Source organism: Pseudomonas sp. Irchel s3b6 (assembly GCF_900187415.1).
Taxonomy (GTDB): Bacteria; Pseudomonadota; Gammaproteobacteria; order Pseudomonadales; family Pseudomonadaceae; genus Aquipseudomonas.
The window spans coordinates 115,344-157,337 of record NZ_FYDM01000011.1 but is presented as its reverse complement, the minus strand read 5'-3'; the positions used below and the strand labels follow the sequence as shown (position 1 = coordinate 157,337).

41 protein-coding genes and 1 pseudogene (1 of these 42 cut by a window edge) are annotated in these 41,994 nt (G+C 62.7%); 29 read left to right on the top strand and 13 right to left on the bottom strand.

Annotation, left to right across the window (positions count from 1 at the left end; all coding sequences use genetic code 11):
* Nucleotides 1-389 precede the first annotated feature (389 nt).
* The 4 genes from CKW07_RS18570 to CKW07_RS18555 all read right to left on the bottom strand — a co-directional run bounded on the left by CKW07_RS18570 (nucleotide 390) and on the right by CKW07_RS18555 (nucleotide 4,685).
* A complete protein-coding gene (locus CKW07_RS18570) occupies nucleotides 390-1,514 on the bottom strand; it encodes an agmatine/peptidylarginine deiminase (RefSeq protein ID WP_095146443.1) in 1,125 nt (374 codons plus the stop codon).
* A 100-nt stretch (nucleotides 1,515-1,614) separates the two neighbouring features.
* The gene (locus CKW07_RS18565) at nucleotides 1,615-2,718 is read right to left on the bottom strand and encodes an extracellular solute-binding protein (protein ID WP_095146442.1); all 1,104 of its coding nucleotides are present in this window, start codon (nucleotides 2,716-2,718) and stop codon (nucleotides 1,615-1,617) included.
* Between the two features lies 1 nt (nucleotide 2,719).
* On the bottom strand, nucleotides 2,720-3,628 hold the full coding sequence (gene aguB / locus CKW07_RS18560; protein WP_095146441.1) for an N-carbamoylputrescine amidase: 909 nt from the start codon (nucleotides 3,626-3,628) through the stop codon (nucleotides 2,720-2,722).
* A gap of 4 nt (nucleotides 3,629-3,632) precedes the next feature.
* Entirely contained in the window at nucleotides 3,633-4,685 is a 1,053-nt protein-coding gene (locus tag CKW07_RS18555) for an agmatine/peptidylarginine deiminase (RefSeq protein ID WP_095146449.1), read from the bottom strand.
* Nucleotides 4,686-4,832: 147 nt separating this feature from the next.
* Here CKW07_RS18555 and CKW07_RS18550 point away from each other — a divergent pair, with 147 nt between their 5' ends.
* Complete coding sequence (locus CKW07_RS18550; protein ID WP_095146440.1) at nucleotides 4,833-5,705, top strand: LysR substrate-binding domain-containing protein; 873 nt, start codon at nucleotides 4,833-4,835, stop codon at nucleotides 5,703-5,705.
* 232 nt (nucleotides 5,706-5,937) lie between these two features.
* Nucleotides 5,938-7,662 carry a phospholipase D-like domain-containing protein gene (locus tag CKW07_RS18545; RefSeq protein WP_095146439.1) on the top strand — a complete coding sequence of 575 codons (1,725 nt, stop codon included), beginning with the start codon at nucleotides 5,938-5,940 and terminating at the stop codon, nucleotides 7,660-7,662.
* A 166-nt stretch (nucleotides 7,663-7,828) separates the two neighbouring features.
* Here CKW07_RS18545 and CKW07_RS18540 read toward each other — a convergent pair.
* Together CKW07_RS18540 and CKW07_RS18535 are read right to left on the bottom strand one after the other, a co-directional pair.
* Nucleotides 7,829-8,292: pseudogene (locus tag CKW07_RS18540) on the bottom strand (GNAT family N-acetyltransferase).
* A gap of 127 nt (nucleotides 8,293-8,419) precedes the next feature.
* Nucleotides 8,420-9,274, bottom strand: a complete 855-nt coding sequence (locus tag CKW07_RS18535; RefSeq protein ID WP_095146438.1) for a LysR substrate-binding domain-containing protein — start codon at nucleotides 9,272-9,274, stop codon at nucleotides 8,420-8,422.
* Between the two features lie 106 nt (nucleotides 9,275-9,380).
* Here CKW07_RS18535 and CKW07_RS18530 point away from each other — a divergent pair, with 106 nt between their 5' ends.
* The 5 genes from CKW07_RS18530 (at nucleotide 9,381) to CKW07_RS18510 (ending at nucleotide 15,070) form a co-directional block, all read left to right on the top strand.
* A complete protein-coding gene (locus CKW07_RS18530; RefSeq protein ID WP_095146437.1) occupies nucleotides 9,381-10,022 on the top strand; it encodes an FMN-dependent NADH-azoreductase in 642 nt (213 codons plus the stop codon).
* A 246-nt stretch (nucleotides 10,023-10,268) separates the two neighbouring features.
* Nucleotides 10,269-10,667: a hypothetical protein gene (locus tag CKW07_RS25765; RefSeq protein WP_095146448.1), complete on the top strand. Its 399-nt coding sequence runs from the start codon at nucleotides 10,269-10,271 to the stop codon at nucleotides 10,665-10,667.
* Nucleotides 10,668-10,986: 319 nt separating this feature from the next.
* Entirely contained in the window at nucleotides 10,987-11,730 is a 744-nt protein-coding gene (locus CKW07_RS18520) for a protein-L-isoaspartate(D-aspartate) O-methyltransferase (protein WP_256577066.1), read from the top strand.
* Nucleotides 11,731-11,732: 2 nt separating this feature from the next.
* Complete coding sequence (locus CKW07_RS18515) at nucleotides 11,733-14,165, top strand: SAM-dependent methyltransferase (RefSeq protein ID WP_095146436.1); 2,433 nt, start codon at nucleotides 11,733-11,735, stop codon at nucleotides 14,163-14,165.
* A gap of 164 nt (nucleotides 14,166-14,329) precedes the next feature.
* Nucleotides 14,330-15,070 carry a Mut7-C RNAse domain-containing protein gene (locus CKW07_RS18510; RefSeq protein WP_095146435.1) on the top strand — a complete coding sequence of 247 codons (741 nt, stop codon included), beginning with the start codon at nucleotides 14,330-14,332 and terminating at the stop codon, nucleotides 15,068-15,070.
* 144 nt (nucleotides 15,071-15,214) lie between these two features.
* On the opposite strand, the gene CKW07_RS18500 is transcribed toward CKW07_RS18510, so the two are convergent.
* From CKW07_RS18500 to CKW07_RS18490, 3 genes are all read right to left on the bottom strand, one after another.
* A complete protein-coding gene (locus CKW07_RS18500) occupies nucleotides 15,215-15,607 on the bottom strand; it encodes a GFA family protein (RefSeq protein ID WP_095146434.1) in 393 nt (130 codons plus the stop codon).
* A 54-nt stretch (nucleotides 15,608-15,661) separates the two neighbouring features.
* A complete protein-coding gene (locus tag CKW07_RS18495) occupies nucleotides 15,662-15,925 on the bottom strand; it encodes a hypothetical protein (protein ID WP_095077374.1) in 264 nt (87 codons plus the stop codon).
* 274 nt (nucleotides 15,926-16,199) lie between these two features.
* Nucleotides 16,200-17,009: an alpha/beta fold hydrolase gene (locus tag CKW07_RS18490; RefSeq protein ID WP_095146433.1), complete on the bottom strand. Its 810-nt coding sequence runs from the start codon at nucleotides 17,007-17,009 to the stop codon at nucleotides 16,200-16,202.
* Nucleotides 17,010-17,257: 248 nt separating this feature from the next.
* Between CKW07_RS18490 and CKW07_RS18485 the strand changes: the two genes are divergently transcribed.
* Nucleotides 17,258-17,920 (top strand): glutathione S-transferase family protein, encoded by a 663-nt coding sequence (locus tag CKW07_RS18485; RefSeq protein ID WP_095146432.1) that lies wholly within the window; start codon nucleotides 17,258-17,260, stop codon nucleotides 17,918-17,920.
* Nucleotides 17,921-17,932: 12 nt separating this feature from the next.
* Here the strand turns inward: CKW07_RS18485 and CKW07_RS18480 are convergent, their stop codons facing one another.
* Complete coding sequence (locus tag CKW07_RS18480) at nucleotides 17,933-18,472, bottom strand: hypothetical protein (RefSeq protein WP_095146431.1); 540 nt, start codon at nucleotides 18,470-18,472, stop codon at nucleotides 17,933-17,935.
* A gap of 291 nt (nucleotides 18,473-18,763) precedes the next feature.
* Between CKW07_RS18480 and CKW07_RS18475 the strand changes: the two genes are divergently transcribed.
* The 5 genes from CKW07_RS18475 (at nucleotide 18,764) to CKW07_RS18455 (ending at nucleotide 25,049) form a co-directional block, all read left to right on the top strand.
* Entirely contained in the window at nucleotides 18,764-19,249 is a 486-nt protein-coding gene (locus CKW07_RS18475) for an adenosine-specific kinase (protein WP_095146430.1), read from the top strand.
* Between the two features lie 147 nt (nucleotides 19,250-19,396).
* Entirely contained in the window at nucleotides 19,397-20,770 is a 1,374-nt protein-coding gene (locus tag CKW07_RS18470) for a glutamine synthetase family protein (protein WP_095146429.1), read from the top strand.
* A 7-nt stretch (nucleotides 20,771-20,777) separates the two neighbouring features.
* Nucleotides 20,778-22,169: an aldehyde dehydrogenase family protein gene (locus CKW07_RS18465; RefSeq protein ID WP_095146428.1), complete on the top strand. Its 1,392-nt coding sequence runs from the start codon at nucleotides 20,778-20,780 to the stop codon at nucleotides 22,167-22,169.
* Nucleotides 22,170-22,172: 3 nt separating this feature from the next.
* Entirely contained in the window at nucleotides 22,173-23,333 is a 1,161-nt protein-coding gene (locus CKW07_RS18460) for an iron-containing alcohol dehydrogenase (RefSeq protein WP_095146427.1), read from the top strand.
* A 153-nt stretch (nucleotides 23,334-23,486) separates the two neighbouring features.
* The gene (locus tag CKW07_RS18455) at nucleotides 23,487-25,049 is read left to right on the top strand and encodes an amino acid permease (RefSeq protein ID WP_095146426.1); all 1,563 of its coding nucleotides are present in this window, start codon (nucleotides 23,487-23,489) and stop codon (nucleotides 25,047-25,049) included.
* Between the two features lie 66 nt (nucleotides 25,050-25,115).
* Here CKW07_RS18455 and CKW07_RS18450 read toward each other — a convergent pair whose 3' ends face one another.
* Entirely contained in the window at nucleotides 25,116-26,216 is a 1,101-nt protein-coding gene (locus CKW07_RS18450; protein WP_095146425.1) for a polyamine ABC transporter substrate-binding protein, read from the bottom strand.
* A 356-nt stretch (nucleotides 26,217-26,572) separates the two neighbouring features.
* On the opposite strand from CKW07_RS18450, the gene CKW07_RS18440 reads away from it, so the two are divergent.
* Nucleotides 26,573-27,292, top strand: coding sequence for an SDR family oxidoreductase (locus CKW07_RS18440; RefSeq protein WP_095146423.1), 720 nt, complete (start codon nucleotides 26,573-26,575; stop codon nucleotides 27,290-27,292).
* 37 nt (nucleotides 27,293-27,329) lie between these two features.
* Here CKW07_RS18440 and CKW07_RS18435 read toward each other — a convergent pair whose 3' ends face one another.
* A complete protein-coding gene (locus CKW07_RS18435) occupies nucleotides 27,330-28,001 on the bottom strand; it encodes a DUF2268 domain-containing putative Zn-dependent protease (protein ID WP_095146422.1) in 672 nt (223 codons plus the stop codon).
* 312 nt (nucleotides 28,002-28,313) lie between these two features.
* On the opposite strand from CKW07_RS18435, the gene CKW07_RS18430 reads away from it, so the two are divergent.
* The 3 genes from CKW07_RS18430 to CKW07_RS18420 all read left to right on the top strand — a co-directional run bounded on the left by CKW07_RS18430 (nucleotide 28,314) and on the right by CKW07_RS18420 (nucleotide 30,199).
* A complete protein-coding gene (locus CKW07_RS18430; RefSeq protein WP_095146421.1) occupies nucleotides 28,314-29,198 on the top strand; it encodes a ChaN family lipoprotein in 885 nt (294 codons plus the stop codon).
* 90 nt (nucleotides 29,199-29,288) lie between these two features.
* Nucleotides 29,289-29,663 (top strand): GFA family protein, encoded by a 375-nt coding sequence (locus tag CKW07_RS18425; protein ID WP_095146420.1) that lies wholly within the window; start codon nucleotides 29,289-29,291, stop codon nucleotides 29,661-29,663.
* 104 nt (nucleotides 29,664-29,767) lie between these two features.
* Complete coding sequence (locus tag CKW07_RS18420) at nucleotides 29,768-30,199, top strand: hypothetical protein (protein ID WP_095146419.1); 432 nt, start codon at nucleotides 29,768-29,770, stop codon at nucleotides 30,197-30,199.
* A gap of 15 nt (nucleotides 30,200-30,214) precedes the next feature.
* Here CKW07_RS18420 and CKW07_RS18415 read toward each other — a convergent pair whose 3' ends face one another.
* The gene (locus CKW07_RS18415; protein ID WP_095146418.1) at nucleotides 30,215-30,604 is read right to left on the bottom strand and encodes a cytochrome c family protein; all 390 of its coding nucleotides are present in this window, start codon (nucleotides 30,602-30,604) and stop codon (nucleotides 30,215-30,217) included.
* Between the two features lie 186 nt (nucleotides 30,605-30,790).
* Between CKW07_RS18415 and CKW07_RS18410 the strand changes: the two genes are divergently transcribed.
* From CKW07_RS18410 to CKW07_RS18350, 12 genes are all read left to right on the top strand, one after another.
* Nucleotides 30,791-31,462 carry a GntR family transcriptional regulator gene (locus CKW07_RS18410; protein ID WP_095146417.1) on the top strand — a complete coding sequence of 224 codons (672 nt, stop codon included), beginning with the start codon at nucleotides 30,791-30,793 and terminating at the stop codon, nucleotides 31,460-31,462.
* 113 nt (nucleotides 31,463-31,575) lie between these two features.
* Nucleotides 31,576-32,508 (top strand): 4-hydroxyproline epimerase, encoded by a 933-nt coding sequence (locus tag CKW07_RS18405; RefSeq protein ID WP_095146416.1) that lies wholly within the window; start codon nucleotides 31,576-31,578, stop codon nucleotides 32,506-32,508.
* The gene (locus CKW07_RS18400) at nucleotides 32,505-33,620 is read left to right on the top strand and encodes an FAD-binding oxidoreductase (RefSeq protein ID WP_095146415.1); all 1,116 of its coding nucleotides are present in this window, start codon (nucleotides 32,505-32,507) and stop codon (nucleotides 33,618-33,620) included. The genes CKW07_RS18405 and CKW07_RS18400 overlap by 4 nt, the downstream gene beginning before the upstream one ends.
* Nucleotides 33,613-33,849 carry a (2Fe-2S)-binding protein gene (locus tag CKW07_RS18395; protein ID WP_095077294.1) on the top strand — a complete coding sequence of 79 codons (237 nt, stop codon included), beginning with the start codon at nucleotides 33,613-33,615 and terminating at the stop codon, nucleotides 33,847-33,849. Before CKW07_RS18400 ends, CKW07_RS18395 begins: the two co-directional genes overlap by 8 nt.
* Nucleotides 33,846-35,102 (top strand): FAD/NAD(P)-binding oxidoreductase, encoded by a 1,257-nt coding sequence (locus CKW07_RS18390; RefSeq protein ID WP_095146414.1) that lies wholly within the window; start codon nucleotides 33,846-33,848, stop codon nucleotides 35,100-35,102. The genes CKW07_RS18395 and CKW07_RS18390 overlap by 4 nt, the downstream gene beginning before the upstream one ends.
* A 72-nt stretch (nucleotides 35,103-35,174) precedes the next feature.
* The gene (locus CKW07_RS18385; protein ID WP_095146413.1) at nucleotides 35,175-35,924 is read left to right on the top strand and encodes an AraC family transcriptional regulator; all 750 of its coding nucleotides are present in this window, start codon (nucleotides 35,175-35,177) and stop codon (nucleotides 35,922-35,924) included.
* A 255-nt stretch (nucleotides 35,925-36,179) separates the two neighbouring features.
* On the top strand, nucleotides 36,180-36,998 hold the full coding sequence (locus tag CKW07_RS18380) for a transporter substrate-binding domain-containing protein (protein WP_095077297.1): 819 nt from the start codon (nucleotides 36,180-36,182) through the stop codon (nucleotides 36,996-36,998).
* A gap of 10 nt (nucleotides 36,999-37,008) precedes the next feature.
* Nucleotides 37,009-38,787: an aconitase X gene (locus CKW07_RS18375; RefSeq protein ID WP_095146412.1), complete on the top strand. Its 1,779-nt coding sequence runs from the start codon at nucleotides 37,009-37,011 to the stop codon at nucleotides 38,785-38,787.
* A complete protein-coding gene (locus CKW07_RS18370) occupies nucleotides 38,780-39,445 on the top strand; it encodes an amino acid ABC transporter permease (RefSeq protein ID WP_095146411.1) in 666 nt (221 codons plus the stop codon). The genes CKW07_RS18375 and CKW07_RS18370 overlap by 8 nt, the downstream gene beginning before the upstream one ends.
* Nucleotides 39,446-39,455: 10 nt before the next feature.
* A complete protein-coding gene (locus CKW07_RS18365; RefSeq protein WP_095077300.1) occupies nucleotides 39,456-40,106 on the top strand; it encodes an amino acid ABC transporter permease in 651 nt (216 codons plus the stop codon).
* Nucleotides 40,099-40,821: an amino acid ABC transporter ATP-binding protein gene (locus CKW07_RS18360; RefSeq protein WP_095077301.1), complete on the top strand. Its 723-nt coding sequence runs from the start codon at nucleotides 40,099-40,101 to the stop codon at nucleotides 40,819-40,821. The genes CKW07_RS18365 and CKW07_RS18360 overlap by 8 nt, the downstream gene beginning before the upstream one ends.
* 220 nt (nucleotides 40,822-41,041) lie before the next feature.
* A protein-coding gene (locus CKW07_RS18350; protein ID WP_095077303.1) for a proline racemase family protein crosses the window boundary here: on the top strand, nucleotides 41,042-41,994 show its 5' portion. 76 nt of this gene lie beyond the right edge of the window; 953 of the gene's 1,029 nt are visible here — the first part of the coding sequence; the start codon lies at nucleotides 41,042-41,044; its stop codon lies beyond the right edge, outside the window.

Below are 41,994 nucleotides of genomic sequence, written 5' to 3'. Positions count from 1 at the left end.
GTGATATCAGCCAATTCTTGATGCATCGGTACAACTGGATTCGACCCCATCAATTCAACGGTGGGCTGGCGCCAGCTCGGGCCGAAGAAAAACTTAACGTCGTGTCCGGGATTAGTTGACCACTACAGACCGCGTTGCTCTGGAGTCCATCGCGAGCGCGCTCGCTCCTACAACGGCGGTTTCATCCCCTTAACTGAACAGCATTGCCCTTCATCGACGGGCTTATGGGGGATGGCCTGGACCGCCGATGATTGCTGCGGGGGCCACCCGTCACGACCGACTGTGACCGGCCAATCGCAAACGGTAGTGACCGTCGCGCCGAAGCTCAGCCGACTTGGCCATACGGCACAGAACACGGTCTTGCTGATCGGGCAACCCGTTGACCCCGGCTAAACCCACGGTTGATGACTGGTCACGCAGTGAATACCGCCACCACCGGCCGCGATTGCGTCGATGTTGAGCTGCACCACCTCACGGTCAGGGTAGAGTTCAGACAACAGGTCAAAGGCCCTGGCATCTGCCCTCTTGTCGCCGAATTCGGGCGCGATGACCGCGCCATTGATCACGAAGTAGTTGATGTAGCCAGCAGCGAAGTCCGGGTTGTTGTTGCTGAAGGTGCTCTTTCGTGGGTTGAGCGGTGGCGACACGGTATGCACTTGCAGCGTGCGGCCATCGGCATCGGTGGCATTTTTGAGAATGTCCAGGTGAGCCAGTGTCACCTTGTGGTCGTACGACTCGGGATCGTTGTCGAGGTTGGCGATCACCACGCCGGGCTGGACGAAACGGGCGTAAAAATCCACATGGGCATCCGTGATGTCCTTGCCTTTGATGCCCGGCAGCCAGATGATTTTGCGCAGGCCCAGACGGGCTTTCAGCTCTTGCTCGACGTCGGCCTTGCTCCAGCCGGGGTTGCGGTTGGCATTGATCCAGCTGCTTTGGGTCATGATCCCCGTTCCGTGACCGTCTACCTCGATACCACCGCCCTCGCCCACCAACTCGCTGCGGATATGACGGGCGTCCACGGTGCTGGCAACCCAAGCTGCCAACCGCGCATCCTTGGCATGCCGCTGTTTGTTGCCCCAGCCATTGAAATTGAAATCCACGGCGCCAAGCCCGCCGTCCCCATCGATGACAAAATTGGCTCCGGTATCGCGCATCCAGATATCGTCGAGTTCGGTGACGACGTAGCTGATGTTCGCCGTACCGCAGTGCTCCTCGGCCAGATCCCGCTCGTGCTCGCGACAGAACACGGTCACCGGCTCATGGTGGGCGATGGTGCGCGCGATCAGGCCAATCGCCGCTTGCACGTCAGAGGTGAATTCCTCCCAGATGGCCTCCTGGGCACCAAAGGCGATGAACGCCCGCCGGTGCCGGTCGCCCTCATCCGGCATGTGCCAACTGCCTGCGGCGGCCGCTTGTGTGCGCAACGGTGTAAGCCCAAGCCCGATGGACACGGCAGCGCCCATACCGGCAACTACCGAGGCCTGTTTGATGAACTTACGACGCGTTGACATGTGTTGATCCTTGAATATTTTCTTCATGACGGCGAGGAGCCTATCTGCGTCCCTCGCGTCTGCCACCCGGATGACCAACTGCCTGGGCACCGATCTGTCGTTATTGAGTAGCGGCTGTCTTGAACCTGGTCCAAGCCCGCATGCGCGCTCGCATATCGGCCTGGGAGATGTCCTTGCCAGGAATCAGCCGTGCATAAGTGGCATCGTCGAGGTAAATATCCGGGTTGTTGCGCATGCTCGCATCGACGCTCGGACGGGCCTTGGCATTGGAAGTGGGATAGCCGGTGAAGTTGCTGATTGCAGCCATGTTCTCCGGACGCATGACGAAGTTGATGAACGCATAGGCGTACTCCGGGTGTTTGGCGTCGACAGGAATCGCCATGGCGTCCATCCACACCGTGGTGCCTTCACGGGGAACGCGGTACTGGAACGTGGTGCTCTTGCCGGCGCTGTCCGACGTCCGTTGTGCCTGAGTCATGTCCCCGCTGTAGCCTAGCGACAGGCACAGGTTGCCGTTTACCAGGTCGGTCACCGGTTGCGACTGGAACTTGCGAATGTACGGCCGTAACTTGAGCAGCAAGTCACTCGCCGCCGCCAGGTCCTCGGGCTTGGCGCTGCGTGGTTCACGACCCAGGTAATTGAGCACGACCGCCAGCACTTCGTCCGGCGAGTCGATCATCGAAATACCACAATCGCCAAACCGGGCAGCCAGTTCCGGCTTGAACAGCAGGTCCAGGCTGTTGACCGGGGCATCCGGCATGCGCTGGTGAATCTGCTCGGCATTGTACGTCAGGCCGATGGTGCCCCAGGTGTAGGGAACGGTGGCCTGGTTTGAATGCACGTAATGGGTACGCAGTTTCTGCAAACCTGGCTCGATATCATTTAGCGCCGTGAGCTTTGACGGGGCCAGCGGCAGCAGGCTGCCGGCACGCATCAAGCGCTCGGCCACCGTATCGCCCGGGAAGATCAGGTCATAACCACTGCCGCCCGCCAGCAGCTTGGCTTCCAGCGTCTCACTGCCATCCATGACGTCGTAGATCACCTTGATCCCGGTTTCAGCGGTGAACCGGGCCAGGGTGTCCTCGGCAAAATAATCCGCCCAGTTGTACAGCCTGAGGGTTTTCTCCTGCGCGTGGAGCGATGGCAAGGCACAGCCAAACGCCAATCCCAGGGCGCCGATCAACAGTTTGTTGGAAATACCCATGTCAAACCCCTTCTGTGTTCCAGCGTGCATGGCGGTGACGACCGTCCTGGCTCAGCAGCGCCCCGTACATCTCCGGACGGCGATCGCGGTAGATCCCCCAGCTCAGGCGTTCTTCACGCATGGCGGCCAGGTCCAGGCTGTGGACCAGCACCCCCGTGCTGTCGCGGTCGGCCTCGGCGAGCAACTTGCCCTTGTGGTTGCAGATAAAGGACGAGCCATAGAAGCTCATCTGCAGGGCCGGATCGGTGGTCGCCACTTCCCGGCCGACGCGATTGGCCGCCACGACCGGCAGGATGTTGGCGGCCGCATGGCCGCGCATGGTCATCTGCCAGTGGTCACGTGAGTCCAGGGCGGCGCAACCAGGCTCAGAGCCAATGGCGGTGGGAAACAACAGGACTTCGGCGCCCATCAACGCCAGGCAACGCGCAGTCTCGGGGAACCACTGGTCCCAGCAGATCCCCACGCCGATGCGCCCAAACGCCGTATCCCAGACCCGGAAGCCGGTATCGCCGGGGCTGAAATACTCCTTCTCTTGATAACCAATGGCGTTGGGAATGTGGGTCTTGCGGTACACGCCCAGCAGGCGTCCATCGGCATCGGCCACGCTCAAGGAGTTGAAGTAGGCATTGCCCGCCTTCTCGAACCAGCTCAGCGGCAGTACCACGCCCAACTCCCTGGCCAGCGCCGCGAAGCGCTTGAGGACACGGCTGTCTCGATATTCTTCGGCCAGCGCCAAGTGTTGATGGCTTTGTTCGATGCAGAAATACGGCGTGGCAAACAGCTCCTGCAACAGGATGACCTGGGCGCCCTTGGCCGCCGCCTCACGCACCAGTTGCTCAGCTTGATCAAGGTTGTGTGGCAAGTCCCAGGTGCAGGGCATCTGGGTGGTCGCAATCGTCAATAACGTCATGGCCTCAACCCTCCACCGGCCAGGCCGGCTGTTGCTGGGTGATGCAATGCACGCCGCCACCGCCATGGGCCAGGTGATTGATCCGCACCGGTACCACTTCGTGGTCGGGGAAGGCTTGAGCCAAAACTTTCGCAGCCACATGGTCAGCGTCAATGCCATAGGCCGGCATGATGATGGCGTTGTTGGCGATGTAGAAGTTGGTGTAGGAGGCACAGAACACGTCAGCGTCGGTGTCCACGGCTTCGGTGGCTTCATACAACTCGATCAGCTCGAACTGGCGGCCCTGGGCATCGGTGGCCAGTTCCAGGGCGCGACGGTTTTCTCGCACCACTTCGGCATACACCGAACCCCTGTCGTGGGTGGCATCGACCAGCAGCACGCCTGGGCGCGCGAACGCGCACACGCCATCGACATGACCATCCGTCATGTCGCCGGTCACGTAGTCCGGATCGCCCGGTAGCCAGACGGTCTTCTTCACGCCCAGCAAGCGCGTGAAGACTTCCTCCATCTCGGCCTTGTTCATGCCCGGGTTGCGATTGGGGTTGAGCAAGACGGACTCGGTGGTGATCAGCGTGCCCTCGCCGTCGACATGAATGGCACCGCCTTCGTTACTCAATGGCGTGCCGAAGCACGGCAAACCCAGGTGGTTGAGTGCGCGCCGCGCCAGGCTTTCGTCCAGGTCGTGCACCGACTTTCCGCCCCACGCGTTGAAGCGCCAGCTCACACCCGCCACCCCCTGTTGCGGGTGGCAGACGAAGCTCGGGCCGGAGTCCCGACACCAGCTGTCGTTCACCGCCAACTCGATCAGTTCGATGTTGGGTCCGCACAAGGCCTTGGCGCTGGTGACCGCAGCCGGGTCGACGACCATCTTCACCGGTTCGAAACGGGCAATAGCGTTGGCCACGCCGGCGAAGTCCTCTTGCACCTGCGCCAGGGTGACGCCCCAACCCGACTCCCAGAGTGCCTGGTTATGGGGCCAGACCATCCATGTCGCGGCGTGCCTGACCCACTCGGCCGGCATCCACCAGCCCCTGTTGCGAATTTCTTCGTGTTGCATGACATGCTGCATGATAAAAAGCCCTGTTAGTTAAGCCATTGTGTTCAACAAAACTGCCTTGGCGGTCTTGTCATGCATGCTACGACTGTAAAACAGGGCCAACAAACGATGGATTTTGCAGAAAAGTGATTAGAGGAACTTATCAATATGCTCAAGCACTGGCCACCGCTCAGCTCCCTTCGCGGCTTTGAAGCTGCTGCCCGGCTGGGCAGTTTTCACAAGGCTGCCGCCGAGTTGCACCTCACCCAGTCGGCAATCAGTCAGCAAATCCGCAGCCTTGAGGCATACCTTGAGCAACCCTTGTTCTTTCGCAGTGGACGCAGCGTCAGCCTGACCGATGCGGGGCACGACCTGCTCAGCACCACCCAGGTGCTGCTGCAACAACTGGCCGTCGGCATCCGCCGTCTTGGGCAGTACCAGAAGCCCAACCAACTGGTCCTCAACACCACCCCGGCGTTCGCCCGCCACTGGCTGCTGCCACGCCTGGGGGATTTTCGCCGCCAGCATCCAGAAGTGGATCTGTGGGTATTCACCACCGATGAAGCCCCGGACATGACCACCCAGACCATCGACCTCGCGGTCCGGGACGACATCAGCTCCCAGGCCGAGTGCAGCTTCAAGGTGCTGCATGCAGATCGGCTCTACCCGGCGTGTCACCCCAGTCAGTTGGCGATGCCTGGCGAACAGCGCACAACCCTTCACGGCGAGCGGGAAATGGACTGGAGTCACTGGGCCGTGGAAGCCGGTATAGATGTGGGTCAGAAAGACCAGGGGCTGAACTTTTCCGACCCCGGCCTGCTGCTGGACGCCGCGTGTGCGGGGCTCGGCATCGCTCTGGTCAGCCAGCTACTGAGTCGGCAGGCGCGCGCCGACGGACTGTTGCAACCCTTGGTGGACCACACCATTCGCGGCCCGAACTGGGCCTTGTTGACCCATCGTGACAGCGAGACCAATGCGCTGGCGCGCAGTTTCAGCGATTGGCTGGTGAGCCGCCTGGAAGCCGAAAACCCGGTGACGTGATTGTTACTGTCTGGAGAAAGGAATCTGCTCCATGGCACGCCGTTTCGGTTTCTTGCTAATCGCCACCCTGGGACTGGCGTTCATACTAATCTGGTGCGCCTATTGGGTCGGTCTGCACAGACTTTCACAGCACCCTGTGCCTCCAACAGCTACGCTTTTGATCGCCTTCAGCTAAATCGTCAGGCAGGGCAAGACCGGGAAACCACCGTCATCGTTTCAAAAGGAATGAAACATGTCCGAAGAATTCCAGATTGTCGCAGGGAACGCCAACGCGCCCTTCACCTTGAAGCTTCACCGCGGCGATGGCATGACGCTCCTTGCCATGAACTGGAGGGCAGCAAAACCACCCCGTGATTTCGTTGGTTTCGCCCTTGAGTACAAAGAGCCCGATGGCGACCGTTACTGGGTGATCAAGAACCGCATCAGCTTCCCGAACCCCGACGGCAGCGTGAGCAAGGCGCGAACCTCCAGCCGTCTCGCTCCCATTCAGAAGTTCCGCTGGGTTCACTTTCCCCTGAACGCTGAAAAGAAAGGCACGTTCACCTACCGGGTTACACCTGTGTTCATGAGCCTTTCCGGTGAGCTCAGTTACGGAGAGGCGCAGGAGGCAGGCATTGCCTTGGCACGTGAAACCTATCCCGGAAAACTGAACGTCACCTTCACTCGAGGCTTCGTCTCCTCGCAGGCTTTCGTTGACCGCTACGTCACCGACACAGATGGCATGCAAACCCTTATCCCCGCCACCGCCAGCGAAGGCCTGACGTTCGTGCCCACTCACCCTGAGGCCAAAGAAGCGCTTCAATGGATGGGCTTCGAGACGCGCAGCGCAATTGTCGAAGTACTCGACGCCGCTATCGCCGACAAGACAGCGCTCGTGCGTGTGGTTTGCTTTGATCTCAACGACCCCGCCATCGTCTCTCGCCTCAAGAAGCTCAAAAAGCGGTTGCGCGTCATCATCGACAACAGCAAGGCCCACAAGCCAGAAACTTGTGCCGAGTCACAAGCTGCCAATCTCCTCGCCACGACCGCTGGAGCTGACCAGGTCAAACGCCAACACATGAGTGACCTCCAGCATAACAAGACCATCGTGGTCGATGGCGAACACGTCAAGGCAGCTGTCTGCGGCTCCACGAACTTCACTTGGCGTGGCCAATTCATACAGTCCAACAACGCCATCGTCGTGTACGGAGAACGTGCCATCCGGCCGTTCATCAATGCGTTTGAGCACTACTGGAAGCATGACTCCGTCAGAGGTTTCGGGCCGACGGATTCGACCGGCTGGCAAAGCCTTCAGCTCGACGACATAGACGCCCACGTCACCTTTTCGCCGCATTCCAGTAATGAAGGCGTACTGCAAGCTGTCGCGGACGACATACGGGACGCGCAATCCTCGGTCTTCTATTCATTGGCGTTCCTGAACCAGACAGACGGGGCCGTGACCGAAGCCATCAAGGCAGTGACCATGAAAAAGGGCATCTTTGTTTATGGCATTTCCGACAAGAGAACGGCTGGCCTGGACGTGCAACTCCCTGACGGCAAGATCGCGCCCGTGTATGTGGCCAACCTCAGCGCCAACCTCCCCGAGCCCTTCAAAAGCGAACCCACGGGTCAAGGGGTCAACGGCCTGGGCTCGCGCATGCACCACAAGTTTGTCGTTATCGATTTCGACAAGCCCACGGCCCGCGTTTACACGGGGTCCTACAACTTTTCGAAGCCTGCTGACAACGAGAATGGCGAGAACCTTCTCCTTATCAAAGACCGTCGCATCGCGGTGTCCTACATGATCCAGGCCCTGACCCTCTTTGACCACTATCACTTCCGCGTACGCCAGGCCCAAGCCGACGCATCCAACACGCCCATTCAGTTGAAGAAAGCCCCAACGACCGGGCAGAAACCGTGGTGGTATGACAACTACAACGACCGCCGAAAGATACTTGACCGCGAATTGTTCGCATGACGGACCGCAAACCAACAGCTGGTTACTTGCCCCGCCTCAATCCTGATGACACCGGTCGCAACTGTACCGGTAACGACGATCGTTTCATTGCACGCCTGCGCTTGACTGCCGACACTTCAAATCCAGGTGATCGCATTGGGTCGAAAACGACCCTGGCAGACTCCGATCAGGATCCGCAACTACGCAACACCTTCTGCATGATGATAGTGCGCTCGGCACCGTGGAATTCATCACGGACTTTTCGAAAGCCCAGCGTGGCGTAAAGCCTTCTGCGGTGATTGAGGACGGCACGCGCAAAACTTCAAGGCCTACGCTGAGGGCAGTTGCATGAATGACCGCCATGAGCTGCCTGCCGATCCCGCTCCCTTGATGCTGTGGTTCGACAAATACGCTTCTTACCGTCTCCCCCTCCAGACTGGCGGTGGCGACGACACGTTGATCGACAGATGCCACATACACCCGGCGCTGCGTCATCAATCGATGAATCGCCTGTGGTGAAAAGCCCTGCTCCACTTGAACGATCACATCGGCGGGGTAGTCCCGCGCATTGGACTCACGCAGGGCACTCATCACAACATGGCTGATCGCTTCAGCATCCTCACCGGTTGCAAGGCGAACCTGACAATCCATCTTGAGTACCTCGCTGCGAGTGGTTGTCCAATCGTAAACGCGCGCGACCTCACAGGCTACGCTGATGGCAAAGCGGCTGTCGGCGACAGGCAGCCATCGGCCACAAGCGACCTGTCGACCCGTTCTCTCAAGCCCTGCGCGTGGAGCAGTACTCCACAATGAGCTGAGTGAGCGCTGCCACAATCGCCTGATCCGCTTCAGGGGAGGTAAACAACCGAAATTGCGCATCAGGCAAATCCGGCAGCCCTTGTTCAGCCCCAAGAACCGCCAGTCCTTGCCTCAACTGACTGAGTGTCATGGGGGCTACCGCGAAGCCCGCAAGCGCCGCCGCCCGCAACCCGGCAGTGCTGCTGCATAACATCGCCGTGCGTTGGGCGATCCCCGCCTGAGCCAGCCTCGTCAACGCTACCTCGCGATAAGGGCACGGCTCTGGGAACAGGGCCAGTGGCAACGGCGTCGGTAACTGGGTGACGGATTGCGCCGACCAGGCCCATACCAGTGGTTCTTGCCACAGCAGCAACCCCGCTTCGCTGGTCTCGCACAGAGAACCGATGACCAATTCCAGATGGCCTTGCCTCATCAGGTTCAGCAACGTGCCAGGAATACCCACCTGCACGTCGATCTCCATGCCCGGGTACTGCGCCGCGAAATCCTGAAAAGACCGCAGTAACCGCGATTCGACAAAGTCCTCGGACACCCCGATCCGCAGCCGTCCGTGAAACGGCGTGCGCGTCAGTTCTGCCCAGGCATCACGATTGAGCACAAGGATCGTGCGCGCATAAGAGACCAGGCGCTCTCCATCGGGAGTCAGTTGCTGGGAGCGAGTGGTGCGCGTCAACAGGGGTTTACCAATCTGTTCTTCCAATCGCCGCACGTGGCCACTGACCGCAGACTGAGTGAGGTGCAGCTTCTGAGCTGCACGACTGAAGCCTTCTTCATCGACGACAGTGACAAAAGTCTTGAGCAGCAGCGTATCGAACATAGTTATTTACGTGATCAATTCAGCATTAATTTACGATTTATATTTCAAATTCAAATATGTTGCAATGTTCCCACCTGTCCTATCTCCCTACCACTCGAGGCGCGTCATGACGACTCTTCTCCATATTCAATGTTCTCCACGCAAGCAACGTTCGGCCTCCCTTGAAGTCGCCCGCAGCTTCATTGCGCGCTATCAAGAAAACACACCGGACACCGAAATCATCACGCTCGACCTTTGGAACATGGCTTTGCCGGAATTCGATGACCTGGCAATGGAGGCCAAATACGCCGGACTCAATGGCACGCCCTTGACCCCCGCACAACAAGACGCCTGGAACACGTTGAAAGATTTGGCAGCTCACCTGCACCGCTCGGATGTGCTTGTGATGTCCGTACCGCTATGGAATTTCAGTATCCCGTACAAACTCAAGCACTTCATCGACCTGGTGTCGCAGAAAGACATCCTGTTCAGCTTTGACCCGGAGCGTGGCCTGGAAGGCATGCTGCTCAACAAAACCGCGGTGGTGATGTACGCCCGTGGATTGGATTTTTCGGCGCAGTCGATCACGCCGGCAGCGCGCTTCGACTTTCAGAAGCCTTATGTTGAAGCCTGGCTAAGATTTGTCGGCGTGACGGATGTGCATTCGGTGATTGTGGAGAAAACCATCCTGGGGGAAGACGTTGATATCAGCGCGCGTGAGGCTGCGACTCAGCAAGCCAGGAGATTGGCAGATCGTATTTGTCGCTGACTCTTCAGGGGCTCTGGTGGGTGTATGGCATTAAGAAAGAGGAGCCCATATACGGACATCGAGATAGCAAACCTCAAAGGGGCCGAACACTGAGGCCGTTGGCTATTTAAGCAGCGGCTCCCTAGAACTTTTCCCTATTTATCGGTCTATTTGGATAAGCACATCCGCTCGGCAAGCACGAACCCGCAGGTTTCCCGCAGCCAGATGGCCACACGTCCAATTGTCAATCAGAGGTTGTCTTCGCTCATGAAATTCCATGATCCACGGATGGTGCTCTTCGGCCTGTTCGCGTTCGCGGCAGTGGGCTCGGCATCAGCAACACAGATGAAGACCTCAACCCCTGTTTTCGCAACTGAAGTCGCAGCCGTTCAGGCTCCGGTCCAGGCTGCCGGCAATCCTTGGCCAACCTTGGCCAGTATGGCCGGCAAGCAGCCAGGGCCATTGCTTGCCCATGACGACCGATACTGGCATGACGGCCGTTGGCACGATCGTAGAGACGATTGGCGCCGAGACAACTGGCGTAGAGATAATTGGCGTAGAGAGCAAGCCCGCCGAGAAGCCGAACGCCATCGTGATTGGGAGCGCCACCATGATCGGGCCATGCGGCACCGCTACGAGGACGATCGCCGCTACTATCGTCGCTAGTGCGACGCCCCGGGATCAATCCGCCTGCAACACGGGCACTGCTCCGCCAACCTGCGAAACCGGGACTCAAACCGGCCCGACATAGCAGTGCTCGCCCACTAGGTGTTCGGTCCCGGATGCGTTTCTGAGTAATAACGTGCATTGTGAGCCTGTTGTCGCAGCTTGCTATGAAGCTAAGGTATCGCGATGCCGGTAGTATTACAGGTTGCGATATTTTCTCAGGCAGTCGCCGCAGCCTGGTTTGATCGCCAGCACCCCGGCTTGCCGAGCCAGCCCGCCGGCCATACGATTCGACTATTCCTCAGACGGAGGAGTCATTGTGAAGCCGGTGATGCTCCTGACGCGCATCCTGGCGCCTGCCATCGCTCTGGCGCTGGCATCCGCCGGCCTGCATGCCGACGACCCGTTCGCGCCGTTGCGTGACGCCATGGTGCGGGAGATCGCCAACCTGTCGTCCGTCACCCGCGACGAAACCGGCAGGGTCGAGTTTGCCGCGCCGGTGATGGCCGCGATGGCCAAGGTGCCGCGCCATAAGTTCGTCCCGCCCGACGAAGTGCCCTACGCCTACGAGAACCGCCCGCTGCCGATCGGCTACGGCCAGACCATCTCCCAGCCCTACATCGTCGCCCTGATGACCGACCTGACGCAGGTCGGGCCCGGCGACGTGGTACTCGAGATCGGCACTGGCTCGGGTTACCAGGCGGCGATCCTCGCCGAGCTGGCGCAGGCGGTCTACACGATGGAGATCATCGAGCCGCTGGCAGTGCAGGCCGGGAAGCGCCTGGGCCGGCTGGGATATGCGAAGGTGCAGGCCCGGCTGGGCGATGGCTACCACGGCTGGCCCGAGCACGGGCCTTACGACGCCATCCTCGTCACCGCCGCCGCCAGCCATGTGCCGCCGCCACTGATCGCCCAGCTCAAGGCCGGCGGACGGATGGTAATCCCGGTCGGCGCGCCGTTCATGATCCAGTACCTGCTGCTGATCGAGAAGGCCGGCGATGGCAGTGTGTCCACCCGGCAGGTGCTGCCTGTGCGCTTCGTGCCGCTGGTCGGAGGCGGTTGAGCATGCATTCGCCGCCATTGCTCGCCCTGGCGCTGCTGTCTGCCTCCGCGCTCGGCTATGAGGTGCTGCTGCTGCGACTGCTTTCGATCATCCAGTGGCACCATTTCGCCTACATGATGATCAGCGTCGCGCTGCTCGGCTACGGCGCTGCCGGCACCGCCGTGGCGCTGGCGCGGCCGGTGCTGGCGCCACGCTTCCACGGCGTGTTCATCGGCGGCGCGGTGCTGTTCGGGCTGAGCGCCATCGCCTGCTTCAGCCTGGCCCAGCAGGTTCCGTTCAATCCCCTCGAGATCCTCTGGGACGCGCGGCAGTCGGCGCGCCTGCTGATGATCTACCTGCTGCTGTTCGTGCCGTTCTTCTGCGCGGCGGTGTGCATCTGCCTGACCTTCACCTGCTTTCAGGAACAGATTCACCGGATCTACGCCTTCGACATTCTCGGCGCCGGCGTGGGCAGCCTGGTGATCGTCGCCGCGCTGTTCGCCCTGACGCCCGTCGATGCGCTGCGGCTGCTGGCCGGCACCGGTATCGCCGCCGGGGCGCTGGCCGGCATGGCTTGCACGGGGCATAGGCACTGGCTCGCGCCGTTGCTGCTGGCGGCGGCAGTCGCGGTGCCGGCCGGCGTGCCCGGGCGCTGGATCGCCCTGTCGCCCTCCGAGTACAAGGAACTGAGCCAGACGCTGCGTATTAAGGATGCGCGCGCAATCGCCCAGACCTGGAGTCCTCTGGGCCTGCTCACGATCGTCGACAGCCCGACCATTCCCCTGCGCCACGCGCCGGGCCTAAGCCTCAACGCGACGCAGGAACCGCCCGCACAACTGGCCATCTTCACCGACGGCGACGGCCTTTCCGTGCTGAACCGCTATGACGGGCGCCGCGAGCCGCTCGCCTACCTGGACTACCTGACCTCGGCTCTGCCCTATCACCTGCTGCACCAACCCCGCGTGCTGGTGCTGGGCAGCGGCGCTGGCGCCGATGTGCTGCAGGCGATCTACCACGGCGCCAGCGCGGTGGATGCCATCGAACTGAACCCGCAGGTGATCGATCTTGTCCAGCGCCGCTTCGCCGACTTCTCCGGCAAGCCGTACAGCGCACCCAACGTTCGTGTGCTGATCGGCGAGGCGCGCGGCCTGGTGGCTTCGCGCGAAGAGCCTTACGACCTGATCCAGATAGCCCTACTGGACTCCTTCGGCACCGCCTCGGGCGGCCTGCATGCGCTGTCCGAGAACTACCTGTACACGGTGGATGCCTTCGCCGAGTACCTGCGCCATCTCGCGCCCGGCGGCCTGTTGGCCATCACCCGCTGGGTCACCCTGCCGCCCCGCGATGTTCCCAGGCTGCTGGCCACCGCGGCCGCGGCCATCGAGCGCGACGGGCAGGCCAGCGCGGCGCGGCGCATCGTCATGATCCGCGGCTGGAAGACCGCGACGCTGCTGGTCAGCAACAGGGATTTCGACGACGCCGGCATCGCCGTGCTGCGGGAGTTCTGCCGGGCGCGCTCCTTCGACCTGGCCTACTACCCCGGGATGACCGTGGCCGAGGCGAACCGCTACAACCTGCTCGACCGGCCCTGGTTCTTCGAAGCGGCGCAGGCCCTGCTGTCCGGCGAGCGCGCGCAGTTCCTGGCACGCTACAAGTTCGACGTGCGTCCGACCATGGATGACCGGCCGTATTTCTTCCACTTCTTCAAGTGGCGCTCGCTGCCGGAACTGCTGGCGCTGAAGGAGCAGGGCGGCCTGTCAATGCTGGAGTGGGGCTATCCGGTGCTGATCGCCACGCTGCTGCAGTCCAGCGTGGCCGCCGTGCTGCTGATCCTGGCGCCGCTATGGGTGGCGCGGCGGCGCCAGCGGCGCTCTCGGAATGCGGCTTTGGCCAGGTTCGAACGTCGGGTCGTGTCCTACTTCGCCGCCATCGGCTTCGCCTTCATGTTCGTGGAAATCGCCTTCATCCAGAAGTTCACCCTTTTCCTCAGCCACCCGTTGTATTCGGTGGCGGTAACGCTCAGCGCATTCCTGATCTTCGCTGGCCTCGGCAGCCGTTACTCCGGCCGGCGGCGGGGGGACATTGGAACGGGTGTGGGGACCCATCATCCATTGGCGCGGCCAGTCCTGGCGATCTGCGCGATCGCCCTGCTCTACCTGATCGCCCTGCCCCCGTTGTTCCAGCTGCTGGCGCCGGTGCGGACCCTCGCCAGGTTCGGCATCTGCGCCGCGCTGGTAGCGCCGCTGGCGTTCGCCATGGGCATGCCGTTTCCGCTCGGACTCGGGCGCGTCTCCGCGCGCGCCGAAGCACTGGTGCCGATCGCCTGGGGCGTCAATGCCAGCGTATCGGTGGTGGCGGCCGTGCTGGCGACCCTGCTGGCGATCCACCTGGGCTTCACCGTGGTGTTGCTGCTGGCGTTGCTGCTGTATCTCGCGGCGGCGGTCGTGTTTCCCTGATCGCGGCGGTTCGCAGCGACGTCAACAGACCCTGGTGGGTTGTGGATTCAACCGGTCGATGCAACAGATTGGCTCAATCTTTCAGCGGGTGTTTCGTAGCGGCCTGCCGGAGAAGATGTCCGGACTAGACTCGCTCATCCTGCAGCCCTGCCATACTGTTCAGCATGACCAGTGCAACCTTCCGCTTCTACGAGGAGCTCAACGATTTCCTGCCGGCCGAACGGCGGCGGCAATCCTTCACCTGCGAGTGCGCGCGAGGGGCGACGGTCAAGCACATGATCGAGGCGCTCGGGGTACCGCACACCGAGGTCGAGCTGGTGCTGCTCAACGGCGAGTCGGTGGGCTTCGAGCGGGTGATCTTCGACAGTGACCGGCTGGCGGTGTATCCCAAGTTCGAAGCGCTGGACATCAGCCCGCTGCTAAAGGTTCGTGCGCAACCTTTACGGGTGCTGCGCTTCGTCGCTGATGCGCACCTTGGCGGGCTGGCCAGCCTGCTGCGCATGAGCGGCTTCGACACCCTCTACGACAATGGCTTCGAGGATGGCGAGATCGCCGAGATCGCTGCGCAGCAAGGGCGCATCGTGCTAACCCGCGACCGCGAACTGCTCAAGCGGCGGATCATCAGCCACGGCTGTTATGTGCATGCCCTGAAACCGTCGCTGCAGCTGCGCGAATTGTACGAGCGCCTCGACCTGGCGCGTAGCGCGCGACCATTCAGCCTGTGCCTTCATTGCAACCTGCCGCTGCACGAGATCAGCCCAGAACTGGCTCGGCCGCAGGTGCCGCCACGCATTGGCGCCCTCTATTCGCACTTCCTGCGCTGCGACGCCTGCCAACGGGTTTACTGGGAGGGTTCGCACTGGCGCGGCATGTGTGCACTGCTGGCACCTCTGCTGGACCGATAGCCGCCAGGCCATGGGCCAGGCGCACAGTGATCCGCAGGTGTTGGCTGTTCTCGCGCACGGTGCGTTCGGCCGAGCGAAACGGCGCGCCGGTCACCGCCGCGATGGCGCCACGGCGCATCAACGCCGTCGCACCGCTCGTGCCACCTACTCCTCGAAGCGACCCGTAGCGTCACGATCGCGCTCGTATCGCCTCGTGAGCGCAAACGGCGGCAACCAGGACTCGCGACGGACGATCCAGCTTTCGTAGGTTGGCACCAGTTGATCAGGGGCATCCAGGGATCCCAGGTTCACTTCGACTTCGTCGGCAGTGCGCGCGAAAACGGACGAGCCGCAACGGGGACAGAAAAACCGCCCGGCGTAGTCGCCTGTTTCACCTTCGATCGTCACCGCATCCTGAGGGAATATTGCGGAGGCGTGAAAAAGCGCCCCATGGTGCTTGCGGCAGTCGAGACAGTGACAAAGGCCGACCCGGTATGGGCGTCCAGACGCCACAATCCGGACGTTGCCGCACAGGCAGCCACCCGTGAATCGGTCCATGCTGCGCCTCCTCTTAGAACAACCACTGGGGGTCGAGAGGGATGGATCTAACGATCAGTATTTGATGTCACGAGCCGTGCGGCGCGTATCCTGCTTGGTTCTGCGCTTGTCCTGACGACATTGTGCATTGCTCTTTTCATTGTCCGCTCTGCAGTCATATTTTGTCTGCCTTGCCGTGGAGCGCCCTTCCTGCCTCGTATCCCGCGCTTCGCGCCGTTGCTCACCCTGCTCGGTCGCGTACGCCGGTACCGACACCCACTGCATGCCAGCGGCGATGGCCAGGGTCGCCAGGGCCATCAAGTAGTGCTTGCGAATCATCGTCTTCCTCCCATTCAAGAACACTCGATCACTTCGGTGCCCAATCATCAGCCGCACCCGGCTCCAGACCGTTCACTCACCGAGTGATGTGCTGGGGAAATATGCCTCACATCGTTCGCTCACAACCCACAAAACCTCCGCGCGATACATGAAATCTGACGATACGACTACCTGGGTGGACCCGCAAGGGCTGTGAACTTCTCCGGTGCATCGACCGATTGAGTCCACAGTCGAAAGCCGCCCTTCATGACTGGCAGCTTGCTCTCAAGCGTCGTCATTCATCCGCAATGGACTCAAGGAGTCGACCGACGGCATCCAGCACCACCTCGGGGGCTTCTCGATGGGGGACATGCTGGCAATTGTCCAGAATCAGGTAATCCCCGGGCGTCGTCGCGAGCCTGGCGATGCGCACGGGATGCAAAGCGGAGCCGTATTCGTCGTGCTCGCCATGCAGCGCAAGCAGTGGGCAATCAATGGCGTCGATTGTGCTTTCAAGCGTCCAGTCGCTGAAGGCTTCCGACAACCAGGTGTCGGTCCAGGCCGACAGCACCCAGTGCGCTTTGTCGCCATGGTACTTCTCAAGACGCGCCATCTGCCCTGGCGCTTCGAATTGCGCCTTGGCAACCCGAATGCCGTGCAGCGTCCGCTCTTCGACAAACGCCTGTGCCGCGATGGTGATCAACGCGACGCAGCTTTGTGGGTACAGGGCGGCGCAATGCGCTGCCATCGCGCCGCCAACGCTATGGCCCAGGGCAATGAACCGGTCCAGTTGCAACTCGGTCCTGAGAATCGCGAAGAAGCGCTCGGCTTCGTCGCGAATGAAATGCAGGGGCAAATCTCCCGGGTAAGCATCGGACTCCCCGAAGCCGAGCCGGTCGTAGGCAATCACCTCATGCCCCGTGACCTGACAGAGCCGCTCTGGAAAGTCTCGCCACAGCTGGACGCATCCAAGGGAGTCATGAAAGAGCACGATCGGTGGCTTTACCCGGCTGCACGCCACGCCCAGCGGCAACCAGCGTCGCGCAAACAAGCGCCCGTAAGGTGTATCGATCCAGACTGTTTCGGCATTGATGAACGATGGCATTAAAGTCCTCGGCTGACCGCTCAGGGGCATTGGCTAGCGAAGCGTACCCGTGGCGAGTATACCGATCAGAACGGTAGGGAAATTCGGCAACCGGGTAGAGACAACGCCTGTCGAGACGCAACATTGCCACACGCCCCGTCAACTCGTCCCGCTGGATGACCTCGCGCATTGGCGCACGCCGGCTGATAATGCAGTGGTTTCCCTGATTGCCAGCAGTGCTCCCAGCTCGTTCGCCGAGGATCCGAAAAATGCCGCTGACCCTTTACTTCCATCCGCTGGCGTCGTTCTGCCACAAAGTGCTGATTGCGCTCTACGAACACGGCATCGAATTCGAAAGGAGGATCATCGATCTCGCCAACGATGCCGACAGAGCCGAGCTTCAGGCGCTATGGCCAATCGGCAAATTCCCGGTCATCCGCGATCACGCCCGGCAGCGCGATGTGCCGGAGTCGAGCGTCATCATCGAGTATCTGGACCGATATCATACAGGCCCACACCACCTGCTTCCCGGCGATTGGGATACCGCGCTAGAGGTCCGTCTGTGGGACCGTTTTTTTGACCACTACATCCAGGAGCCGATGCAACAGATCGTCGCCGATCGCCTGCGTGGCACTGCCGGCGACATGACGGGCGCGCGGACCACACTGATGACCGCGTACGGCATGCTCGAGCGCCAGATGGCATCCAGAACCTGGGTGGCCAGCCCGGACTTCAGCATGGCCGATTGCGCCGCGGCCCCGGCACTGTTCTATGCCAGCACGCTCCTGCCATTTCCCGATGGCTATCGGCACTTGAGCGCCTATTTCGACAGGCTGACGCACCGACCGTCATTCCAGCGGGTCATCGACGAAGCCAGGCCCTACTTTTTCCTCTATCCGTTTGCCGACGCCATCCCTGAGCGGTTTCGCTAGCAACCGGGCAATTCAGCCGGAGAACACATAGCGTCCCTTGACCTTTTTGGGTGCAAGAAACGCCAGGTCCGGAAACAGCTTCTGGCGAACGTAGCAGACGAAAACCAACAGACCAATACTGATAGCCAGGCCGACAAAGGTTGCGACAGAGCCTGAGGCCAGCCCTTCCAACTGCCTCGGCGCAGAGACCAGCGACAGCATAATGTAGGCGTTGTAAGCACCCGCCAGGTGGTTGTAGAACCCCCAGGCAAACAACAGCGGGATCAGCGCGCTCAGGCCGCCAATGATCCACCCGGCGTTAGGCCCGATGCTTGAGCCCACGGCAAAACCGATCAGCAGTGCCAAGGTGGCCTGGATAAACATGAGTGTAATCACGGTATTAACCTTGCGGTCATGCATATCGCAGAGATAGGGGTCCGGATTTGAAGCGATCAAATAAGCAAGCAGCCTGTCCTTGACCCCTTGGCCTGAAAGCTGAGCGAATACTTCCGACTTGGGGACTCCGGACGAAAGCAGTTCCTTTACTTTGGCTTTAGCTTCTTTTTTGTTCATATCAAGTGACGACTCCATGGCACACACTCACATTGCGATGAGGTCTGAAGCGAGGTGATCACGCGGCCACACGCCTGGTGGACGGTGTTCCCTTCAGCCCGTTCAGGTCACTGAGCAAGCATAGCTATTAATTTGCCAGTGTTGTTCACACGCCAGCCATGGCCGCTTTTCCGCAGGCGCCCCCCGTATCGGGTCCAAAGCACTTGATGGACAGAGCCAGGCCCCATGAGTGGCTATGCTTGAACTTGTTGCCAACCCCTGGCAGCCACATCGTGGAAGGAGGCGTTCGAGATGCAGCTCATCACGTTGAAAATCGACAAGCCGGAGGCGACAAACTTCATCTTTGGCCAGACGCACTTCATCAAGTCCGTCGAGGACATCCACGAAGCCCTGGTCAATACCGTCCCGGGCATCCTGTTCGGCGTGGCCTTTTGTGAAGCCTCCGGCAAATGCCTGGTGCGCTGGTCCGGCACCGATACCGCGATGATCGAACTGGCCCGCCAGAATGCGCAAACCATCGGCGCCGGTCATAGCTTCATGATCTTCCTGGGCGACGGCTTTTATCCGTTGAATGTATTGAACGCCGTGAAGATGGTGCCGGAGGTCTGCCGGATCTTTTGTGCAACGGCCAATCCCACTGAAGTGATTGTCGCCGAGACGGCACAAGGACGTGCGGTCCTGGGTGTGGTGGATGGCTTCTGTGCCCGGGACATCGAAGGCGACGACGATATCCTGTGGCGCAAGGACCTTTTGCGCCAGATCGGCTACAAACTGTGATCGGCGAGACGCACGCGCGGCAACAGTAGGCTAGGCTCTGAGCAGCTCATTGCTCACGATGCTCGATTCTGCAGGTTTGGGTTTTCTGGAGAGCGTCTGCAACAGCTATCTCAGACAGGCCCAAACTGTTCACGCAGGACTGACGTGATGACCGAGCCCCTCTTAAGCTTTGACGCCCTCAAGCGCGCCGCTGCCAGCGGTGAAATCGATACCGTGCTGGTCTGCATGATCGACATGCAAGGACGATTGGTCGGCAAGCGCTTCCAGGTCGAGTTTTTCATCGACAGCGGCCATGAAGAAACCCACTGCTGCAACTACCTGCTGGCCGACGACATCGATATGGAACCGGTGCCAGGTTACGCCGCGGCCAGCTGGAGCAAAGGCTATGGCGATTTTGTGCTCAAGCCCGACATGGCCACGCTGCGGCGCGTGCCCTGGTTGGAATGCACGGCGCTGGTGCTCTGCGACGTGCTCGATCATCACCATCGGCAGGACCTGCCGCACAGCCCGCGGGCGATTCTGAAAAAGCAGGTCGAGCGCCTGCGCGAGCGCGGCTATACCGGCATGTTCGCCTCGGAGCTCGAGTTCTACCTGTTTGATGAAAGCTATGAGGCCATCCACCAGCGCAACTACCACCACCCCAAGACGGCCGGTCATTACATCGAGGATTACAACATCCTGCAGACGACTCGCGAGGAGCCGGTGCTGCGGGCCATTCGCAAGCACCTGCAGGCATCCGGCATTCCCGTGGAAAACTCCAAGGGCGAATGGGGCCCCGGCCAGGAAGAGATCAACATCCGCTATGCCGATGCCCTGACCATGGCCGACCACCATGTCATCATCAAGCACGCCTGCAAGGAGATCGCGCAATTGCAGGGCAAGGCGATCACCTTCATGGCCAAGTGGCGCTATGACGCCGCCGGTTCCAGCAGCCACATCCATAATTCGCTGTGGGACAAGAACGCTAAAAAGCCGCTGTTCTTCGACCCCAAGGCCGAGTTTGGCATGTCGGCGCTGATGCGCTCGTGGGTGGCCGGGCAGCTCAAGTACGCCAACGACATCACCTGCTTTCTCGCGCCCTATATCAACTCCTACAAGCGCTTCCAGGCCGGCACCTTCGCGCCGACGCGGGCGGTGTGGAGTCGGGACAACCGCACCGCGGGCTTTCGCTTGTGTGCCGAAGGCAGCAAGGCCATCCGCATCGAGTGCCGCATCGGCGGTGCCGACCTCAACCCCTACCTGGCCTTCGCCGCGCTGATTGCTGCGGGGCTGGCCGGGATCGACGAGAAGCTCGAGCTCGCGCCACCTTTCGAGGGTGATGCCTATCAGGATGAACAGTTGCCTGAGGTGTCGAAGACCTTGCGCGAGGCCTGCGCCGCACTCAAGACCTCGCGTATGTTGCGCGAGGCCTTGAGTGATGAAGTGATCGATCACTATGTGCACACCGCCGAGTGGGAGCAGAAAGAGTACGACCGGCGGATAACCGACTGGGAACTGCAGCGCGGCTTCGAGCGCTATTGAGAACACCATGACGGCGAAGGTTCAGCTCATCTCCCCGGTCGATGGCCGGGTCTACGTCGAACGCCAGTGCGCCGATGCCGCACAGATCGAGCAGGCGCTAGTGGCCGCCGCAACGGCCCAGGAGCACTGGAAACGTCGGCCATTGAACGAACGCGCGGTGTTGTGCAACGCCGCCGTGGACGCGATGCTGTCGATGCAGGATCAAATCGTGCCAGAGCTGGCGTGGCAAATGGGCCGCCCGGTGCGCTTTGGTGCCGGTGAACTGCGGGGTTTCGCAGAACGTGCCCGCTACATGATCGCCATCGCCGCCGACGCGCTGGCGGCAGTAGAGCCCGAGCCGATTTCAGGTTTTCGGCGCACGATCAAGCGCGAGCCGCTGGGCACGGTGCTGGTGGTCGCGCCCTGGAACTACCCCTACCTGACGGCGGTGAACACCATCATCCCGGCGCTGATGGCGGGCAACAGCGTGATCCTCAAGCATGCCACGCAAACCCTGCTGGTCGGCGAACGTTTCGCCGAAGCCTTGCGTCGCGCCCATTTGCCCACCGGCCTGTTCCACAACCTGCTGCTCGATCATCGGCAGACCGCCGCGATCATTGCTTCGGGCCGTGTGCAACAAGTGAACTTCACCGGCTCAGTCCAGGCCGGCGTGGCCATGGAGGCCGCCGCCATGGGGCGTTTTATCGGCATGGGGCTGGAACTGGGCGGCAAGGACCCGGCCTACGTACGGGCGGACGCCAATCTTGAGCATGCGGTGGAAAACCTGGTCGACGGCAGCTTCTTCAACTCCGGGCAAAGCTGCTGCGCCATCGAGCGCATCTATGTCGACCACAGCCTCTACCCGGCCTTTGTCGAGCGTTTCGTCGCCTTGACCGGCCAGTATGTGCTGGGCAACCCGCTGGACGAAGCCACCACGCTCGGCCCGCTGGTTTCACCGAGTGCCGCGGAGTTCGTTCGCGGACAGATTGCCCAGGCCCTGGCACAGGGCGCCAGGGCGCTGATCGATCCAGCGGCCTTTGCCGCCGATGTACCGGGCAGTGCCTATATGGCCCCGCAGGTCCTGGTGGATGTCACCCACCAGATGTCGGTGATGCGCGAGGAAAGCTTCGGCCCGGTGGTCGGCATCATGCCGGTGGCCGGCGACGAGCAAGCCATTGCCTTGATGAACGACAGTCAGTTCGGGCTCAGCGCCTCCCTCTGGACCCAGGACCTCGCTGCCGCCGAACGCCTGGGCGATGAGCTCGCCACCGGTACGGTATTCATGAACCGCTGCGACTATCTGGACCCGGCGCTGGCCTGGACCGGGGTGAAACACAGCGGACGCGGCATCACCCTCTCGCGCCTTGGCTACGAGCACCTGACCCGAGCCAAATCCTTCCATCTGCGCCACGAGGTGTAGAGCATGAGCCTGACCGGAAACTGGAACTACCCCACGAGCATTCGCTTCGGTGTCGGGCGCATTGCCGAACTGGCCGAGGTCTGTCGCAGCCAGGGTATCCGGCGACCGTTACTGGTCACCGACAGTGGCCTGGCGCGCGCGCCGATCACCCGCGCGGCGCTGGACGCCATGACGGCCGCCGGCCTTGGCGTCGCGCTGTTTTGTGACCTCAAGCCCAATCCGGTGGAAGCCAACCTGGCAGGCGGGCTCGATGCCTGGCGCGCCGGCCAGCACGACGGGGTGGTCGCCTTCGGCGGTGGCAGCGGCCTGGACATGGGCAAGCTGATTGCTTTCATGAGCGGCCAGACCCGACCGGTCTGGGATTTCGAAGACATCGGCGACTACTGGACCCGCGCCGACGACAGCCACATCGCCCCGGTCATTGCGGTACCGACCACCGCCGGGACGGGCTCTGAAGTCGGCCGGGCGGCGGTGATCATCGACGAGCGCACGCACACCAAGCGCATCATCTTCCATCCGAAGATGATGCCGCGCGTGGTCATCAGCGACCCGGCCCTCACCGTCGGCATGCCGGCCAAGGTCACCGCCGGCACCGGTATGGATGCGTTCGCCCATTGCCTGGAGTCCTACTGCGCCCCCGGTTTTCACCCCATGGCCGAAGGCATTGCGGTGGAAGGCATGCGCCTGGTCGCCAATGCGCTGGTGCGGGCCGTCCACATGCCGTCGGACCTCGACGCGCGCGCACTCATGCTCGCCGCCGCCGCGATGGGCGCCACCGCCTTCCAGAAAGGCCTGGGCGGGATGCACGCCCTCTCCCATCCGGTGGGCGCCCTGTACGACACCCATCACGGCATGACCAACGCCACTTTCATGCCCTACGTCCTGCAGTTCAATCGACCGGCCATCGAGGAGCGCATCACCCGCCTGGCGGCGTATCTGCGCCTGCCCTCCCCGGGCTTCGACAGTTTCCTGGCTTTCGTCCTCAAGCTGCGCAAGGACATCGGCGTCCCCCACACGCTGTTCGAGTTGGGCGTGGATGACCGGCAGGCCGACCTGATCGCAGACATGGCGATTGTCGACCCCTCGGCCAGCGGCAACCCGCTGCCATTGACCCGGGGTGGTGCGGCGAGCATTTTCGACGCGGCGTATCACGGCCGCCTCTAGAGCAGTCGCCTGTCCGGGGCTGAGGCTTGTTCACGCATCAGGACAGGTGTGATCCGTTAGCAGCAGGAGCAGTACGACAAGGTGTTGAAGGCCAGCCCATTGCGCGACGCATACGCCAATGGATCTGAATCAAAACCTGATGGGGCACACACAATGAATCCAGTAAGCCAGCCCGGCACCGACGCGCAAGACGATGACGTCAAGGTGCTGCACAGCATGGGCTATGCCCAGCAACTCTCACGCCGAATGGGCGTTTTCTCCAACTTTGCCATTTCCTTTTCGATCATCTGCATCCTCTCGGGTGGCATCAATTCACTGGCCCAGGGCACCTCGGGCGCGGGCGGCGCGGCCATCGGCATCGGCTGGCCAATCGGCTGCCTGATCTCCGGGGTGTTCGCCATGGCCATGGCGCAGATCTCCTCGGCCTACCCCACCGCAGGTGGCCTCTATCATTGGGGTTCGATTCTCGGTAATCGCTTCACCGGCTGGCTGACGGCCTGGTTCAACCTGTTGGGACTGGTGACGGTGCTTGGCGCGATCAACGTCGGTACCTATTACTTCTTTTTCGGTGCCTTCGGGCCGGCCCTGGGAATGGAAGACACGATCACCACACGGATCATTTTCCTGGCCATCCTCACGGGCATCCAGGCCTTGTGTAACCACTTCGGGATCGGGCTGACCGCAAAGCTCACCGACTTCTCGGGCTACCTGATCTTCGCCACGGCGATCGCACTGACCATCACTTGCCTGATCGCGGCCCCCAGCTATGAGTTCGTCCGGCTGGTGACCTTCGGCAACTATTCCGGCGAGAGCGGCGGCAACGTCTGGCCACAGGTCTCCAATAGCTGGATCTTCATGCTCGGCCTGCTGTTGCCGATCTACACCATCACCGGTTATGACGCTTCGGCGCATACCTCCGAGGAGACCCGGCAGGCGGCCAAATCGGTGCCGGTGGGGATGGTCATGTCGGTGGTCTGGTCGCTGCTGTTTGGCTGGCTCATGCTCAGCTCGTTCGTGCTGATGCTGCCCAGCATGGACGAAGCGGCAACCAAGGGTTGGAACGTGTTCTTCTGGGCGATGGACACCCAGGTCAATCCCGCCGTCAAGATGGCGCTGTACCTGGCGATTTTCATCTCGCAGTTTCTCTGCGGGCTGGCCACCGTGACCTCGGTCTCGCGGATGATTTTCGCTTTCTCTCGTGACGGCGGCCTGCCCTGCTCGAAAGCACTGGCCAGGGTCTCACCCACCCATCGCAGCCCGGTCGCGGCGATCTGGACCGGTGCCACGCTGGCGGTGCTGTTCGTCTGGGGATCGTCCCTGGTCTCGATCGGCGAAACGCCGGTCTACACCATCGTGGTGTCCTGCACGGTGATCTTCCTGTTCTTCTCGTTCATCATTCCCATCGTGCTGGGCCTGTTCACCTTCGGCACCCCGAAGTGGCCGACCATGGGCCCGTGGAACATGGGCCGCTGGTTGTACTCGTTCTTTGCAATCCTCTCGATCCTGTCCATGGTGCTGATCTTCATCATCGGCATCCAGCCACCGAACGACTGGGCGCTGTACATCACCATCGGCTTCCTGATCCTGACCGCCATTGTCTGGTTCGCCTTTGAAGCCCGGCGCTTCCAGGGCCCGCCCGTGGGCGAGATGATCATCAAGCGCCAGGCTGAAATCGCCGCGGCCGAAGAGGCGTTGAACAAACAAGCGCCAAGCTGATCGCCCCCCTGAAAAAGCGGGACGCCGAGCGTCCCGCCCAAGGGCGAAACGGTTTGGCCGCGGGTATTACTTGTCTGACTTGATGCTGGTCCAGACCCGGGTACGCACCCGTTCGAGCTTTTGCGGCAGCGGTTGCACGACATAGAGCTTTTTCAAGGCCTCGCGGGTCGGCGTCAGGTCCGGGTTGCCCGTGATCTCTTTGTTGATCAGCGCCAGCGAGTCTTTGTTGGGGTTGGGATAACCGAGAAAGTCACTGATGGGCGCAATGACTTTCGGGTCCAGCAGGGTGTTGAGAAATTCGTGGGCCTCGGTGACATTCTTCGCGCTTTTGGGGATGGCAAAGGTGTCGAACCAGATCGGCGCGCCCTCCTTGGGCAAGCGCCAGTCGACGACCACGCCGTTACCCGCCTCTTTGGCGCGATTGCCGAACTGGTAGAAACTGCCGGAGTAGCCGATGGCGACGCAAATATCGCCATTGGCGATGTCGGTCATGTACTTGGCAGAGTTGAAGTAGGTGACGTAAGGGCGAATCTTCAACATCAGCGCCTTGGCTTTTTCGTAGTCATCCGGGTTCTGGCTGTTGGGGTCCAACCCCAGGTAATGCAGGGCCAGCGGCAGGATTTCCGAGGGTGAGTCGAGCATCGCCACGCCACAGGACTTGAGCTTCTCCATGTTCTCGGGCTTGAACACCAGGTCCCAACTGTCCACCGGTGCATTCTCCCCCAGCGCCGCCTTGACCTTGGCCGGATTGAAACCGATCAGCACAGTGCCGTACATATAAGGCACGCCGTACTGGTTACCGGGGTCGTTAGTGTCCAGCAGCTTGAGCAATTCAGGGTCCAGGTGTTGCCAGTTGGGTAACCTGGACTTGTCCAGTTTCTGGAACACACCGGCTTTGATCTGGGTATCGATGAACTGGTTCGACGGCACCACCAGGTCGTATCCCGAGTTACCGGTCAACAGCTTGGCTTCCAGGGCTTCGTTGGTGTCGAACGTGTCCCAGGTGACCTTGATCCCACTGTCCCTGGCAAAATCCTTGGGCACGGACGGCAGAATGTAGTCCGCCCAGTTGTACACCCGCAGTTCGCGCTGTTCGGCGTGCACTGCGCTGGCCAGCAGCGTCAGCCCACACAGCGTGACACCCAGCCTGCGTTTTATCGTGTCCATGTATGGCTCCCCAAGTGTGGCGTGAGTTCGATGGCTTTTATGTTCTGTACACGGCAGCGACCCTTGAAAAAGACCAAGGGCTGGAGGATCTGAAGCCTGGTGGTGGTTGCGCCGCACGCGACTCAATCCGCGCTCGGGTCCTGATTCTTGCTGACAGGCGTAGCGGTTCACAGTGGGCGGTTGGCCAAAAGGAGATTGTAATGGCCAATATGCGTGTCACCTCGACGCCTCACCCTCGGCACGGATGGATCCTCGACCTCCGGTAAACATCTGGAAACAGCTGGCGAGTTGCCACGCCTGGGCATCCTCTGTTTGCATCGCTTCCCTGGATCAACCACACGTCAAGGAGACAATCGATGAAAACCCTGGTGATAGGCGCCAGCAAAGGCTTGGGCAAGGCCCTGATCGAAGGATTGGGTGAGGCAGGCGATACGCTGGTGGGCGTCTCCCGCTCCCGGCCCGAAAACCTGATGGCAAGGGCCGGTGTTGATCTGAGATGGATTGAGGCCAACCTGGGCGAACCCGCAATGGCGGCGCAGATCATCGAGCAGGCGGTGATCGAGGATGGACTGGACACCCTGGTCTACAACCTGGGCATCTGGGAGGCGCTGGCCTTTGATCCGGCCTACGACTTCCGGGGGGATCACGACGACCAACTGCAAGCCATCGTCAACTGCAACATCACCTCGACCATTCTGCTGATCAAGCGCCTGCTTCCGGTACTGCTCAAAAGCGCCACTCCAAGGATCATCCTGACCGGATCGACATCTGGCTTGCCGCAGAGTGGGCGGCCGGAAGTGGCCTTCGGTGCCTCCAAGTTCGCCCTGCGCGGTATCGCCGACGCCTTGCGCGAGGGTTACCGGGACCAGCGCCTGGGCGTGACCTTGCTGAACCTCGGCTACCTGAATACCGAGGATGCGCTGAGCACACCACGAGCGCTGGCCGAGCAGCGCGGTGAAGGCCAACTGATCCCGGTGCATGACGTTGTACAGGTGGTGCGCATGGCCTTGAGCCTGTCTTCGGCCAGCTTCGTCAAGGAACTCACCTTGCCCGCGATCGGGGATGAGCGCTTCTGACGCTTGGGTAGAGGGTGGGCGTCCCCACCCTCGTCACTCAGGGTTCGAGCAGCACAATGCCTGCCTCAACCGCCGAGGCGATGATGTCCTTCGCCGGTACGTTGATCCAGGTGTCGGCGTCGACTTCCCCCGTTGCCGCCAGCCAGTGCCCGACCATCCGGTAACCGAGTGTATAGCCCAGCCACTTGGGGCGAGCCCCGGTACCGAAGAACCACTCGTTGTGGTCGTAGTACGTTGCCTCAAGTGCCTTGAGGTCGACGGGTGAGCGTGCCAACTCTGCGGCGGTGAGGGCCTGCTCCCAAGGCTCGGGTTCGCTGTCGAGCAACTGCCTGACAAACTGGCCGGCCAGCCCCTCGGTGACCAGCGCCTCGCCCAGGGTCCAGCCGTAGCCTGGCCCCGCCATGCGCAGGCAATGATGAACCTCGTGGATGACCTGCCGCTGCAAGGTGCCGTTGCGCAGGCTGGACGAGAAATTCGGGTTGTCCGGGTCGAGGGTCATCGAGAACATGCTGCTGCGATACGCTCGCCCGACGAGGCCCATTTCAGCGATGGTCTCGCCCGGCAGCCTCTGGATCAGCACATCCAGTCGTGGCGGCGGCAGCAGGCGGGAAATCGCCTGGTAGGCGACGTCGAATTCGTCGATCACATCACCACGAATCTCGCCAAGGCTCCCCGAGGCTTCCAGCCAGTGTAGCGTCCATGCGTCCATTGTCACCTCTTGATGGTCATCCCGGGCATGAAGTCCTTCGTCCGGGTGCGCCATCATAACCATCGGCAACCCGCCTGGCCAAAGCCGCTCTGTTTACCCTTGAAGACGTTTACGACCGGGACACTGGCGGCACGCTATGGTGACCCTCTACAGTTACACCAGGACGGTTGCCCCCTGCCTGTGGTCCACCGGAGCAGGTGCTGAGCGCCGATGCACTGTACGCGGAACGGGGCCACCCACTGATCATCGCGCGCTGATATCACCCCTCCTCCCCATCGGAACGAGGGGCTCTCTTTCTGACAAGGACTACCGATGCGCCTTCTGTTGCTTTGCCTGTTCGGCCTGTTGGCGGCCTGCCAATCCCATCACGTACTGCCGCCTCCGGCGCCGATCGCCCCGCAAGGGCGTGACCACGCCGACCTGGGAATGATCCGTGAACTCGCCACCGGCCACACTCTCACCCCGCAGCAACTGGTCGAGCGCCTCGCCAGCGCGCCGCGGGTACTGGTCGGCGAACAGCACGACAACCCCGATCACCACGCTTTGCAATTGTGGCTGCTGCGCGAACTGGCGGCGCAGCGCCCCCAGGGCAGCCTGCTGATGGAAATGCTCAACCCCGACCAGCAGGCCAGGGTCGATGCCGCGCAAGCCGCGACCCGTGCCGGCCAGCCACTGGCCGATCCTTACCAGGCACTGGCCTGGCAAGCCAACTGGGACTGGAGTGTGTATGGCGCGCTGGTGACCTACGCCCTGGGGCAACCCTACCCGCTGCTGGCGGCCAACCTGGACCGGGCGCAGATCAGGCAGATCTACAAACAGCGTCCTGTGCTTACCGGCGATGCCTCCACCGCCCCCCAGGTGCAAGCCACCCTGTTGGACGATATTCGCGAGTCCCATTGCGGCCTGTTGCCCGAAGCGCAGATGCCGGCGATGCTCGCCGTGCAGCAGCAACGTGACCGAGGCATGGCCGAGCGCCTGCTGGCCGCACCAACACCTGCGGTACTGTTGGCCGGGGCCTTCCATGTGCGCAAGGACCTGGGCGTGCCCCTGCACCTGAAAGACCTGGGAGCGGGCGAAGGCAATGCGGTGTTGGTGTTGGCCGAGGTCGGCAAGACCGTGACCGCCGAAAGCGCGGATTATGTGTGGTACACCGCCGCGCAACCGGCACAGGACCATTGCGCGAAACTGCGTCAGTAAACCCGGCCCTCGGGAGTGGCCCCGGCCGCTCCCCAATCGCCAAGGGGCACCTGAACGCTACAGTAGCGCGACGACATTGAGGACACCCCCATGGACGAACTTCACCACGGCAGTTGCCTGTGCGGCGCTGTGCACTACCAGCTATCCAGCGCGCTCAAGGCGATCACCCACTGCCATTGCCGCCGATGCCAAAAGGCCCATGGCGCAGCCTTCGCCACCTACGGCAGCGTACCCGGCTCGGCGTTGTCGCTCATAGACCCCACCGCCGCGCTCAAGGCGTATGAATCCTCCCCCGGTGTCACCCGGCAATTCTGCGGAGACTGTGGCGCGTCTCTGTTCTGGCGCGACTCACAGGGCCCCTATGCAGACTGGATCTCCATCGCCATTGCCACCCTGGATACACCGATGCCGCCTGCCCGGAAGAAACACAGTTGCCTTGACCAGAAAGCCTGCTGGTATGAATAGACGCCAGTCAGCCAACCCGCCGCAAAAAAAACCTGCGCAGCCCATTCGGCTGCTATTGTGCCGCGCTGAAAAATATCAACGGTTTGATTGCGAGGAAGTGGACGTTGAATAGTGACGAGAAAATGACCGGCGACCTGTTCGAAGTGGACAAGCGCCTGGCACTCAAGCCCGTGGTGGACTTCAACAGCTACCTGCGCACCGCCTTCGGCAACGGCCCCTGCACGTGCAGTCGCTGTGCCGCCAGCGCAGGCGACGAGACGGGCTATGAACACCGGCACACCTTCACCTTCGACGGCCAGCCGACCAACCGCCGCTTTGCCTCGACCTCAGGCAGCGATGTCCTGCTGATGCTGAAAAAGGCCTGGCTGTCCTACACCAAGGTCGAGCTGGACGTCAGCGGCACTCTGGCACTGGACACCGTCAAGGAATTTGTCGAGCCCGACCTGCACAAGCGACTGGTACCGCTGTTCGTGGCCAGTGGACTGGTCAAGGACATCGATGGCCAACTGCAGATCCAGGCGCACGTGGCTGGCTGATAACGGCCTTTCACATCACTGCGGCTGAAAGCCCTGCAAATACGCCAGCAGATTGTCGATTTTCTCCTGGTCGCTGAGCCCCCAGAAGATCATGCGGGTGCCGGGGACCACCGCCTTGGGGTCTTCGAGGTAGGCGGTCAGGGTGTCGCGGGTCCAGACGATGTCGGCGGCTTTCATGGCATCGGAGTACTGGTAGCCGGCGGCGCTGCCGGCCTGTCGGCCAAAAATGGCGTTGAGTGGCGGGCCGAATCCGGCCCGGGCCGACTCCCCGACTTGATGGCAGCCGCCGCAGATGCGCTTGAACAGCTTTTCGCCCGCCTGGGCATCCCCCGCCCCCGCGTTGACCGGGCTGGCCAGTCCGGCCATGAGTATCCAGACGAGGGTCAATGCTGCGGTGTTCTTCATGCTCGGTTTCCAGTCGGGAGTGGCTGAGCGCCAATGCGGGGCGTTATTGGAGCATGAACGGCCTCTGCGCCGCAGCCTGCGCTGTTAGCAAAGGTGATGCACCATCCAGGGTTGCCACGGGCCCGGGAAGCCCAAAGAAGGAATTTCGTATACCCTATCGGTATCTCACTCCAAACGACCGCCACCGTGAACCTACCCAGACTCAACGCTCCCGACCTCGGCAACACGCCTTCGACGTCGGAAATCATCACTCGCCACCTGCGTGACGCCATCGTCGCCGGGCACTTCGCCGAGGACGAGCCGATTCGTCAGGACGACATTGCCCGGCAATTCAACGTCAGCAAGATCCCGGTGCGCGAGGCCCTCAAGCGCCTGGAAGCTGAAGGCCTGGTGATGTTCCAGCGCAATCGCGGGGCGATGGTCACGCGGATTTCCGACGCGGAACTGGCGCAGATGTTCGAAGTGCGCATGCTGCTGGAAGACAAGGTGCTGCGCCTGGCCATCCCCAACATGACGCAGGACACCTTCGACCGCGCGGAGCGCATCTGCCAGGAGTTCATTGGCGAGGACGACGTCGGCCGCTGGGCCGAACTCAACTGGGAACTGCATTCCTGCCTGTATGAGCCGGCGCAACGCCCGTTCCTGGTCAGCCTGATTCGTTCGGTCAATGACAAGCTGGAGCGCTACCTGCGCATGCAGATGAGCCTCTCGGCCGGCAAGGAACGGGCCGATCACGAGCACCGGGAAATCATCAAAGCCTGCCGTGCCGGTGACGTCGACCTGGCGGTAAAGCTGCTGGACGAGCACATTGCCGGGGTCTGCAAGACCCTGTTCGAGCACCTGCCCCACAGCCACTGAGCCGCAGGCCACTGTGCTGATTTCGTCATCGGCGCCGGATAAATCCATCAAGCCGACACCCCCCTGGACAGGCCACTCTTTCGTTCACTCATCTGAACGGACGTGGCCCACCCATGAAACGCATCACCGTGATCGACTCCCACACCGGCGGCGAACCTACCCGCCTGGTGACCGCCGGTTTCCCTGACCTGGGCAGCGGCAGCATGGCCGAACGTCGCCAGCGACTGGCCGAGCACCACGATCAATGGCGCGCCGCCTGCGTGCTGGAGCCACGGGGCAGCGACGTGCTGGTGGGCGCACTGCTGTGCGAGCCTGTGGACCCGAGCGCCTGTGCCGGGGTGATTTTCTTCAACAACACCGGTTACCTGGGGATGTGCGGCCACGGCACCATCGGCCTGGTGGCCTCGCTGGCACACCTGGGCAGGATCGGCCCTGGTGTGCACAGCATCGAGACCCCGGTGGGCACCGTGCAGGCGACCTTGCACGAAGACCATTCGGTGAGCGTGCGCAACGTACCGACCTACCGTTACCGCAAGGCCCTGGCCCTGGAGGTCCCGGGAATCGGCCGGGTGGTCGGCGACATCGCCTGGGGTGGAAACTGGTTTTTCCTGATGGCCGAGCATGGCCTGCGGGTGGCCGGCGACAACCTGGACGCACTGACCGCCTACACCTTCGCCGTGCAGCAGGCACTGGAAGTCCAGGGCATCCGTGGCGAAGACGGCGGCCTGATCGATCATGTCGAACTGTTCGCCGATGACGAGCAAGCCGACAGCCGCAACTTCGTGCTCTGCCCCGGCAAAGCCTACGACCGCTCACCCTGCGGCACTGGTACCAGCGCCAAACTGGCGTGCCTGGCCGCCGACGACAAGTTGCAGCCGGGGCAGATCTGGCGCCAGGCCAGTGTGATCGGCAGCGAGTTCGAAGGCTCTTACGAACGGCAGGGCGAGCGCATTGTGCCGACCATTCGCGGTCGCGCGTTCATCAGCGCCGAAGCCAGCCTGATCATCGAGCAGGACGACCCGTTCGCCTGGGGCATTCGCCCATGAGCCAGGGCCAGGTGGCCGATGTGATCGTGATCGGCGCCGGCATCATCGGCGCCGCCTGTGCCCAGGCCCTGGCCCTTCGCGGCTTGCACGTACTGGTGCTGGACGCTGGTTTGCCCGGCGCCACGGCGGCTGGCATGGGGCACTTGCTGGTGCTCGACGATAACCCGGCCGAACTGGCCCTGAGTCAGTATTCCCTGCAACGCTGGCGCGAACACGCGCCATCCTTGCCCGAAGGCTGCGCCTACCGTAGCAATGGCACCCTGTGGCTGGCGGCCAATGCCGAAGAAATGGCCGTGGCCCAGAGCAAATACCTGAACCTGCAGGCCCAGGGCGTGGCGTGCGAGTTGCTCGGTGCCAGCGCCCTGCGCCAGCGCGAACCGGAACTGCGCGCAGGCCTGGAGGGCGGCCTGCTGATCCATGGCGACGGCATTCTCTATGCCCCGGCCACCGCTCGCTGGATGCTCGACCACGCGAACATCCGCCAACGCCGGGCGCGGGTCTGCGAAGTCGAGGGCAACCGCGTGCGCCTGGACGACGGCCACTGGCTGAGTGCCGAGGCCGTGGTGCTGGCCAACGGTGTCCAGGCCAGCGAGCTGTGCCCGGAGTTGCCGATCGAACCGAAGAAAGGCCACCTGCTGATCACCGACCGCTACCCCGGCACCGTCACCCACACGCTGGTGGAACTCGGTTACGTCACCAGCGCCCACAATGCCACAGGCCCATCGACGGCCTGCAACATCCAACCGCGGCCGACCGGGCAGTTGTTCATCGGTGCCTCGCGCCAGTTCGGCACCACCGACCCCCAGGTCGAGGGCTGGATGCTGGCGAAGATGCTCAAGCGCGCTACCGAGTACATGCCGGGGCTGGCCCGGCTCAATGGCATCCGCGCCTGGACCGGCTTTCGTGCCGCCAGCCCCGACGGCCTGCCGCTGGTGGGCCAGCACCCGCAACGCAAGGGCTTGTGGCTGGCGGTCGGTCACGAAGGCCTGGGGGTGACCACCGCCCCCGGCACCGCGGACCTGTTGCTGGCGCAGTTGTTCGACGAGCCCTCGCCACTGGCCGCGCAACCTTATCTGCCACAACGTTTCCTCGGGGAGGCCGTGTATGCCTGACTTGATCCTGGACGGTCGTGCCCTGCGCGTGGCCGAAGGCACCAGTGTGGCCGCCGCGCTGGCCCTGGGGGGCGACGGTTGCAGCCGCACCTCGGTCAGTGGCCAGCGCCGCGCACCGCTGTGCGGCATGGGCATCTGCCAGGAATGCCGGGTGACCATTGACGGCAGGCGGCGCCTGGCCTGCCAAACTCAATGCCGTGATGGCATGCAGGTGGAGACACGACCATGAGCGACTACGCCGACCTGCTGATCATCGGTGCCGGCCCCGCCGGCATGGCCGCCGCCCTCGCCGCCGCCCCCAGTGGCGCACGCATCGTCCTGCTCGACGACAACCCGCTGCCGGGTGGGCAAATCTGGCGCGACGGCCCCCAAGCCAGCCTGCCGAACCCGGCCCGCCGCCTGCGCGAGCGCCTGGAGGCCTGCCGCAACATCCGCCGTCACCCCGCTACCCGGGTGATCGCCTGCGCTGGCCCGAAACAACTGCTGGTGGAAGACGATGAGCGCGGCTGGCTGATCGGCTACGACAAACTGATCCTGTGTACCGGTGCCCGTGAACTGCTCCTGCCCTTCCCCGGCTGGACCTTGCCGGGGGTGACCGGGGCCGGTGGCCTGCAGGCGCTGATCAAGGGTGGCCTGCCGGTACAGGGCGAACGCCTGGTGATCGCCGGCAGCGGACCGTTGCTGTTGGCCTGCGCCGCCACCGCCCGACACAACGGCGCCCACGTACTGCGCATCGCCGAGCAAGCCTCGCTGGCCGCCGTCGCCGGCTTCGCCGCGCACCTGCCACGCTGGCCCAACAAGCTGATGCAGTCGTTCACCCTGTTCGACCGTCACTACCGCAGCAGCACCCATGTACTGGCCGCCCTCGGCACTGAACGGCTGGAAGGCGTACGCCTGCAACAACACGGAAAAATCGTCGAGCTGGCCTGTGATCGTCTGGCCTGCGGCTTCGGCTTGATCCCCAACACCCAATTGGGCCAGGCCCTGGGGTGCGCCGTCGAAGGGCAAGCCCTGGCGGTGGATGCCTGGCAGGCCAGCAGCCGTGCCGATCACTATGCGGCGGGCGAATGCACCGGTTTCGGCGGCAGCGAGCTGGCGCTGGTGGAAGGCGCGATTGCCGGCCACGCCGCCGTCGGGGACAGGGGCGCGGCCCGGCACCTGTGGCCGCGCCGGGCGCGTTGGCAGGGCTTTGCCAAGGCGCTGAACCGGGCGTTTACCCTCGGTGCGCCACTCAAGTCCCTGGCCACTCCCGACACCCTGGTCTGCCGCTGCGAAGACGTGCCCTACTCGGCACTGGCCGGCCACGCCGACTGGCGCGAGGCCAAGCTGGCCAGTCGCTGCGGCATGGGCGCCTGTCAGGGCCGGGTATGCGGCGGTGCCGTGCAGCACCTGTTCGGCTGGCAACCCTCGACGCCACGCCCACCGTTCAGCCCGGCACGGATCGAGACCTTGCTGTGCCTGGACGACACCCCGCCGGCCTGAATCCCACCGGGGCTTCCGGCCACGCGGCCGAGCCTCTATGATCCCGGGGGTCCCCACCAGACCCTCGGCGCCATGTACCCCTCACTCAACGCCTTCAAGCCCTGCGACCTGCCGACCTTGCTCGACAGCCTGGCCCCCATCGCACCCTTGCTCGACACCCTGGCGGACGTGGTGTTTTTCATCAAGGACCGCGAGGCCCGCTATGCCTTCGTCAACCAGACCCTGGCCCGGCGCTGCGGCTTCAAGCACAGTGCCGACCTGCTCGGGTTGACCGCCGACCAGGTCTTCCCCGAACGCTTCGGCCCGCTTTACACCGAACAGGATCGGCGGGTGCTGGCCAGCGGTCGTGAGCTGGCCGACCAGCTTGAACTCCATCTCTACTTCGGCAACCAGCCCATCTGGTGCCTGACCCACAAGCTCGCCCTGCGCGACCAGCACGGTCATATCGTCGGCCTGGCCGGCATCTCCCGCGACTTGCAGTTGCCGCAATCCAGCCACCCGGCGTTCCAGAAACTGGCGGCGGTGGACGCCCATATCCGTCGCCACTTCGCCCGGCCTATCAGCTTGGCCGAGCTGACGGCCATCGCCGGTTTCTCCGTGGCGCAACTGGAGCGTCACTGCAAACGGGTGTTCCAGCTCACCCCACGGCAGATGATTCACAAGGCCCGCCTGGAGGAAGCCTCGCGGCTGTTACTGGAGACCGAACAGCCCATCACCGAGATCGCCCTGCGCTGCGGTTACACCGACCACAGCGCCTTCAGCCGGCAGTTCCGCGCCTTGACCAGCCTCTCGCCCAGCCAATACCGCGACAACCGGCGCTGAGCCTGGGCCCCGCCGGTGTTCCCGAAAGGGGCGCCCCCTCACCCACTGCTCCCATATGTAACACCCACCACCGGGCGTCCGACGCGCCGGGTGTCACCCTGTCGGCGACTGCCCCCCTGCAAAGCCTCTAGCTCAAGGCCTGAGAATTTATTCGTGCTTCGGCCTGGAAACAGGCACAGTGATTGCTATTGTTAATATCGTATACGAAATCCCCAATACGATACCTGACCGCACTTCACCCACCACGAGGCCTCTATGAAAAACCCAGCATTTGCCGTAGCCCTCAGCGCTGTGCTCAGTACCTCCTTCATCGCCACCGCCCAGGCCGACAAGCTCGACGACATCATCGGTTCCGGCAAGCTGCGCTGCGCCGTGACCCTGGACTTCCCGCCCATGGGTTTTCGCGATGCCGGCAACAACCCGGCCGGATTCGACGTGGACTACTGCCACGACCTGGCGAAGATCCTCGGCGTGGATGCCGAAGTGGTGGAAACCCCCTTCCCCGACCGCATCCCGGCACTGGTCTCCGGGCGCGCCGACGTGATCGTCGCCTCGACCTCCGACACCCTCGAACGGGCCAAGACCGTCGGCCTGACCGTGCCCTACTTCGCGTTCCAGATGGTGGTGCTGACCCGCGACAACACCGGCATCAACGGCTTCGCCGACCTCAAGGGCAAGCCCGTGGGCAACACCAGCGGCACCTATGAGGCCATCGCCCTGGAAAAAGACGTGAAGAACTGGGGCACCGGCACCTTCCGCGCCTATCAGTCGCAGAACGACACCCTGCTGGCGGTCGCCCAGGGCCATATCGACGCTACCGTGGTAACCAACACCGTGGCCGCCGCCACCCTCAAGTCAGGCAAATACAAGAACCTGAAAGTCGCCGGCAACGCCCCCTACGTGATCGACTACGTATCCCTGGGCGCCAAGCGCAACGAGTATGGCCTGCTCAACTACCTCAACCTGTTCGTCAACCAGCAGGTGCGCACCGGTCGTTACAACGAGTTGTTCGTCAAATGGGTCGGCACCGAGATCCCGCCCACCAATCTGACCGTGCCACAGGTCTACTACTGAGATGTCCGGTATGCCTGGGCCAACCGCTCTGACCGGGCGCAGCCTGGTCGCGGGCGCCGCACAGGGCGCCCTGTTGTTCGCCGACGTCGGCTTGAGTTTCTGGGGTGGGGTCGACCCGTTCAGCGGGGAAGTCATCGACCGCCACCACCCCCTCAGCGGTGAACACCTGGCCGGCCGGGTGCTGGCCATTCCCAGTGGCCGTGGCTCTTGCACCGGCAGCAGTGTGTTGATGGAGTTGATCAGCAACGGCCATGCACCCGCTGCCCTGGTGCTGGCTGAAGCGGATGAAATCCTCACCCTGGGCGTGCTGGTGGCCCAGGTCATTTTCGAGCGTTCCCTGCCGGTGCTGTGCATCGGCAGGGAGGCCTTCGCCGCCTTGCGCGGCAAGGCCTTCGCACGAGTCGAGGACGGCGCCCTGAAACTGTTCCCACAACCACCGGAGGATGCCTGGCGGGCAGCCGCTCCGCCATTGCCCGGCGCAGCGGGCACACCCTCGTTCGAACTCACCGGGTTCGATCGGGCGCTGCTCGACGGCCAACAGGGCAAGGCCGCCCAGGTGGCCATGCAGATCGTCCTGCGCATGGCCGAACTGCAAGGTGCCCACGGCCTGGTGGATGTCACCCAGGCCCACATCGATGGCTGCATCTACACCGGGCCGGCGAGCCTGCGCTTTGCCGAACAACTGGTGCAATGGGGAGCAAAGGTCCGGGTGCCAACCACCCTCAATTCGATCTCCGTCGACCAGCGCCGCTGGCGCGAACTGGGCATCGACCCGACCCTCGGGGAACCGGCCAGTGCCTTGGGCGACGCGTACATGGCAATGGGCGCGCAGCTGAGTTTCACTTGCGCGCCCTACCTGCTCGACAGCGCACCGAAGGCCGGCGAGCAGATCGTCTGGGCCGAGTCCAACGCCGTGGTCTACGCCAACAGCGTGCTCGGCGCCCGCACCCTGAAATACCCGGACTACCTGGACATCTGCATCGCCCTGACCGGTCGCGCGCCGCTGATTGGCTGCCACCTGGACGCGCAGCGCAAAGCGGCGCTGCGCGTCGAACTGCCCGACCTGGGGGAGCTGGACGATGCCTTCTACCCGCTGCTGGGTTATCACATCGGCGGTTTGGCGGGGAGCCGCATTCCCCTGGTGCTCGGGCTGGAACAGCGCACGCCTGACCTGGACGACCTGAAAGCCTTCGGCGCGGCCTTCGCCACCACCTCTGCCGCCCCCTTGTTCCACATCGCCGGGGTCACCCCGGAAGCCATGGACCCGGCGCAGATGCTGGACCCGCAGGCCGTCATACCGCTGCAGCGCATCCGCCTGGAGGACCTGCTGGTCAGCTGGCGCGAGCTCAACAGCGCCCGCGACAGCCGGGTGGATGTGGTGTCGCTGGGCAACCCGCATTTCTCCCTCAGCGAATTTGCCCGGCTAGCGCGGCTGTGTCGCGGTCGGCGCAAGCACCCGCAGGTGGTGCTCGCCATCACCTGCGGCCGTGCGGTGCTGGAGCAGGCGCGCGCGGCCGGGCACATCGCGGTGATCGAGGCCTTTGGCGCGACCCTGGTCACCGATACCTGCTGGTGCATGCTCGGCGAGCCGGTGATCCCGCCGGCCGCCACCACCTTGATGACCAACTCGGGCAAGTACGCCCATTACGCACCGGGCCTGGTGGGGCGCAAGGTGCACTTCGCCAGCCTCCAGGAATGCGTCGACGCTGCCTGCAGTGCCACCGCCAGCGGGCGCCTGCCGGCCTGGCTGCAACCTGCCACCCACCTTGAGAGCCCCGCGCATGTTTGATTACACCTTCCAATGGCGCTCTGCGCTGCGTGCCCTGCCGGACATGCTCGCCGGTGCGCTGGTCACCTTCGAGACCGCGGCGCTGTCGATGATCTTCGGCGTGCTGATCGCCCTGGCCCTGACCGTGATGCGAGAAACCAAAAACCCGCTGCTGCGTGGCATCGGCAACGGCTGGGTATCGATCGCCCGCAACACCCCGTCGCTGTTCCAGATCTACGTCCTGTATTTCGGCCTGGGTTCCCTGGGCCTGCATGTCAGTTCGTGGCTGGCCCTGCTGGCCGGGATCACCTTCAACAATGCCGGTTACCTGGCGGAGAACTTTCGCGGAGGTCTCAAGGCGGTGCCCGATACCCAAGTGCGGGCGGCACGCTCGCTGGGCATGAGTGCCTTCCAGGCCTACCGCATGATCATCGTCCCGCAATTGCTGCGGATCGTGTTCTACCCATTGACCAATCAGATGGTCTGGGCGGTGCTCATGACCTCGCTGGGGGTGATCGTCGGGCTGAACAACGACCTGACCGGGGTGACCCAGGACTACAACGTCAAGACGTTCCGCACCTTCGAGTACTTCGCCATTGCAGCGGTGCTGTATTACCTGATTGCCAAGGCGATCGTCGCGGTAGCCCGGCTGATGTCCTGGCGGCTGTTCCGTTACTGAGGAGGTGAACATGTCGAACACCGGCTTTTCCATGAATGACCTGCTGTTCCTCCTCGAGGGTGCCTGGGTCACGCTACAACTGACGTTCTGGTCGATCATCCTCGGCTCCTTCGCCGGGCTGCTATTCGGTCTGCTGCGCGCCCTGTTGCCACGGGCCAGCCTGCCACTGGCCTGGGTGCTGGACGTGTTTCGCAGCGTGCCGCTGCTGATCCAGTTCGTGCTGTTCAACTCGCTCAAGAGCATCGTCGGCCTGGACATCAGCGCCTTCAGCGTTGGCTGCATTGTGCTGGGGGTCTACGCCGCCGCGTACTTCACCGAGATCGTGCGCAGCGGCGTGCTCTCGGTGCCGTTCACCCTGCGCCGGGCCAGCCGCTCGCTGGGGCTCAGCTACCTGCAGGACCTGCGCTGGATCGTCCTGCCGATGGCCACCCGCGTGGCTTTCCCCGGCTGGCTGAACCTGGTGCTCAGTGTGATGAAAGACACCGCGCTGGTGATGTGGATCGGCATCGTCGAACTGCTGCGCGCCTCGCAAACCATCGTGACCCGCATCCAGGAACCCCTGCTGGTGCTGTGCATCGCGGGCCTCATCTACTACGTCATGAGCCTGGTGGTCGCTCGCCTGGGCGCCCGTCTGGAAAGAAGGTGGCAAGAAAATGATTGAGATCGACAACGTACACAAATCCTTCGGCGACCTGGCAGTGGTCAAGGGTGTCAGCCTGACGGTGAACAAGGGCGAGGTGGTGTCGATCATCGGCGGCTCCGGCTCCGGCAAATCCACGCTGCTGATGTGCATCAACGGCCTGGAGCCGATCCAGAAAGGCAACATCCGCGTCGACGGCGTCGAGGTCCACCACAGCGCCACCGACCTCAACCGCCTGCGGCAGAAGATCGGCATCGTGTTCCAGCAATGGAACGCCTTTCCCCACCTCACGGTGCTGGAAAACGTGATGCTGGCGCCACGCAAGGTGCTCGGCAAAAGCAAGGCCGAGGCCGAGGAACTGGCGGTCCGGCAGCTGACCCACGTGGGCCTGGGCGACAAGCTCAAGACCTTCCCCGGCAAGCTCTCCGGTGGTCAACAACAGCGCATGGCAATTGCCCGCGCCCTGGCCATGTCGCCGGACTACATGCTGTTCGACGAGGCCACCTCGGCCCTCGACCCGCAGCTGGTGGGCGAGGTGCTGGACACCATGCGCATGCTCGCCGAAGACGGCATGACCATGGTCCTGGTGACCCATGAAATCCGTTTCGCCCGCGACGTATCCGACCGCGTGGCGTTCTTTCGCAACGGCCTGGTGCATGAGATCGGCTCGCCGGACCAGGTCATTGGCAATCCCTTGCACGCGGAAACCGCGGCCTTTCTCAAATCAGTGAAATAACCAATGGCCGACGCAAACCTCCTGTAGGAGCTGGCTTGCCAGCGATGGTCGTTAACGATGACGCGTGCAGTCTGAATAAACGCGTCGCTCTTGCGACCATCGCGAGCAAGCTCGCTCCCACAGGGTTGGGTGGTGTACACAAAATCGATGGCTGCCACAGATCAATGTGGGAGCGGGCTTGCCCGCGATGGGCCTCAATAGGTGATAGAAGGATTAAGCCATGCGTTCATCAAAAGTCATCCATGTAGTCAGCTGCCATGCTGAAGGCGAAGTCGGCGACGTGATCGTCGGCGGCGTCGCCCCGCCACCCGGCGCCACGGTATGGGAACAGTCACGCTGGATCGCCCAGGACCAGACCCTGCGCAACTTCGTACTCAACGAACCGCGCGGCGGGGTGTTTCGCCACGTCAACCTGCTGGTGCCGGCCAAGGACCCCAGGGCACAGATGGCCTGGATTATCATGGAGCCGGCCGATACCCCGCCCATGTCCGGCTCCAACTCATTGTGCGTGGCCACCGTGCTGCTCGACAGCGGCATCCTGCCGATGACCGAACCGCAGACCCGGCTGGTGCTCGAAGCCCCCGGTGGCCTGATCGAGGTCGTGGCCGACTGCCGTGACGGCAAGGTCCAACGGGTCGAAGTCAAGAACGTACCCTCCTTCGCCGACCGCCTCAATGCGTGGATCGAAGTCGAAGGCCTGGGCTCATTGCAGGTCGACACCGCGTACGGCGGCGACAGTTTCGTGATCGCCGACGCCAAGGGCCTGGGCTTTGCCATCGCGCCGGACGAGGCGGCCGACCTGGTGGCGGTCGGGCTGAAAATCACCCGGGCGGCCAACGAGCAACTGGGTTTCGTCCATCCGCTGAACCCTGAGTGGTCGCACATCTCCTTCTGCCAGATCGCTGCCCCCATCGTGCATGAGAACGGCATCGCGACCGGGGCCAACGCGGTGGTGATTCAACCGGGCAAGATCGACCGCTCCCCCACCGGCACCGGCTGCTCGGCACGCATGGCGGTGATGCAGGCCAAGGGACTGATGCAGGTGGGCGAGCGCTTTATCGGCCGCTCGATCCTTGGCTCCGAGTTCCACTGCCGCATCGATTCGCTGACCGAAGTGGCCGGGCGCCCGGCGATATACCCGTGCATCTCCGGCCGCGCCTGGATCACCGGCAC

Excerpts from the sequence above, each read along its gene's own strand:
- CKW07_RS18535 (WP_095146438.1), bottom strand. The coding sequence starts at position 9,274 with ATGTTCGATACGCTGCTGCTCAAGACTTTTGTCACTGTCGTCGATGAA.
- CKW07_RS18415 (WP_095146418.1), bottom strand. The coding sequence starts at position 30,604 with ATGAAGAACACCGCAGCATTGACCCTCGTCTGGATACTCATGGCCGGA.
- CKW07_RS18480 (WP_095146431.1), bottom strand. The coding sequence starts at position 18,472 with ATGAACAAAAAAGAAGCTAAAGCCAAAGTAAAGGAACTGCTTTCGTCC.
- CKW07_RS18570 (WP_095146443.1), bottom strand. The coding sequence starts at position 1,514 with ATGTCAACGCGTCGTAAGTTCATCAAACAGGCCTCGGTAGTTGCCGGT.
- CKW07_RS18360 (WP_095077301.1), top strand. The coding sequence starts at position 40,099 with ATGATTGAGATCGACAACGTACACAAATCCTTCGGCGACCTGGCAGTG.
- CKW07_RS18470 (WP_095146429.1), top strand. The coding sequence starts at position 19,397 with ATGACCGAGCCCCTCTTAAGCTTTGACGCCCTCAAGCGCGCCGCTGCC.
- CKW07_RS18475 (WP_095146430.1), top strand. The coding sequence starts at position 18,764 with ATGCAGCTCATCACGTTGAAAATCGACAAGCCGGAGGCGACAAACTTC.
- CKW07_RS18530 (WP_095146437.1), top strand. The coding sequence starts at position 9,381 with ATGACGACTCTTCTCCATATTCAATGTTCTCCACGCAAGCAACGTTCG.
- CKW07_RS18380 (WP_095077297.1), top strand. The coding sequence starts at position 36,180 with ATGAAAAACCCAGCATTTGCCGTAGCCCTCAGCGCTGTGCTCAGTACC.
- CKW07_RS18395 (WP_095077294.1), top strand. The coding sequence starts at position 33,613 with ATGCCTGACTTGATCCTGGACGGTCGTGCCCTGCGCGTGGCCGAAGGC.
- CKW07_RS18440 (WP_095146423.1), top strand. The coding sequence starts at position 26,573 with ATGAAAACCCTGGTGATAGGCGCCAGCAAAGGCTTGGGCAAGGCCCTG.
- CKW07_RS18375 (WP_095146412.1), top strand. The coding sequence starts at position 37,009 with ATGCCTGGGCCAACCGCTCTGACCGGGCGCAGCCTGGTCGCGGGCGCC.
- CKW07_RS18495 (WP_095077374.1), bottom strand. The coding sequence starts at position 15,925 with ATGATTCGCAAGCACTACTTGATGGCCCTGGCGACCCTGGCCATCGCC.
- CKW07_RS18515 (WP_095146436.1), top strand. The coding sequence starts at position 11,733 with ATGCATTCGCCGCCATTGCTCGCCCTGGCGCTGCTGTCTGCCTCCGCG.
- CKW07_RS18545 (WP_095146439.1), top strand. The coding sequence starts at position 5,938 with ATGTCCGAAGAATTCCAGATTGTCGCAGGGAACGCCAACGCGCCCTTC.
- CKW07_RS18405 (WP_095146416.1), top strand. The coding sequence starts at position 31,576 with ATGAAACGCATCACCGTGATCGACTCCCACACCGGCGGCGAACCTACC.
- CKW07_RS18390 (WP_095146414.1), top strand. The coding sequence starts at position 33,846 with ATGAGCGACTACGCCGACCTGCTGATCATCGGTGCCGGCCCCGCCGGC.
- CKW07_RS18385 (WP_095146413.1), top strand. The coding sequence starts at position 35,175 with ATGTACCCCTCACTCAACGCCTTCAAGCCCTGCGACCTGCCGACCTTG.
- CKW07_RS25765 (WP_095146448.1), top strand. The coding sequence starts at position 10,269 with ATGAAATTCCATGATCCACGGATGGTGCTCTTCGGCCTGTTCGCGTTC.
- CKW07_RS18370 (WP_095146411.1), top strand. The coding sequence starts at position 38,780 with ATGTTTGATTACACCTTCCAATGGCGCTCTGCGCTGCGTGCCCTGCCG.
- CKW07_RS18455 (WP_095146426.1), top strand. The coding sequence starts at position 23,487 with ATGAATCCAGTAAGCCAGCCCGGCACCGACGCGCAAGACGATGACGTC.
- CKW07_RS18490 (WP_095146433.1), bottom strand. The coding sequence starts at position 17,009 with ATGCCATCGTTCATCAATGCCGAAACAGTCTGGATCGATACACCTTAC.
- CKW07_RS18400 (WP_095146415.1), top strand. The coding sequence starts at position 32,505 with ATGAGCCAGGGCCAGGTGGCCGATGTGATCGTGATCGGCGCCGGCATC.
- CKW07_RS18435 (WP_095146422.1), bottom strand. The coding sequence starts at position 28,001 with ATGGACGCATGGACGCTACACTGGCTGGAAGCCTCGGGGAGCCTTGGC.
- aguB (WP_095146441.1), bottom strand. The coding sequence starts at position 3,628 with ATGACGTTATTGACGATTGCGACCACCCAGATGCCCTGCACCTGGGAC.
- CKW07_RS18460 (WP_095146427.1), top strand. The coding sequence starts at position 22,173 with ATGAGCCTGACCGGAAACTGGAACTACCCCACGAGCATTCGCTTCGGT.
- CKW07_RS18365 (WP_095077300.1), top strand. The coding sequence starts at position 39,456 with ATGTCGAACACCGGCTTTTCCATGAATGACCTGCTGTTCCTCCTCGAG.
- CKW07_RS18550 (WP_095146440.1), top strand. The coding sequence starts at position 4,833 with ATGCTCAAGCACTGGCCACCGCTCAGCTCCCTTCGCGGCTTTGAAGCT.
- CKW07_RS18425 (WP_095146420.1), top strand. The coding sequence starts at position 29,289 with ATGGACGAACTTCACCACGGCAGTTGCCTGTGCGGCGCTGTGCACTAC.
- CKW07_RS18555 (WP_095146449.1), bottom strand. The coding sequence starts at position 4,685 with ATGCAACACGAAGAAATTCGCAACAGGGGCTGGTGGATGCCGGCCGAG.
- CKW07_RS18430 (WP_095146421.1), top strand. The coding sequence starts at position 28,314 with ATGCGCCTTCTGTTGCTTTGCCTGTTCGGCCTGTTGGCGGCCTGCCAA.
- CKW07_RS18565 (WP_095146442.1), bottom strand. The coding sequence starts at position 2,718 with ATGGGTATTTCCAACAAACTGTTGATCGGCGCCCTGGGATTGGCGTTT.
- CKW07_RS18500 (WP_095146434.1), bottom strand. The coding sequence starts at position 15,607 with ATGGACCGATTCACGGGTGGCTGCCTGTGCGGCAACGTCCGGATTGTG.
- CKW07_RS18465 (WP_095146428.1), top strand. The coding sequence starts at position 20,778 with ATGACGGCGAAGGTTCAGCTCATCTCCCCGGTCGATGGCCGGGTCTAC.
- CKW07_RS18485 (WP_095146432.1), top strand. The coding sequence starts at position 17,258 with ATGCCGCTGACCCTTTACTTCCATCCGCTGGCGTCGTTCTGCCACAAA.
- CKW07_RS18510 (WP_095146435.1), top strand. The coding sequence starts at position 14,330 with ATGACCAGTGCAACCTTCCGCTTCTACGAGGAGCTCAACGATTTCCTG.
- CKW07_RS18450 (WP_095146425.1), bottom strand. The coding sequence starts at position 26,216 with ATGGACACGATAAAACGCAGGCTGGGTGTCACGCTGTGTGGGCTGACG.